Here is a 57,671-nt window from a genome sequence, read left to right as displayed (position 1 = left end):
AATGTGCGGTTCACTTCCGAAGATGGTAATATCAAATGCTTCAGAGTCATTCTTTATTATTTCTTCCACACACCGTGCCCCTGCCATTCCGTTTCCTACTACTGCTAATTTTTGTTTAGTCATTTTTTTGTAACCTCCAACTTTACTAAAAGATGGTAGCTGAGATTACCATTATTTCATATTTAAATTATAAAAGTAGTAAGTATGTTATATTTCCTTACATGATTTGTGAAAGATCATAATAAAAATCCCGCAGCGTAATGGCTGCGGGATTTTACAGAGATAAGTAAGAATAAATTTTGCACATTGATGTTTAGATCCATCGTACAACTTCCGCGGAGCTAAACGAGCTTGCGCTTTACTTATTTCGAATCGATTATTTCACCTTTGTAGAATCTCTTTTTATGAACATCCAGTTTAAGTCCTTTGCAAATCTGCTTCAATTCACGCTCTTCACGCTCGGTTACAAGCGAGACGACTGTCCCGCTCGCCCCATTTCTTCCTGTTCTTCCGGAACGGTGAACATATTGTTCAACTGTTTCAGGAATGTCAAAGTGTACCACGTGTGTAACTCCTTCAATATCAAGACCCCTTGCTGCAACATCTGTTGCGAGCAGCATCGGGAGCTCTCCTGAACGGAAACTTTTAATGGCTGTTTCCCGCTCCCGCTTTGTAGAATCTCCGTGCAGAATGCCTATAGGCAACCCATTGTAAAGTAATTTCTCTGCTAAAACAGCTGCACTCCCAATATCTTTTACAAATGCGATCGCTTTAACCTGTTCTATTCTGGATATCTTTTGAAGAAGGTCAATTTTATCTCTTGCTTCAGCAGTAAAATAGATGTGGTCTACTTCTGATTGGATGCTTTCATTTCTGCTTACTTTGATGACTTCAGGATTTTGCATCAGGCTTTTTGCTTCCTCTTCTGTTTTTTCCAGAAGAGTTGCTGAGAAAAGCAAAAGCTGTCTGTCCTTTAGAGTTGTTTTAATGATATTTTTTATATCTGACAAATGTTCAGGCTGAAGCAGCTGATCGCCTTCATCAAGGACGATCGTTTTCACTTCATGCATTTTTATTTTCTTTTGTTTAATAAGTTCAGAAACACGTCCAGGCGTTCCGACAATAATCTGAGGACGTTTTTTCAGTTTTTCCTGCTGTCTTTTCACATTCGCTCCGCCGATGAAAGAAGCACCTAAAATCCCGCTGCCTTCCGACCATTTCTGAATTTCCTGGTGAATCTGCATAACCAATTCTCGCGATGAAGCCATGATTAACGCTTGTACTCCTTTACTTTCTGCATCAATGCGCTCAAGGATAGGAAGCAGGTAAGCAAGCGTTTTGCCTGTCCCAGTCGGAGATTCAGCAATAACGTCCTTTCCATCCAAAATCAACGGGATAGCTTTCTCCTGTATCGCTGTTGGATTCGTATATTCTGCTTTACTCCATGCTTCTTGTAAAAATGGCTTTGCTGCTGTCAGCAGTGACCACGTATCATTCATATTTTTTCACCTTTTCATTTCTAGTCGTTTATTTCTTTTCAAGCAGCGTGACACTTTCCACATGAGCCGTATGAGGGAACATGTCCACAGGCTGAATGTGCTTCACTTTATACACTTTTGAAAGTGTTTGAATATCTTTTGCAAGTGTTGATGGGTTGCAGGAAACATAGACAAATTTCTTAGGTTTGACTTTTAAAATCGCTCCTAATAATTTTGAATCACAGCCTGTGCGCGGCGGGTCCACTACAACCACGTCAGGACGCCAGCCTTCCTCGAGCCATTTAGGCAGCCAGTGCTCAGCCGTACCCTTTACATAAGTTGCATTTTTGACGCCATGCTTCTTTGCATTTTTCTTCGCATCTAAAATGGAATCCGCGATTGTGTCCATTCCTCTGATTTCTTTTGCACCTTCAGACAGCCACATACCAATTGTTCCCACACCGCAATAAGCATCAACTACTTTTTCGGAACCTGTAAGCTTTGCTGCTTTCTTCACTTCATCGTAAAGCTTCACGGTTTGAACAGGATTCAGCTGGAAGAAGGCACGTGCTGATAATTCAAAGGATAGATCCCCCAATTTTTCTTGAATCACTTCTTCACCTTCTAAGTGAAAGGTTTGCTCTCCGAAAATCAGTGAAGTCTTTTCTCCGTTTACATTTTGCATGATTGATTTTACTTCTGGAAGACGTTTCTGTATTTCACTGACTATCAGCTCTTTGCGGGGAAGATCCTCCTGTGATGTAATGAGGACAATTTGAACTTCTCCGCTTGTAAAGCCGACTCTGCTGACAATTGTGCGTACAATTCCTTTGCGTTTCCGTTCGTCATAAATCGATACCTTTAAATCCTGTAAAATCTGTTTTACAGTTTGAGTCGCTTTATTTGTTGCCTCATGCTGTACAATACAGTGGTCAATATTTATAAGATGATGAGAGTTTTTGCTGTAAAGGCCGGCAATGACTTTGCCATTTCGCAAGCCCGCCTGGAACTGGCTTTTGTTCCGATAATTCCATGGATCATCCATTCCAATTGTCGGCCTGATTTCCACTTTACTCAGATCAAGCCCTGAATACCTCTCCATTGCCTGAACAATTATGTCTCTTTTTTCTTTTAATTGCTGTTCGTACGAAAAATGCTGAAGCTGGCAGCCTCCGCATTCATGATAAATCGGACAGGGAGCATCTACTCGATGAGGGGATGCTTTTCTGATTTTTTTAATCTTGCCTTCTGCGAATTTTTGTCCGATAGTTGTCGCTTCTACGACAACTTCCTCATTCGGAAGGGCACCTGGCACGAAAACAACTTGTTTTTTAAAATAGCCGACGCCTTCGCCATTTATGCCGAGTCTCTTAATAGTCAGCGGGAAGGTTTGGCCGTTTTGCAGGGTGATTCCCTGGTTTTTCTGATTCGTATTCATCTTTGACGCTCCGTTTCTATTCAATGCTTCTCCACAAATAAAGAGAGGCATAGCTTAAATAAGGTGACCATTCTTTGCTTAGTATCTCCATTTCTTCAAAGGTTGGTTTCTTTTCAAGCTGAAAATGCTTTTTTAACGCGTTTTGTATCCCTATATCTGCAAATGGGAAAAGGTTTGGACGCCCAAGGCCAAATAAAAGCAAATTCTGGACGGTCCAGGGCCCAATTCCGCGTATTTTCGTAAGAACCTTAAGAATTTCTGCATCTTCCATATGCTGAATTTCTTCTAATTTTATCTTTCCTTCCGCTATCAGCTTTGATGTATCAATTACATACTCTGATTTGCGGCCGCTGAATTGCAGCTCTCTTAGATCATTATATTCCAGGGCTGCAATTTTTTCAGGAGAGGGGTAAAACCAAACTCCGTCTACCTGTTCACCGAAAGTATGGACAAAACGTTCAGTCAGCGTATGAGCAAATTTCAGGTTAAGCTGCTGATGGATAATACACTTCATTAAACAATCATACAGCCTAAACTCTAATACTAAAGGCGTACCATCGTGTACTGCAAAGATTTCAGCAATGTTTGAAGAACGGAAATGAGTCTGAACATCTAATAGTGACACATTCCATTGAAAAATGCGCATCGTTTCTTTTAAAGCAAGGTCTTTATCTGATTTGCCGGTTAAGAGAAATTCAGGCGCCGATTTAGTGCCTAATCCTTTTACAGTTACAACAAAGGGCTTGTTTTCTTTATTTCTCAATGGGATGCAGACTTCACGCTTCTGCAGATTAACATGATGAAGCGGATCCATGGATAAACGATCAAGCACACGGTCAAAATCATATGGAGGGTCTATTCGTAAACGTTCTTCCCACATAGTCATCTCAAATCCCTTATTTTTGATACTGTGTATTATACCATGAATAGACAACCCGAAAACGCAAAACTCCCTTTGAAAGGAGTCAAAGGGAGTAAAAAAATGGCTGATGAAACGTTCTGTCGATCATTAAATCATCAAGGCTTTTAAAAATATAGCCCTGTTTCGTTAAATCCTCTATTGCCTGGTCAAGAGCCTCAGCATTATCTTTTGAAACGGTATGCAGCAATAGAATGCAGCCTGGATGAATTTGTGCCATGATTTGATCATAGGAGTATCGCCAGCCCTTTTGTGCATTTGTGTGCCAGTCTACAAAGGCAAGCGACCAGAATACTGGCTGATACCCAAGTTCTTTTGATAATGAAAGCACACGCTCGCTGAAAACACCTCTTGGAGGGCGCAAATAATTGAGACCTTGATAGCCCGTCAGCTCTTCTGTCTTTACTCTAACGGAATCAAGTTCTTTTCTCAATCTCTCATCACTGACTTTTGTCAGGTCCGGATGATGCCATGAATGATTTCCAACGATATGGCCTTCAGCCGCCATCCGTTTGACCAGCTGTGGCTGATCGAGCAAATAATGCCCTGTTACAAAAAAGGCGGCTGGTACTTTTCTTTTTTTCAGCACGTCCAGAACGCTTGCCGTATAGCCGTTCTCATATCCGTTATCGAATGTTAAATAAATATATTTTTGAGTCGGGTCGCCCATGTAGAAAGCATCATGCTTTTTTAATAAGTCCCTAAGAGGCTGACCCGGCTCTGCAGATTGATGATTTCTGCTTTTTTCAAAACCCCAGTTGATGGGGCGGTTGGAAACAGCAGCCTCGGCTGATCTGATTCCTAATGAAAAAAACAGCAGTAAGCTCAAAAGTGCGCAGACGTATTTCAAAATAATCGCTCCTCTGACAAAGTTTCTATTTATAGTGTCGGAAAGAGCGAAGATTACATACTGGATTTTATCTGGTAACATGTTACATTATAAGAAAAATGCAATCGCCGTTTAGCACCGACAGACAGAAAAGAATCCGGCAGAAAAGTCCGGGTTTGACTTCTTTTTTATTTCTTATAAAAAGAAAAAGTCGGTACAGAATCCCGGCTTCAGCTTGTATTACATCCTGTGTTAGCAGGAAAGCTTGTGATTGTTCACTGAATCTTACTAAGGCGAAACCCGTGTCTAACTCTCCTGCCGGAAATCACCGGCTTTTCCTTAACTGAAAACAGGTTCTTTAAATTGGGAAAGCTTTTCAAGGGAAGATTGATCAACATCTGCATGCAGACTGTTGCCATGTGAATCCATTGTGACGACTGCTGTGAAGCCCTCGACTTTTAAATGCCACATCGCTTCTGGTATACCGAATTGCATGAGATCAACGCCTTCTACTGATTTAATGCAATCTGCATAATACTGGGCTGCACCGCCAATCGCATTCAGATACACTCCGCCATGCTCATTTAGTGCTTTTAGCGTTTTCGGCCCCATGCCGCCCTTTCCAATTACTGCACGAATACCAAATTTTTTCATAATATCACCTTGGTATGGTTCCTCACGAATACTGGTTGTAGGTCCTGCTGCCTTCACGTGCCACTGACCGTCTTCGTCCTTCAGCATAACCGGGCCGCAATGATAAATAATTTGACCGTTCAGATCAACCGGAGCTTCATTGTCCGACAAATATTTATGAATCGCGTCACGCCCAGTATACATCATTCCATTAATATGAACGACGTCTCCTACTTTTAAATCACGGATTTTCTCTTCTGTAATAGGTGCTTCCAAAACAACTTCACGAGATAATGTTGCTGCTGCTTCATCTGTGGCATCTGTTTCATTCAGGTTTGGCATCTCACCATGTTGGTAGAGCCAGTTCTGAATCTTTCCGCTTGCAGCCTCAATGTTTACCCCTAAACGGCGGTATGCCCAGCAATTATATGCTACAGAAACGAAGAAACTCGCCGGTATACGGTTTATTACCCCTACTTTACATCCTAATAGAGTGGCTTCCCCGCCGAATCCCATTGTGCCAATGCCAAGCTGATTCGCTTTTTCAACGATATATTCTTCGAGTTTTTGCAAATCAGTATTAGGATTTACATCATCTACTGTTCTGAAAAGCTGTTCTTTTGCCAGCTCGTAACCGGACGTACGGTCTCCGCCAATACCGACACCAATAAAACCGGCACTGCAGCCTTGTCCCTGAGCCTGGTATACAGAATGAAGAATACATTTGCGGATGCCATCCAAGTCTCGTCCCGCTTTTCCAAGACCAGCCAGCTCGCACGGCAGGCTGTATTGAATGTTTTTGTTTTCACAGCCGCCGCCTTTAAGGATTAAACGGGCATCAATATAGTCATTTTCCCATTGTTCAAATTTTATAACCGGTGTACCAAAACCAAGATTGTCCCCGCTGTTTTCCCCAGTTAATGAATCAACTGAGTTTGGGCGGAGTTTTCCGTCTTTAGTCGCTTTTGCGATGGCACGCTTAATATCTTCTTTTATCTGCAGCTGATTTGCACCAACTGGTACCTTTATTTTAAAAGTCGGCAGCCCTGTATCCTGACAAATCGGTGATACATTATCGTCAGCCATTTTTATATTTTCAGATATTGTTGCAAGCGACATCGCTGCACGAGTTCCTGCGTTCTCTTTCATCTTTGCTTTCAAGATGGCACGACGGACATCTTTAGGCAATTTTGTTGATGTCTCAACAATTAACTGATACATGCTTTCGTAAAATTTCTCCATCCTGTTTCTCCCCTTATTGTCTATAGAATTCGGTCAATTCATTCAATTTTTATTATACTCCTTTGGGTTTTAGTTGGAAAGGCTTACAGATGCGATTTTGATTGTAAGGGTTTCCGAAACAATTTGATATATAGTTTTTTAATAGCTGTGAACTTCTAAAGTGAACCATTTACAAAATGCGCGTGAAATACTTTCCGTTTTAAACAAAGGCTGTTTTTGCATTGATTGTTGTTATTGGTTATAAATATAACCCGTGGATTTCCGCTGCAGGCACTTGCTTTCCGCGGGGAGGGATGGGAGCCTCTATTTCCCGCAGGAGTCAAGTGCCTTCCGCTACAATCCACTAAAGGTTTTATTTAACCATTTTTTCTAAAACTTTACGAAAAGACCCTAAACAAAAAACTGGGACTCCACCTTAATTCCAAGACTTTCATAATTAATTCCTGGACTTTGCAGATTAATTCCGCACAATTGTGAACAAGAACTGTTTTCCAAGAGGGCTTGATCGGTGAACTGTTGCTGCAAATCCACGGAATAGACCACTTATTATAGTGACAACTCAAAATAATTGGCTTTTTCCATCTGCACCTAATTCACCCGCTAAAATCCATACAAAAACCAGCTGAATCATCAGCTGGTTCCTTTATTCCTTTTCCCAATCTTTTTTAAATTGCTCTTGCTTTATTTCAAGCTCATCAAGCATTTTGATTAAACGATCAATATCATCCACGTCTGTTGATTCAGGATCCATTGAATCAATAACATTCATAAACATATTTAAGCGTGTTTTTAAATATTTTAATTGTGAGTCTTTATCATGAACGGCGTTGCCCAAGATGTATCTCTCCTTTCACTGATAATTTTATCGTAGCCTATTCGCTTTGTTTTGACAACAGCTCAGGCAATAAGGTATTCCAAACTTTTGTGTTCATGATAGAATGGTCTCTATGTGAACTTGAAAAAAGGAGTTTTAACAATGAATGCATCAGCTGCAAAACCACTTCAGCCAATCACACCTTCACATGATCCATGGGAGGCTTATTTAGATATAAAGCAATACGGAAAGCTAACATTAACAAATGTTGAATTTACAACGACGACGCTTTGCAATATGCGATGTGAACATTGTGCAGTGGGCTATACACTTTCACCGAAAGATCCGAATGCACTGCCTATTGATTTAATCTTAAAACGATTAGATGAAGTGGATAAACTGAGATCAATAAGTATTACCGGCGGGGAACCAATGATGTCACTTAAATCTGTCAACAATTACGTGCTTCCTCTTTTAAAGTATGCCCGTCTGCGAGGGGTGCGTACGCAAATAAATTCAAATCTGACGCTTGATTTGGCACGTTATGAAAAGATTGCTCCTTACCTGGATGTCTTACATATCTCACATAATTGGGGCACACTTGATGATTTTGCAGAAGGCGGATTTGCAATGATGGACCGCAAACCAACATATGAACAGCGTACTGCCTACTTTAATCGAATCATCGAAAACAGCCGGGCCCTTGTCGATGCTGGTGTTATGGTATCTGCGGAAACAATGCTGAACAAGCGCACACTTCCTCATATTGAAAAAATACATCAGCAAATTGTGAACGATATGAAGTGCCAGCGACATGAAATTCACCCCATGTACCCCTCTGATTTTGCAAGTGCTCTTGAGACACTCTCTTTAAAAGAAGTCAGAGCTGCCATACATAAATTGCTTGATATCAGAAATGAAGATGTGTGGATGCTGTTTGGCACACTGCCTTTTTATGCTTGCAGTGATGTTGAAGAGGACATTCAGCTAATTAGAAGACTTCGGGAAAGCAAAAACGTGACCGTACGAAATGATCCTGATGGACGTTCACGATTGAATGTAAATATTTTCAACGGAGATATCATTGTGACAGATTTTGGAGACACACCAGAACTGGGCAACATTCAAACGGATACGCTTCAATCTGCCTACGACCGCTGGAATGAATCAAAGCTTGCAAAAGAGCTTAATTGCCATTGCTCAGCTGTTTCATGCTTAGGCCCAAACCTTTTGGTGAAAAACAGTTATTATCAGGAAATAGATTTTCAAAAAAGAAAATCAGTCATATAAAAAAGCGAGCCATAGTGCTCGCTTTTTTCCTTACTAGAATTTCAAAAGATACGCTCATCTTGGCTGTTCTGAAACAGTAAACCCAAAGGAGGCATGATCTTGAACTGGAATCCAGGCGCCGATCCCTTGAGAGGTTACATTCTTGACAACGATTTTGCGTTTGTTGCCTTTTAAAACTAAGTAAACTTCTCCATAGGTTACTTTGCCTTTTTCATTAACTGCAGGTGCATAAGCATTTAAATAGCCCAGTCTTTTTGCGGGAATGTTATAAACCTGATCTTTTTTTGTGCCTGTTCCTATTATTGTCTGGAAAGATAAAGGAAGGCTTGTCTTCTTCATCGCTTTAATAAGCATCATTTTTTTCACATCTTCCTCATCAGGAATTTGTGCAGTCAATCCGCCTTTTATCTGCTTTTGAGATTCTTGCTTGTAATGAATTTGAATCGTTGATTTGCCGCCCCGGTTATCAAAGAAATTTGTATTGATTTTTTGATATTCCCAGTTAACGGCTGTCTCGTTTGATTCATAATTTAATGCCCATTGCCCTAAATAAATGGTTGCCCTGTATCCTATAGACAGCTGATTATCAGAAACAGAAGATTCATTTAACAGGCGAATTAAATCAGGATTATCAATCTGAATTTTCGACGTTTCAATCAGGCTTTTTGCAAATTCGCTTGGCTGAAGATACGGCAGATCCTGTGTAGGATTCGGATACGTATTATCCTTTGATATATCCAGAACAGAGCTTGGAACTTTCGCTTTGTTCACCGCAAAAACAGAGCTTGAAAAACTAATTGATAAGAGCAAAGCCATTGAAACGAGCATCCATTTTCTCATTTCCTAAACCCCTTTCGGTTGCTTTACAATTATTGTTTTCAAGCCCTTAATTCTTTATCCATTATTTTATTTATCTAAGTTTTAGGTATCCATTTCCCCATGACCGCGCCTACTGGTGCGTTGCACACTTGGATAAGCGGTCCAATAGCGAACGTTATGATAATCGTGCCAAGTCCAATAGGTCCTGCAAATAAAAGCGCAAGCACAAGCGCTCCTACTTCGCCAATTGTTTTAGCGGCCATCAGGCTAAGTCCAAACCGCTTATGCAGCGTAATCATAAGCTGGTCAATCGGATTTGCCGGAAAACTAGTTTGAAGATAAATGGACACACCGATTGCAATCAACAAAATTCCTGATAAAAGAATAACCACTTTCAGCATCATATTTTGGATGCTGAAATCCTGGAAAACATACAACATCCAAAAATCCACAAAAAACCCAACTAATAAAATGGTAAAAACACCTAATACTTTTGGAGCTTCTCTCATAATAATGGCATTAAGAAGAATGACCAAGATCCCTACTATAAAAATCCAGCTTCCAACCGTTAATCCAATTTGATCTGTTAATCCGACATTCAGGGCATCCCATGCTCCCGCACCTAAATCAGCTTGAATTGTTAAGGTCACACCGAACGCCAAAACAAATAAACCGATTACAAAAAAGGCCAATCGATAAATCATGCTCTCCATCTCCCTTAATCTCTATATGTATGTCCTGCTTCTGCTCCAAAGAATTAAAAACTGAATATTTACAAATTTTAAATAATGTGTTACTTTTAATACAACTCACATGGTTTCCATGAGGGGTAGCTTCTTAATATTTGTTTCGTCCTACACGTAAAAATGACTCTGTGCCTAGCCACAGAGTCCCTTTTTTTTACAGAAGATAAAAACCAATGCCCATGATCAAGTATGCTGCCAGGAGGGTCGCACCTTCAAACCAGTTTGTGTCCCCATCATTTGTGATGGAAATGGTCAGCAGAACGGCCGTTACCATTGAAATCAATTCCGGAATGGTGAAGACAAGCGGCATTTTTTTCGTAAAAAATAAGGAAATCAATACAAGAAGCGGTGCTACGAACATGGCGATTTGCAAAGTAGATCCAACCGCTATCTCGACTGCAATATTCATTTTATTTTTGTATGCCATAATAATCGCAGACGCGTGTTCCGCAGCATTACCCACTATTGCCACGATAATAACACCGATAAACAATTCACTCCAGCCAAAGCTTTCTCCTACTGCCTCAAATGTATGAACAAGATTCTCTGATACATAAGCTACCGCAATTGTAGCGAGCAAAAGGATAATTAAAGCTTTTTTGGCAGTCCATTCAGGCTCTTCATGTTCTTCGGACACATCTGTTTTATGCTGATAAACCCCGCGGTGAGTGACTAGCTTGAAAAATAAGGCCGCTAAGTATAAGACAATTAAAATAACGGAAATGCCTATGCTTAAGTTTAACGTTTTTGTTTCATCCATGTCCATTGAAAAAATCTCCGGAACAACAAAAGCAACGATGACAGCAAAGATCAGCAAACCTGAATTATGCCTTGCATCATAAATATTAAATTCCTGTCTTTTAAACTTTAAACCGCCAACAAAAAATGAGAGACCGGCAACCAGCAGCAAGTTTCCCAATACAGAACCTGTTAAAGATGCAAGCACAACCCCAATTAACCCTGCTTTTAATGCAAAAATCGAAATAATGAGCTCGACAGCATTTCCAAACGTCGCATTCAGCAGACCTCCAACCCGCGGTCCGGTTACAATGGCCAGACTCTCTGTCGCTCTCCCCATATAACCTGCAAGAGCAATGATTGTTATACAATATATTGCGAACATGAGGACTGACGGCCAGTGCAGCAGACTTCCAATAACAGAAAGCGGAACACCCGCCAGCACAATAATAAAGAAGATTCGATTTATCATCCTATACTCTCCCTTCCTTTTCCTTATTGTTTCTCCTTTTAAGCCAAAATTAAACCACACACTTTTGATGTGTATGAAAAGACCAATTTGATGCAGATTAATGATAGATATGAAAGGAGTGCATGAATATGAGCGCTGCAAAAGAGAAAGTAATGCAAATGTTTAAAGACCATAAAATCGGAACACTCGCAACTATCCGTCAAAACAAACCATTTTCACGATTCATGTTATTTTTCCACGAAGAACTATTTTTATATACGGCCACTAACAAAGATACTCACAAGGCAGAAGATATTGAAGGAAATCCAAACGTTCATGTACTTCTTGGGTTTGAGGGAGAGGGCTGGAAAAATGATTATGCCGAAATAGAAGGCACAGCTTCTGTCGAAAACTCTGCTGAACTAAAAGAGAAATTTTGGAATCAGGAATTACAAGAATGGATTGCTGGTCCTGATGATCCAAACTACTTACTATTAAAAATTACTCCAAAATCGATCAGGTATTACAAAAAAGCGGGAAGCAACCCTGAGGTTATTGAGCTTTGAAATAGAAAAGCGCAAGCGCCTGTTTAGCGCAGGCCTGACAGTTAAGAATCCGGCAGAAAAGTCCGGGTTTGACTTTTTTTGATGGATTTGTTCTGGCTGGGGCGATGGAGCTAGACACCAACGCGCAAAACTTTCCTATCTCTGAAGCAGGCTTCGTTGCTTACATCAGATCATTTATTTCAACTACAAACCACTTTTATAATTTCCTAACCAACATCAAAATGGGACCGTGCAAGCCGCACGGTCTCATTTTAATATCTCAAATGTTTCTGTAATTTTAATGCTGTCTTCAACCGAACGCACCATTGGACAATTTTTTCTCGCAAGCTTAATGGATTGTTCAATTTTTTCTTCGGAAAGATCATTCCCTTTGAGTAAATAATGAATGGCAATGCTCTCAATTCGATTTGCTTCTTCTTCATTTCTTTCAACCTTTGCCTGTATCGTAATATCCTCTACCGCAAGTCTCTTTTTTTCAAGAATTCCCCGGAGCACGCCGCCGCTGCAGACGGCAATTGATGATACCATCAGCTGATAAGGACGAAAGCCATATTCTTCGTTGCCCGCAATATGTAATTCCCCATATTCAAAATTAGCGCTAAATCCGACTTCCCTCATTTTAAATTCCATTGCCATCATCCTTTCTTACAGCCATCTTAACCGAAATCGTTATTCTTATAAAAGGAAAAGCAATTCTTCTTGTCTGCAAAGAATAATCGGTGTAACATTCAAGATGGAAAATAGAGTTAGGAGTCATTATTATGTCTAAATTCAGATTTGCCATTCTTGTTAGTATTGTCGCTATTTCAGGTTTTTCACAAGGAATGCTTTTGCCTTTGATCGCCATTATTTTTGAACAAGAAGGGTACTCCTCTTCGGTTAATGGATTGCATGCCACCGGTTTGTACATAGGAGTTTTGATTGCATCACCTTTCATGGAAGGTCCGCTCAAAAGATTTGGCTTTAAGCCGCTGATTTTGATCGGCGGAATTATCGTTGCTCTTAGTCTGTTTGGTTTTCTTTGGATTCATTCTTTTTGGTTCTGGTTTTTACTCAGGCTATTAATCGGTGTCGGAGATCATATGCTCCATTTTTCAACGCAAACATGGATAACATCGATCTCTACTGAGGAAAAACGCGGCCGCAACATTTCTCTTTATGGTTTGTTTTTTGGTCTAGGCTTTGCTGCCGGCCCTTTGTTGGTTCCTCTTGCTGATATCAGTTCGTCCCTGCCATTCATTCTATCTGGGAGCATCAGTTTAATCGCTTGGCTATTTGTCTTTTTCTTAAAAAATGATTTTCCTGAACAAGATCTGGAATCAACTTCTTTTTTCGGTACAGCTAAACGCTTCGCAAAAGCATCGAGGCTGGCTTGGGTAGCTTTTCTTCCAACTTTCGGATACGGCTTTCTAGAAGCTTCGTTAAACGGAAATTATCCGGTATATGCGCTGCGGACAGGAATTGACGTAGCATCTGTTTCAATTATTTTATCTTCATTTGCAGTCGGAGCCATTGTCTTTCAGCTTCCTCTTGGAATTATCAGCGACCGCTTTGGCAGAAAAAATACCATCTTATTTGTTATGTTATTCGGCTTTATGTGCTTTATGGGTGCTAGTTTTGCTGATACCCTCATTCCCTTGGTCATCTGCTTCTTCACAGCTGGAATGCTTGTAGGTTCCACTTTTTCGCTGGGCATTAGTTTTATGGCTGATCTGCTTCCTAAAAACCTTCTTCCGGCAGGAAATTTGCTGTGCGGAATGTTTTTCAGCATCGGCAGCATCTCAGGGCCTTTTTTAGGCGGATTGTATATTGAACACGTTGAATCGGCCAATTTCTTTCATGTTGTCAGTTTTATTTTGCTTCTTATTTTCATAACAACTGCTTTCTTTAAGCTGCCTTCTTACCAAACCGCCAAAAATTAAAAATTGGCGGTTTTTTTAAAATATAGGTTGAACATTTTGAATTATCTGTTATATAATAGTATCAACAAATACAAACTGTATCATAACAATATTATAACAGGAGGAATGTTTAGGATGAAAAGACAAGAACGCAAGAACATGATCGAATTTATCGCAAAAATGAAGGATATCGAAACAGAAAACTTCATGTATATGACAGACGAGGACATTGAGCATATTTATTTAACAACGTATCATAACTATATTCAGCTTGCTGAATAAGTAAAAAAGCAAACCGCACTAAGCGGTTTGCTTTTTTGTTTTAGTGGTAGCCGTTCTGACCGTTGGCACTACCACTCGTTTTATGCTGAGGCTTGCTTTTAGAATTCTGTTTCGTATGACTTCCGCCTTTTTTCGTATGCTTTGCCATGAAAATTCACCTGCCCAGCAAGAATTTGAAGACACTGTGATCTTCTTCTTTACTGTTTCACTAACTCAGCTTCTTTATCACATATAATCATTGGAAATCTTATGGACGGCTCTTCCTTTTATAAACAATGGCGTTCAGCTCTCCGCCAATCATAATAATCATGCCGGTCAAGTAAAACCAGATCATCAGGACGATAATTCCGCCAAGACTTCCATATGCGGCACTGTAGTGTCCAAAACTGCTGACATAATAAGAAAAGGCAAGTGAAACTAATGCCCACCCGAGAGTAGCAAATACTGCACCAGGCACTGCATCCTTCAGCCTTAAATGTTTGTTGGGTGCGAAAAAATAAAGGGCAGTAAAAACAATAAACAAGATAATCGCACTGACAATCCATCTTCCCATATTCCATATGGTTAAAAACTCCTCAGAAAATCCAAAAGCAGAAAATAAGAAATGGCCAATTTCTTTTCCGAAAACTGGAAGCAAGAGTGCAATTAAAATAACGAAAACCATAGATATGGTAAGTAATACAGCCATGCCCCGCGCGACAATAAATGATCTGCTTTCTTCTACATCAAACGCTCGATTAAATGCACGGACAATCGCATTTATCCCATTTGATGCTGACCATAAAGTTGCAAGAATCCCGAATGAAAGCAGCCCGCTGCTTGAATTGCTCACAATTTCTTCTAATGTCTTTTCAATAATGGAAACGGACTCCCCTGGAGCGTATTGAGCCAGGAAACTTAATAAATCATCTTGAGAAAGCGGCAAATAAGCAATCAAAGTAATTAAAAAGATTAAAAAAGGAAAAAGAGACAGCAAAAAGAAATAGGCAAGTTCAGCTGATAGTCCAATAATCTCATCTTTTGAAAAACGCTCGAACAGGTCTCTTAGGATGGATTTCTGAGCTGCCCCATGATGCTTCACGCTTTTCATTTATTCACCTCTATTTTGAATCCGTAATGAATCTTTCCTTCGTTTCTTCGATCATTTCAATCAATTGAGGAGTTGTTTCTTTTAACTCATTTATTTTTTCATTGATAAATTCAATATCTTCTTTCGCTTCCTGAATCACGCCTTTTGCCTTATCAATCTGTACTTTTATTTCATCTGTAAGGAGAGCAGGGTTTTCAATATATTGAACCGCTTTATCCTTCACGCATTTCCCTTGAGACAGAAACTGATCTCTAGTGGGTTTATGCAGAAGCGATAAAGCTCCGCCCACTGCGGCTCCGACAAATAAACCCTTAAAAAATAAATTATCGTTGCTCATTGAAATACCTCTCTTCTTATAGGTTATGTTCTTTTTTTATCACATCAAGCAACTGTGAGCAGCCTGTGGACACCATCTCGTATACCTCTTCAAAATTTCCTGTGAAATAAGGATCAGGCACATCTGCGATATCAGAATCAGGCACAAAATCCATCAGCCTGCCAACAAACCCTGTTTTTGAATAGCCTGCCATTCTTCTTAAGAAACCGAGATTTTCACTGTCCATAGCGATAATGTAATCAAAATCCGAAAGATCTTCCTGTATGACTTGTCTTGCTTTCATTCCTGAATAGCTGATTTGATGATCGTCAAGTATTTTCCGGGTTCCTTCATGCGGCTCATTGCCGATATGCCAATCTCCAGTGCCGGCAGAATCCACAATAATCGAACTGCTTAAACCTGACTCCTCAATTAAATGCCTCATTACACTCTCAGCCATTGGCGAACGGCATATATTACCTAAACAAACAAATACTACTTTAATCATGATTATCCTCCCGAAATAAAAACAATTCCTATAAAAATTGACCAAGTATAATTATATGTATGTTAACTATAACTCTAATTATGGTTCTTTTCTTTATTCTTTGCATAATTGAATATATAATTAGCATCTATTATCTATATAAAAACATGTTACAATAAATAATACTTAAATGGGAAAGAATGAAAGGATGAATTCACATGAATAATCTATCCGTTAAATCTGTTGAAAATGTAGAATATATGATTGAACAAATTAAAGAAAAACTGCGTGTCATTAATATTGGAGCAATTAAACCTTCGCATTTTGATGAGGAAATGTACGAAGAGTTGAAAGATATCTATGATTTAGTCATGAAGAAAAATACCTTCTCTCCTAATGAAATGCAGGCTATTGTTGAAGAGCTCGGCAATCTTCGAAAAACACAATAAGTTCTTCTGCACTTCGTAAAACATAAAAAGATTCTCAGCACGTCCCTTTTTGCATATAAGTGTAAAAAGGGGGCTTGCGCATGGCTGCATGGTGGCTATTTACAATTATTCTGTTTTTATTACTGATCGTCTGCATTGTCTTTGTTATTTATGCTCTCAAATCGGCGATTAACACAGAAGATTCCTCACTCATTGATCCGATGCCAAGAACGGATGACCAAGATTTTGAAGATAGAAAATAGCCCTGCGCAAAAACGCCGGGCTTTTTTTATTTAGTTTAATAGGTTGAGCGATTCACGAGTAAAAGCAGGTATATCATCCGGCGTACGGCTTGTTACAAGCTGATTGCCGCAGACAACTACTTCTTTATCGTGGAAATTAGCTCCCGCATTTTTCAAGTCGACCGCAATTGATTTATACCCTGTGACATCTCTTCCTTTTAAGGTCTCCGCTGTAATCAGGAGCTGAGGTCCATGGCAAATCGCAAAAACTGGTTTTTTATCATCCATAAAAGTCTTTGCGAATGACACAAACTTTTCATCCTCCCTTAAAAGATCTGGAGAAAAACCGCCTGGGATAAATAATGCATCAAACTCATCTGGTTTTACATCATTAATGGAGGCATCTACCTCTATGCTTGCCTGTCCTTGTTTACCATTGATTGTTTTGCCTTTTTCTTTTTCAATAACAGTCAGCTGATGGCCAGCTTCCTCAAATGCTTTTGCAGGCTTCGTATACTCAGAGTCCTCAAAATGATCCGTAACAACGACAGCAATTTTTTTACTCATATCCTAGAACCTCCTCGTATTGATAACACTTTTTTATTTACCCTTTGATGCTAAAACCAAACATATCTAATCAAACAATTGATAATAACAATAACAAGTTCTTTTTGACTACATTTAAATAAAACTTGCACCTATTTACTGAAGAAACTAGTTATTTATTTCTAGAAAATATTACAAATGTAAACCCAATGATCTGCTAAATTTTACGTTATTTTAACAATAAATGACAAAATACTCATAGATTTATTGACAGAATATTTATAGAATTGAGATGTTGTGAAAAATATTGAAAGGTGGATGTTTGTGAAAAGAAAATCAAGTAGTAAGTTTAGCAAAAAATTCTTCAATTCATTTGCTGCTTTCCTTGTTTTACTAAGTGTTCTCCCCTTAACATCAGTAAACGCAGCTGCGGAGGAGGCTCCAACGATTGACCTTCGTTTGCTTGAAACAACAGACATTCATGCCCACATCATGGACTACGACTATTACTCCGATAAAGAAACAGCAAGTTACGGTCTAGCAAGAACTGCTGTATTAATTGACGAACAGCGAAAAAGTGCAAAAAACAGTATCTTAGTAGATAACGGTGATTTGATTCAAGGAAACCCATTAGGAGAATATGTTTATAAAAATTTGGGTGCAGAAATCGCAAAAGGAACAAAAACGAACCCGATTTTTGATGCATTGAATACATTGGATTACGATGCTGGAACACTTGGAAATCATGAATTTAACTACGGTTTGGATTTTCTGAATGGCACTCTTGAAGGATCAAATTTTCCAGTAGTTAACGCAAATGTATTTGATGCAAATACAGACAAGCCTTATTTTGAGCAATATGTGATCAAAGATAAAGAACTTATAGATAATAACGGCAAGACACACACGGTCAAAATCGGATACACAGGATTTGTCCCGCCTCAAATCAACGTATGGGATAAGAAGCATCTTGAAGGTAAAGTTGTCACAAAAGACATCGTTAAAACAGCTCAAACTGTGATTCCAGAAATGAAATCAAAGGGTGCAGACTTAATCGTTGTCATGGCACACACTGGAATTGAAACCGCTGCACAGGCTGAAGGCTCTGAAAACATGGTTTTTGATTTAGCAAAAGATGTTCCCGGCATTGATGCTATCGTGTCCGGCCATCAGCACGGGCTTTTCCCTGGAGATAAAAAGTATAATGGCATCGCTGATATCGACAACGTGAAAGGTACTGTTAACGGCGTACCTGTCGTCATGCCTAAAAACTGGGGAAGCCACTTAGGTGTGATTGATTTAAAATTAGGCCAGGTAGATGGAAAATGGACAGTTACTGATTCTCTATCAAAGGCAGCTCCGATTACAAATGTATCTTCAAAAGACCAAGAAATTGTTGATTCAGTCAAGTCCACTCATGAAAACACGCTTAATTATGTAAGACAAGCAGTAGGTACGACAGAGGCTCCAATCAACAGCTTCTTTGCATTAGTACAAGATGATCCATCTGTTCAAATCGTAAATGATGCTCAAACATGGTATGCCAAACAAGTGGCTGAACAAAACCCTGCATTAAAAGATTTACCGATTTTATCAGCGGCAGCCCCTTTTAAAGCCGGCGGGCGCAATGGCGTTGACTATTACACGAACATCGCCAAAGGTCCTTTAGCCATTAAAAACATCGGTGATTTGTACCTTTACGACAACACTGTACAAATTGTCAAATTAAAGGGTTCACAGGTAAAAGATTGGCTTGAAATGTCTGCTGGCCAGTTTAATCAAATTGACCCTGACAAAACAGAAGAACAGGCATTGCTTGATCCTGAATTCAGATCTTATAATTTTGATGTCATAGACGGTGTGACATATCAAATTGATGTTACGAAACCTGCAAAATACACAGCTGATGGACAAGTTGCAAATGCTGATTCCAGCCGGATTGTGAACTTCAAATATAAAGGTAAAGATGTTGATCCAAATCAAGAATTTTTAGTAGTAACAAATAACTACCGTGCTTCTGGAGGCGGCGCCTTCCCACACATGAAGCCTGAAAACATCGCATACATTTCTGCTGATGAAAATCGCCAGGCATTGATGAACTATATTACAGAAGAACAAACTATCAATCCATCTGCTGATGGCAACTGGTCCATTGCCCCGTTTGATGGTGACGCAGGCGTTGTGTTTGAATCCACTCCAGCTGCAAAGGATCTTGCTGAAAAAACGGAAAATATTAAATATGCCGGCGAAGCTGCTGATGGATTTGCCAAATATTCTATTGATTTAAAAGGTGGAGAAGTCCAGCCCCCTTCTGATAAATGGAAATTAACAGTTATGCATACTAACGACACACATGCACATCTTGATAATGCTGCAAGACGTGTGACAAAAGTAAAAGAAATCCGTGCACAGGAAGAAAATAGTATTCTATTAGATGCCGGCGACGTGTTCTCAGGAGATTTATATTTTACTAGATGGAATGGGCTTGCAGATGTTGAATTCATGAACATGATGAAATATGATGCAATGACGTTAGGTAATCATGAATTCGATAAAGGCCCTGATGTATTAAGAGCGTTTATTGAAAAAGCGAAGTTCCCTATTGTCAGCTCAAACGTAGATGTCAGTAAGGAAGCTCAGTTAAGTGATTTAGTAAAAGACCCTAAAGACTATGAAACGAAAAAAGAAGGCGTGATCTACCCTTACATCATCCTTGATGTAAACGGAGAAAAAGTCGCTGTTTACGGTTTAACAACTGAAGATACACCAGAAGCATCAAGCCCTGGCGAAAACATTGTCTTCAATGATGCAGTTAAATCTTCAGAAGCTACTATCAAAACAATCAATGAAAAAGAAAACGCAGATAAGATTATTGCCCTTACACACCTAGGCTACAACAAAGACCTTGAGCTCGCCGAAAAGGTTGAAGGAATTGACGTCATCATCGGCGGACACAGTCATACACTTGTAGACAGATTAGAAGTGATTGATGAAGATAATACACCGACAATCGTTGCCCAAGTGCAAGATTACGGTAAATTCTTAGGTAAACTGGATGTATCATTTAACAATGAAGGGATCGTTGTTCCTTCTGAGTCATCAACAGAGCTGATTGCCATTGATGAAAGCATTGAAGAAGATGCTGAAGCAAAAGTGCTATTAGATGAGTACAAAGAAGAACTTAATAGCTTTAAAGATGAAGTAGTCGGTCATGCTAAAGTTGCTTTGGACGGCAAGCGTGAAAATGTCCGTTCAAAAGAAACAAATCTAGGAAACTTAGTTGCAGATGGCATGCTAGCGAAAGCAAAAGAAGCAAAAGGTGCACAGCTTGCCATTACTAACGGCGGCGGCATCCGTGAATCAATTAACGAAGGAGATATCACGCTCGGTGAAGTATTAACAGTCATGCCTTTTGGCAACACATTGTTTGTTCTTGATGTAACTGGTGAGCAAATTGTTGAAGCGCTTGAGCATGGCGTAAGTGCGGTTGAAGAAGGAAAAGGACAATTCCCTCAAGTAGCTGGAGTTAAATTCTCCTTCACTAAAGGATTGCCTGCCGGAGAACGTGTAATTGATGTACAAGTACAAGACGAAGACGGCAGCTACTCGCCAATTGATCCTAAGAAAACATACCGTGTCGCAACGAACGGCTTTATGGGTACAGGCGGAGATGGCTATGATGTTTTCAAAGAGGCTACCTATGCAGAAGATCTTTTCTTCGTAGATTACGAAGTTTTCCTTGAGCAGCTTGAAGCCCAAGATTCTGTTGAGCCTAAAGTAGAAGGCCGCATCATGGAGTACTTCACACCAACGATTGAAGTACAGGATAATAAAGCTGTCGTAACGTTTGATGAATCGTTCCTTTCATATATTGAAAATGCGAATGATCTTTTAATCGACTTATATGGCACAGCTGAATATGATTCGGTTGAAGTGAATTTTACGAAAGAACAAATTGCTGCTTTAAAAGCAAAAGGACTTAGCCTGACCTTAAATAATGAGGCTGTTGGGCTCGATATCCCGCTTTCTAATCTTGAAGAGAAAGACACAACCATTACTTTTACAAAAACAGAAAGCATTGAAGATGCATTAACAGACACTTATGACTTCACGATTTCACAAGAAGGACAAGCAATCACTAAGTTTAAAGAAGAAGTAACGATTGCCTTCTTCCTTGAAGGTGCAAAAAATCCGCGAGTATATTACGTAGATCGTGAAAACGAAGAGCTTGTTGAATTAGAAGGTAAGTATGAAGATGGCGCTGTTTACGGCTATACTAGCCATTTCAGTGAATTTACTGTGTTAGAATCTGAAAACCCGGTAGATCCTGCTGATCCAGTTGATCCAAGTGATCCTTCTGATCCTGCAAACCCGGCCGATCCTGGCAATGGTGATGGCAGCGGAAGTGGTGACGGAGGCTCTGGAGGTGGAAGTGACGGAGGCAACTGGCTTCCAGATACAGCAACTAGTTCATTCAACTTCATTTTGGTGGGACTAAGTATTCTTGTTGCTGGATCAGGGATTTATTTGTTTCAAAGACGCAGATTAAATAACAAGTAAAGCAAAAAATCCCTTCTCCGATAATGGAGAAGGGATTTTTTATGGTGTAAAAGTGATTTAAATTTTTTATCCACCTGTTACCCTAATTTTATCCACCTAAAGTGAAGAAATTATCCGTTCTAAAAAAAGAGACCGCATCATACGGTCTCACACCTCAGCTACTCCACTATTATACTTCTCGATGCTTGATAAAAACTCCAGCACTCTTTTTTCATACCCAATCGGATCTGTTAAAAACGCTTGTGCATGACCTGCTTTTGGAACTAAGTAAAGCTGCTTCAACCCTTTTTTCAGTTTATACATATCAAGGGTCATCTTCATGGGGATAAATCGATCTTCTTTTCCGTGAATAAACAAGATAGGGGTTTGTGTATGTTCTAGATCTTTGACAGGTTTTATTTCTTCAAACCCCCAGCCGTAACGAAGCTTTGTGACGATGCTGGTCCATGCAATCAGCGGATAAAAATTGATTTTAAAGTCGAGCTTCAGTCTTGTTTTCAATAATTCGGTCAGATCACTGAATGCGCAATCCGCAATACAGAATGAAACCCTCGGGTCTTTTTTTATATACTGCAGGGCTGATGCGGCCCCAAGTGATTCCCCCAGAATGCCGACAAATGCGTCCTCTCCAAGCTTATCGTGAAGACAGTCGACCCATGCTCTTAAATCATCGCTTTCAAAATAGCCGAAGGATGTATGATCTCCCCCGCTCAATCCATGAAATCGGTGATCACATAACAGCACATGAAATCCTTTTTTCTGAAACATTTCCACATATTTAAAACTTCCAAATAAAGACCATGTTATCCCATGTGCTATTATAATTGCTTTTTTACTCTCACTAACCGGAAACCACATTCCGTGAATTTGGTAGCCGTGAATAGAGTTAATAAACCATTCTTCCTTTCGGGCGCTTTCAAAGATTTCGTTATTAATTTCTCCGCTCTCTACTCCAAGCAAATATGTTTTTTCATAAGCCACTTTTCGCGGTATCGTAATGAGACTGCTGAAAAAATAGGACACAGCGAGGATGGCTAAAAGAACGGCGATTATGGAGCAAATAATAATCCACATGGAATCACCTTCACTTCCCTTTTTTTCATCATATTATTTACTTCCATCATAGGTGAAAATTGTTAAACCTATATATTAACTTCTGTAAATTTTTTTTAATGATACATCTTGTTTAAATAATTGATGACTTATTTTCCACCCTCATCCATTTTATTAGATATTTTAGTTCAAATCTCAAAACAGTGATTGCAGGAAATACATTTATCAGTTAATTAAACGAATACACTGCTAAAACACTATACAAAAAATTCAATTCAGGTTATAAAACAACTGATACAAAAAGACACACTCCACTAAGAAGCGCGCCCTTTATGAAAGAACGGATATACTGTTAAAAACAATGTTTCTCGCCATCAGCACTATTCTTTAAGTTGCTTTTCCCTTTTTTCAAGACAATAATGAAAATGAACTAGCGTGTTATCCCATTTGATTTTTTGTTAAAATAAGGAAAATATTTTTGTTTCCAAATACTTTCATACAATCTCTTATTCTATTAAAAGGGAGTTTTGAATAATTGAATTTTGAACCCTTGACTAAGGAATTGAAAAAAGAAAAAATTAATACTGTCATCATCAATCATAACGGGAAGAACATATTTGAATATTATAAGAATATGAAACAAAAAGAAAAATTACATAAGTTGAACTCATGCACAAAAAGCGTCATGTCTATTTTAATTGGCATAGCAATAGATAGACAATATTTAGATACTATTCATACACCTGTTCATCATTTTTTCCCTGAAGTTTTTCAAAATCAGACTGATACAAGAAAGAATGATATTACAATTTATCATTTATTAACCATGACTGAAGGACTTAATTTTCCGGAATTTGGCGAATGGAACTGTTTCGCACCGATGATCTACCATCATAACATTGTAAAATTTGTGATAAACCGTCCTATGGAACATCCTGTCGGGAAACATATGAACTACAATTCAGGTTGTTCCCATATTTTATCATCTATATTACAACTAGTAACAAAAACGAAAACAGAAGATTTTGCAAACGAATACTTATTTAAGCCGATTGGAATTAAAGAGTACACTTGGTACTTAGATAAAATGAAAATTAACAAAGGTGCTGATGGGTTAGTTTTAAAAGCAGAAGATATGATGAAAATTGGCCAATTAATGCTGCAAAACGGAACAATTAACGGAAAAAGCATCATATCAGCTGATTGGATAAAAGAAACAACCAAACCTAATTTAATGACATATGATTTTATTGGACACTATGGAATGCACTGGTGGGTAAATAAGATAGACGAGAGAAAAGATTTTTCTGATGATAATACTTATTACTTTGCTTTAGGTTTTGGAGGTCAATATATTATTGTTTTGCCGGTCAAGAATATGGTGATTACAATTACAAGCGATATTTACAGCGATAGCTTAAAACCAATGAGGATCATTCGTAAGAGTTTATTTAATGGAACATGAAAAGAGTGAAACTACCCGTACTTTGTAAAATTAAATGGAATACTTAGACAAGAGTTTTATCAATATACTTTTAAATGTGATAAAAGCAGCGCAAAAAGGAGTTGCTTATTTCAATTATTAAACCCATTAGATTAAGTAGAACCCAATAATTATCAGCCTACTCCATTTAATGAATATAAATTTGAAGATTTATTAATTAATTGGTTTAACATTAATAAATAGAGGGTATTAGATTTAAGGGAATTATATCTAAAAAGGGGGATAAATAATGAACGTGTTACTAGATACATATAAATTAATGAAATACCTCGAAGAAAATAAACAGAAATTTGAAAATTCATTATTAAACCAAGCAGCTCATTCAAAAGAAAAAATTCAAAATATTCTAACAGTCGGCAATATTGACCTCGTAAATAATGCCCATAAGCTGGTTTATTACGTTATTGATGGTAAAGATAAAGAACTTCAATCCTTTGCGAAGCAAGAAGGTATTGCGTGGGCAACACACGAAATTACATTATCATTCAAATTAGAGTGGGTTCAAGCCATTCGCAGAACCTTGTGGGACTTCCTGCAAAAATATAACGAGTTAACGAATAACGCTATAAGAGAAGAATTTTTTTTGATAGAAAAACAATTTAATAGTCGAATAGATCAATTTTTAAATGTTTTTTTCATTAATTATTCTAAATACAAGGATTCATTGATAACGGCTCAAAGAAAATTGGTGCAAAATCTATCCGTGCCTATTATACCAATAACACCCACTATATGTATTTTGCCTTTGATTGGTACGGTTGATACTTTTCGAACGAATATTATTGAGGATAAAGTTTTGATGGAGGTTGGAAATTTACATATTCAAACATTGATTATGGACTTATCTGGAATTGCGGAGATGGACACTGAAGTAATTGAGCATTTAATGAAGATTATTGATGGGACTTCAATGATGGGATGTCACACTGTGATAACAGGGTTAAGAGTAGAAGTGGTTAGAAAAATGATACGCTTTGGAATAACATTTGATAAAAACACCCAAACATTAGGAACTTTACAACAAGCATTAAATAAATACTTAATAAGTTAAATGGAATTTTTATACCTTTAATACGGGGTCTTAGAGGAGAGTTGCTTCGGCAGCTCTTTTTGCACTTTTTTATGCAAGGCATACTGAATTTTGTGCATGCAAAACCCAACAGTTCAATGACAGAAGGGCAAAATTTATCGAGGTAAAAAGAATGATGTTTGCTGTCATAAGGGGAGGAATGAGAAGTTAGAACTGAATTTAAAAGAAGTCAGGCAATTCCTGACTTCCTAATGTCCTCTTCTCGCAAAATCGACAAACCTGAATTTATCAAGTCTGTGACGTGATTCTGTGTACTGAAAAAGACTTGTATCTTCAAGGTAAACATGATTTCTCACAACGACGATATGCTGAAAGCTTTTTAAATCTAAGTATTCATGGTCTTCAGCTGTACATTCTTCTACAACTATTTCTTTTTTTGCAAAGCTGATCTTTAATTTTAAATCTTCTTCAATATAGCGATAAATGGAATCCTCACAGATTTCTTTCGTTAAAAAAGGAATGTGTTTGCGATTAAGGTAATCCTTATCGAGAATGATGTTTTCCCCTTCAATTTTTCTTGAACGAACAACCTCCCATACCTCGTCACGCGCACCCAGATTCAGCTGCTGCATAATGAAATTGCTTGGCTTGCCGAGGCCAAATTGCTCTACAGTTGTAAGAGAGGATCTTCCTAGATTTTGCGAGAGCTCCTTAAAGCTGACAAGACCTGAAACAGGAAAACTCATTTTCGTTACATCAAGAACAATCGATCCCTTCCCCTTCACCTTTTGAATATAACCATTTTGGGCGAGAAGATTGAGGGCTTTGCGAATTGTTTCCCTTGATGTTTCATATTGTCCGGAAAGTTCATTTTCAGAAGGAAGTGTTTCATTCACTTTTAGATGACCCTGTTTAATTCCGTCTGCTAATTCCTGATAAATCGCTAAATATTTATTGTTTGTTTTCACCTTTAACCACCACTATTAGTTTACCATTACTTTGTCAGATGATAAACGATGGACTCAAATGGGCGCAATGTTATTTCTTTAAAGGAATCTGCAGAATCCGGATAGTTGGAGACGAGAATTTCGCTGTTATATTCTTCTGCATCAATATGATCAGGCAAAGTGAATACTGCTTCCTTTTCATAAAAATTATTTATGACCAAAAGCTTCTCTCCATCACCATTTCGCACGTAAGCAAATAGCTGCTCATCATCCTCAAGAATGAGTTCATAGTTGCCATATGTGATAAGATCAATTTCTTTTCTAAGCTGAATCAATTTTTGATAATGATAAAAGACAGAGTTTTCATCCTGAAGGGCTTTCTCGGCATTTATTTCCGGATAATTGCTTGCAGGATGGATCCAAGGCGTTCCTGTTGTAAATCCTGCATGCTTCGTATCATTCCATTGAACAGGCGTACGTGAGTTATCTCTTGATTTGCTTTTTAAAATCTCGATAATCTCTTCTTCTGATTTCCCTGCATTTTTTAAAATTTCAAATGTATTCAGCGTTTCTACATCACGATATTCATTTATTGTGCTGAATTTAGGATTGGTCATCCCAAACTCTTCCCCTTGATAAATATAGGGTGTTCCTTGCATCATGTGAATCGTAGTTGCAAGCATTTTAGCAGACTCTACGCGGTATTTACCGTCATTTCCATATCTTGAAACAATCCGCGGCTGATCATGATTACACCAGAAAAGCGCATTCCAGCCGCCGCCTTTGTGCATTTCAATCTGCCATTTTGAAAGAATTTTCTTTAATGCTCCAAAATCAAAATCAGCAAGTGCCCACTTTTCTCCGTTAGGGTAATCCACTTTTAAATGATGAAAATTAAATGTCATGCTTAATTCTTTGGCTTCAGGATTTGAATACTCGATACAATTCTCAATCGTTGTTGAAGACATTTCCCCAACGGTCATGCTGTCGTATTTTGAAAAAACTTCCTTGTTCATTTCTTTCATATATTCATGCACTCTCGGCCCATCTGTGTAAAACTTACGGCCATCGCCAGGGGCTGTGCTTCCGTCATCATCCGGGAAATCCTGATCTTTAGATATGAGGTTAATCACGTCTAGTCTAAAGCCGTCGACACCTTTTTCAAACCAGAACTGCATCATGTCATACACTTTTCTTCGGACTTCTTCATTTTCCCAGTTCAAGTCGGCTTGAGTGACATCAAACAGATGCAAGTAATATTCTCCTGTCTTTTCATCCAGCTTCCAGGCAGATCCGCCGAATTTTGAAATCCAGTTCGTTGGTTCGGAGCCGTCTTCTTTTCCCTCTTTCCAAATGTAAAAATCACGGTAAGGATTCTCTTTGGATGATTGTGCTTCCTTAAACCATGCGTGCTCCGTAGAAGTATGGTTTACAACAATATCCATGATAATTTTAATTCCCCGATCGTGAGCCTCCTGTAAAAGAGATTCAAAATCCTCCATTGTTCCATATTCTTCATGAATGGAGTAATAGTCGCTGATATCATAGCCATTATCTTTTTGCGGAGATTCATAAATAGGCGTCAGCCATACAACATCAATGCCGAGCTCTTTTAAATAATCCAATTTCTCTATGATACCTTGAATGTCGCCAACACCGTTTCCATTCGTATCGTTAAAGCTTTTCGGATAAATTTGATAAACCGCTGATTTTTTCCACCAAGGCTGTTTCATTTAACATGCACCACCATCATATTTTTTTAACGGCAAAAAGGACAACTGCTTGTCCTTTTTGTTTTTTATTTTTTCTTCCAATTAAACTTGGCAAATACGTAAGTCAGTACGAATGGTACCACTATTGCGATCGCCATCCCGATAAAGAATGCAGTCCAATATTCAGAGCTAATGGATAAAAATCCAGGTATTCCGCCTACACCGATTGAGAAAGCTTTAACATGGTTTAATGTAATAAATACACCTGCGATTGCAGAACCAATCATCGCTGCGATGAATGGATAACGGTACCTAAGATTCACACCAAACATAGCTGGTTCAGTGATGCCAAGATAAGCAGAGATCCCTGAAGTAAGGGCCAAACCTTTTTGTTTTTCATCCTTTACAATGCGCATCATTGCAAATGCAGCAGATCCCTGCGCAATGTTTGATAGAGCAAGCATTGGCCATAAGAATGTGCCTCCAGCACTTGCTACAAGCTGCAGGTCAACCGCAAGGAATGTATGATGCATTCCCGTTACAACAAGCAGTGAGTATAAACCTCCATAGAGTAAGCCGCCAAGAGCTGCAAAGTTATCAAAAATGGCTATAACGCCATCAGTAATGAAGTTTCCTGCTGCAAACGTGACAGGTCCAATTGCGATAAAAGCTGCAAATCCAGTAACCAACAGGGCAATAGGGGCAACAACCAATAATTTAATAGAATCGGCCACACGTTTATTTAAAAACACTTCTATTTTAGCCAGTAAATACGATGCGAACAAAACTGGAAGCACTTGACCCTGATAACCGATTTTTTCGATTTCAAGACCGAATAAGTTCCAGACCGGAACCTCTCCTTTAGCTTGGGCTTCACCATATGACCATGCATTCAGAAGATCAGGATGCACAAGGATTAATCCAAGAACGATACCCAGAAGCGGACTGCCTCCAAAACGTTTAACAGCCGACCAGCCAATTAAGGCAGGAAGAAAAGTAAATGCTGTATTCGCTATTAGATTAATGATGCTCGATAAATCCGCCCACTGCGGATAAACCTCTATAAGGGACTTGTTCTCAAAGAAAATACCTGCACCGCTCAAAATGTTATTAATCCCCATCAATAAACCAGCTGTTACGATGGCAGGCAAGATAGGAATGAAAATATCAGCAAGCGTCTTAACCGCTTTTTGGAGAGGATTTAAATTCCCTGAGGCTGCATCTTTAACATCCTCTTTTGAAGATTCACCGATTCCTGTCTGATCAGCCATTTCTTTATACACTTTATCAACTAAGCCTTGTCCAATCACAACCTGAAATTGGCCGTTCGTTGAAAATGAACCCTTAACCATACCAATTTCATCCAGCTTGTCTTTATCGACTTTGCTTTCGTCTTTCAAAGCAAATCGCAAACGCGTGACGCAATGTGTCGCTGCAGAAATATTGTCCTTGCCGCCAACCGCATCAACAATTTCGCGAACTTCTTGTTTGTTCACACTCATCTATTTCAACCTCCCGTAATCGTTTTCATTATTATCTATTTCTTCCCAGAAACTTTATCTCTTTTACCTAATTCAAAAGTCCTGTATATACAAGTTACAAACTTATTGTAATCTTGTATATACATGCTGTCAACAAAAAATAGTAATCGTTTTCATATTTTTCTTTGCTTCTCCTGTTATACAGGCTTTTATTTTGTCATTCGTGAATCTTGTGTTCCCATACTTCTTTTTTCATACCCTCTATCTCGAGCAATAAAGCACTCTTGGCGGAGGCTGTATAGCATCACACCTCTGTAAAAGGTTTCTCGTCCATTTTTTTATGACTGCTCAAGCTGTTTTTCAGACCCTTCAGCCAAATACCTTCAATTATCCGAGAATAAAAATAGACCACGCTCTATTAAGCGTGGTCCTAAATCTTATCTGGAAAATCAGCAGCAAATCAAATGGATGATACGGAGGTGCAAAAGAAATCTCCTTTCACAAATCAAATTTCAATTGTTCATAATCAGAAGCTTTTGAAGAGCGTGCTGATGTACCTGCCTGGGCTTTCCTTGCAGCCTGATTTGCCTTTTTAACATCTACAATCGGCGCCTGATAATTCAAATGAAAAAAACCGGGATAGTGCCAAGGCTCATGGATATGCTTAACAGGAACATTCTCCAAACTTGGTAAGTATCTTTTTATAAAAGCCCCATCTGGATCTTCTTTTTTTCCTATTTTCACAGGATTCTGCACTTTCTCCGACATCTTTTGAATCTGGTGAAAATGAATGATAGGCTCATAGTCCAGAAAAAGGGCAGCTAGCGCATCCGAGCACTTTTGCACGTTCAGTGAAAGAGTATTAACGGCAAAAGATACGAGCATACTCCGATATTTTGAGGGAATCCAGCCGGTTTTGTGCAGACAATTCATTGTAGCATCTATCATGGGAATCCCAGTTTGTCCTTCAAACCATCTTAAAAACAAACCATCTCCAGTATCTTTTTCATCAGGAGAAGGCTCAAAATCAAATACATTTTCCTGCTCCATCAGCTTCCACCGTTCCTTAAGCCGTTCCTGAAAAGATGTTAATTGTTTCACAAGAAACAAATTATCACAATTTTCTATCTTTATCGACGTTTTCTGGACAACTGTATGAAACGAAATGTTTCCCCATGCTAAATATGGCGAAAGCCTGCTTGATGAAACAGTTGATTGAAGAAGGTTGGAACCATGCTCTTCATATAAGTGAAAACGCTCCTCCAAAAAGGTTTCAAGCGTTTCAAGCGCCTGCTGTTCACCGCCCTGCTGGCCAAATCTGATTGGTTTTCCTCCGACAGGAAAAGATTTAAGTTTTTCTGCCCCAATGAAAAAGCTTTCTGGAATGGTTTTTGGTACTTCGACACGCTCAGGGCTGCTGAAAGGTTCACTTCGACAAAAACCGCTCCATCTGTCCTGAATATTTCTCCCGCTGTTTTTTTCATTAATGGGATACTCCAAAAACCTGATACCTCTCTCAATCATCCATTCTCTCACTCTTGCATTCCTGTCATGTACACGTGGACCAGCCTTTTCTTCATAAGCATACAAAGTGAATGGGCCATATGTTTTAAAGAGTGCAGAAAGCGCATCTTCCATCTCCCCCATATAGGTGAATAATCTGCCGCCCCTATCTTCCAAAGCGGCATGCATTTCCTCTAAGCTTTCCCGGACAAATTGAAAGTGCCTTGCCGAATAATCATCTCCAGACCATATAGATGGTTCGGCTGCATACAGCGTGAGAACTTCCCCATATTTAGCTGCATCAGCAAACGGCTTATGATCAGCTATTCGTAAATCACGTTTAAACCAGACGACGTTCATGAGAATCACTCCATCATCGATGTTTAGGACCATTTGGAATAAATCTTATCTTTATAAAAAGCAGAAGCTCTTGAACTGAAAGTGTTTCTTTTCTTTAGAATTTTATCAAACTGAAAAGATTTCTCGTTAAGCTGCACTTGCAGTTTTTCTTTCTCCATTTCATCCGGACATTGGGCTATCAGCTGTTCTAACGTATGAATCGCTTTTTTCAGCTCGATGTCTTCTTCCATCATGTTCGCATTTTTCATCATTTTATAGGACATTCGGAGATCAGGCGGGATATGGGACAAATCTTCAAGCAGAAGAGGCTTTCCCATACCGGGAAGCTGCTTGAACTCGCCATCTTTTATCGCCTGTTTAATTTTATCTTCTGAAAGAATCGTAAAAAGATCTATTTTTCTTCCCCCCAATAAAATCCTTCTCTTACTTAGGTTATACAATCAGCTTCGTTATTCCTTCTTAAAATATAGATGTTTCATGACAAATAATCAAACAAACGTTCTACAGCCAGGCTATTCAGCATATCATTTAGAATCACACGTAAAATGGAGGCATCTAAATGAGCGATTCAAAAACCTTTCAAATTCCTGAGGAAATGGTTGCACGATATGCTTCATTGAATGAAAAGGCGAAAAGGATAGAAGAGGAACTTACAGAGATGAAAAAAATATTCAATTCCTTTTTTGATCATACGCACGGAAAACTCTGCAAAGGTGAAGAGAGAATCGGTGATTACAAGATTCAGAGGCAAATCCGGCATTCTGAGCAATATCATCCTGAGAAAACCGTCAAGGTTTTAGAAGACTTAAATTTAACGGACTGTATTATTTCAGTAAAGCAGCCTGACAAGCAAAAAATTGATGCCGCCCTTACACTTGGAATGGTCTCTGAAGAGGAATTAAAAGACTGTCTGATTAAAAAAAGCTCTCAGGCTATTGTAGTAAAGTCAATTAAATAAGGATGTAAGATAAAAGAAACCAACCATTAAAAACAGAGGGTGTCCCAAAAGTGAAAACATTGGGACATTCTTTTTCTATTATCGCATGTTTTAGATCTAGACAATCACAGAAAACGGAAAGATAGGATCCATTGGAGCTGTTTGGTGCCCTTGATTCAAGGAAAACGGAAAGTCAGGGCACCATTGGAGCTTTATGGTGCCCTTGATTCACAAAAACCGGAAAGATAGGGTACCATTGGAGCTGTATGGTGCCCTTGAATCTCGGAAAACGGAATGATAGGGCACCATTGGAGCTGTATAGTGCCCTTGATTCACGGAAAACGGAAAGTCAGGGTACCATTGGAGCTGTATGATACCCTAAAATCACGTGGTTTTAACAAAAGCGGAAAGATATACATCAAATCGCAATGTCCCGAAAGTGATGTACTTTTTGCTTGGAATTAAAAGCGCTGGCGAGAAAACAAGTATTTTTCGTTCCTGCCCTTCTTTTTTAAGACTATGGCCAGCCCCTTTCTATTTATACATACTGCCGAAAACCTGATAGTAGGACTTAAAAACCGGCGGATCGAATTCAACCAGATATGGACCTTCCCCTTTTTTTTCCAGCATTTGCTGGACGATGCCCGCTCCGGATGCTTCTGTAAAAACGAGCTTAAAGGATGGAAGCGTGATGGCGCAGCTTCTTGCTCTCCACTCATCATTCACCGTTTCTTCTCCCCTTGGAAGATCAAAATATTTTCTCCACTTGGTAACGGCTGAATTTAAATCTTTTACGATATAATGCACGTTTGAAATGGATACCCCTAAATTGGATGATGTCAGAGCTCCATTTTTATGTAAGTCTTGCTTCCGTTCATCATCTGTCTGATTCCATTGAATAAAAAAAGGCAGCGGACAGTCTTCATCGCTTTGCTGAATAAAAAGCATTTTCCATTCTAATAAGCTGCCATCTTCTCTTTTTCTGCTGGCATCAATCACTTCCCCTGTTTCAAGACCCTTTTCATCAAGCTCCTCTTTTACTTTCTCAATTCGGTCAGTCCGAATCGCTATCTGACTTAATCCTTCAGCAGGCTGCTTTAACAGGTGATGAATAAGAGGATTCTGTGATCCGTTTGCTTTGTTCCGGTCTTCAACAGCAAGAAACTCCAGATAAGCCAGATCGCTGAAATAACATAAACTGTTGTGAGTCCCCCAGTTTTCATGACGCCCGCCCATAACAGCCTGTAAATCCTGTTTTATAAACATATTTGCGGCTTCAAGCGGATGCCTGTCCACAAAATGAACGATGTGATCTAGTTTGAATTCCATAGCTTCACTCCTTTTCTTCAAGTAATCTTTATCATTCTAAAAATGATCCAAAGCGGTCTTTCCTTAAAAACTATCATCTCTTCAAGGTATTCACAAGCATGAATACGTTGCTCTTCTATTCGTCTGAGGGGTATCATAGAGAAGGTGTGATTTTGAAAAAGCGAGGATTACAGCATGAGACTTAGGGATTGGGACCGAAATTTAAAAATACGCTTGTTTGGCGAAGCAATGATGAATATTACATATTGGATGTTTTTCCCCTTTTTGACGATATATTTTGCAGAAGAATTCGGGAAGGAACAGGCAGGATTTCTGCTTGTGTTTTCACAGATTTTTTCTGTTATGGCTAATTTAATGGGAGGCTACTGCGCTGATCGGTTCGGTAGAAAGAAAATGATGGTGCTGTCAGCAGTTGGCCAGGGTCTGTCATTTCTTACGTTTGCTCTATCCGTTTCCCCATGGTTTGAAGCTCCGCTGCTTGGATTTATCTGCTTTGCACTTGCTGGGGTTTTCGGATCATTTTATTGGCCGGCCAGTCAGGCCATGATTGCAGATGTCGTAGAAGAAAAAGACCGGAGCAATGTGTTCGCCGTCTTCTACACATCCATTAACCTGGCCGTGGTCATTGGCCCGATTTTAGGTGCTATTTTCTATGTGAATTATTTCTTTGAATTATTGGTGTTTGCAGGAATCGTCTGTTTCTTGCTTGCAGGAATGCTTTTTCTCTGGACGCGCGAAACCGCACCTTCTGCCGGCAGCAAGCTTGGCAGCGGCTCGAAGTGGTATGAATTCCTTCTTCATCAGATACGGGAGTACAAAATTATTTTTAAGGATAAAGTGTTCCTGCTTTATATAGGTGCAGGCGTGCTTGCAGCTCAAACCTTTATGCAGCTTGATATGCTGATTCCTGTGTATACAAAAGAAACTGTGCAGGATGAGAAGCTGTTCGCATTTGGAGATTGGTCTTTTTCTCTGAGCGGGGAGCAGGCATTTGGTTTTTTGCTTTCAGAAAATGGATTGCTTGTTGCTATCCTGACGATTTCTGTTACAAAATGGATGACGGTATATAAAGAAAGAAATGTGTTCATTCTTTCCTCTGCCTTGTACGGAGTCGCCATTTTCCTTTTTGGCCAATTCAGCTTTATTTGGGGACTTATTCTCGCGATGACGCTCTTTACATTTGCTGAACTGATGACGGCTGGATTGCAGCAAAGCTTTGTTTCAAAGCTTGCTCCTGAACACATGCGCGGACAATATTTTGCAGCAGCAAGTCTTCGCTATACGATTGGAAGAACGATAGCTCCGCTTTCGATTCCGATGACTGTATGGTTTGGATATCAATGGACTTTTGCAATTCTTGCTCTTCTTGCATTTGCCAGCGCTATTATGTACTGGATCATGTTTTCCGCCTATGAACGAAGTACCGCCGTTCAGCCAAGCTAAGCACACGGTCATTGATCGTGTGCTTTTCAATGTTCCTTTAGCCGCTTTTCAAACGATTTTCGCCAGCTGTCTGATAAAGCTTTTACTTCTAGTATTCTCTCGATAGCTTTTGTATTTTTCTTATCGTGGTATTTTATTTGATTGGCAAAAGCGATCGTGACCCCATCTTTTTGAGTGTGAATGCATTTCATTTCATCTTCATAGCTTACTCTTCCTTCTTCCAAAACACGAAAATAAAAACCCGTGAACATTGTATTTTGAAATTGGACAGGCAGATCCTTTACCTGATGTTTCATTGCCAGCTTAAAGCATGGCTGTCGCGGCTCACTCACTTCTACTATAGATTCTCCCAGCTGAAAAATATCTCCGATGCACACATCTTCCTCAGTCATGCCGCTCACCGTTAGATTTTCTCCAAAAGCACCTGGATTTAAGGCCATTCCAAGAGCATCTTCCCAATATGGGTAGTGATCAAATGAATACACACAAACGGCTTTGTCGATGCCTCCGTGATTCACAAGATCTGCTTGCCCATCTCCTTCAAAATTCGTTTTAGTTAAAAAAAGCGGATTTTTCACAGGCTCCTTGTATATCCCGGTTTCGATTTCCTTGCCGTTATATAAAACGGCCCTTGGCATACCGGCGTTTATTGACTCAATTCTATATGTTTTCATCGCGGCACCATCCTGTTTATATTTTTACCTTTAATTTTGCCATAAAATTGTCTATTACACATTGAAAAGTTTCAGAGACAGTATTTGTTTGTGCCTTTGCCAATCAGAATCTATTAAAAGAAAAATTCTTTATAGAAAAGAGAGAAAACGAGGAGCACAGGATAAACATTTCGTTTTGCCCTGCTAATTTTATCTAGACTCCCGATAATTAAAACCTATGAAACTTCCTAACTTATCTCGCAAACTCTGATTTGTGTTTTTTTATCACAATGACAAACAAACTGGCCAGCAGACAAAACATGCCTGCAAGAAAAAATGCCCATGTATAAGAATTAAAGACATTATAAATTAAACCTCCGCCAAAAGCTGCCACTGCTGCACCAGCTTGATGCGCTGCAAAGATCCATCCATAAACAATGACGCTTTTTTCCACCCCAAAGACTTGCCTGGAAATGTTGATAGTTGGCGGTACGGTCGCGATCCAATCTAATCCGTAAAATACAGTGAAGATCATGAGAAGGGTAATAGAACCTTCGGATAAGGCAAAAGGAAGCAATATAAGGGAAGCACCTCTAAGAATGTAATACCAAAACAACAGCCAGCGGTTATCGAACCGATCTGATAACCAGCCTGAAAGGGTCGTTCCGATCAAATCAAATACTCCCATAAAAGAAAGCATGGAAGCTGCTGTTACAGCAGCAAACCCGAAACCAATACAGTAAGTAATGAAATGGGTGCCGATAAGTCCGCTTGTTGAAAGACCGCATATAAAAAAACTGCCCGCTAATAACCAAAATTCTTTTACTCTTACTGCCTCAAATAACGACTGAAAAGCCATTACGATCGGATTTTCCTTTTGTATGGGTTGTTTTTCTTGCGCTTCATCTTCAAGCCCATATGGCAGAATCCCTATTTCTTTTGGTGAGTTTTTCATAAATAGCAGAATGATCAGCAGCAGAATGATACTAAGAATCAAAATGAGGGCAATCGCCAATCGCCATGAATGATTTTCGATGATAAATGCTAACACTGGCAGCAGTATTAACTGGCCAGTCGCTGTACTTGCCGTTAATATTCCAACTGCAAGCCCTCTCCTTTTTTCAAACCATCGATTTGCCACATATGGACTTAAAACGGTTAAAAAGAGTCCTGATCCTAACCCGATAATTATTCCCCAAATTAAAATTAACTGCCAAGGCTGTTCCATGAAATAGGTGAGCGAAACTCCTGCCAGTAAAGTTGTCATCGCCAAAACCATCATCTTCTTTAATCCTAAAACCTCGATCAGTGCCGCCATAAAGGGACCTGAAAGCCCATAAAGAAGCAGGCTTACTGCAAAGGCTAATGAGATAATGGAACGATCCCATCCGAACTCAGTTTCAAAGGGTACAATGAACACACCCGACGATGACCGGACAATTCCTGCAACAATAATTGAGAAGAATGTAATAGATAAAATAACCCAACTATAATGAATACGTTTCAAACTCTCACCCACAATTTCTTTAATGTGATAAAATTATTATAATGATCGAAAAGCGCATTATAATATTTTATTATATTGTACAATATAGACATTATAATGTTCAAGAGGAGGTTTTATGTATGGAACAAATACATAACATCATTTCAAGTAATATAAAGAAAATAAGAGAAAAAAGAAAAATGAGTTTAGATGAACTATCTTTCCTCTCAGGAGTCAGCAAGAGCTTATTACGTCAAATAGAAAAAGAAGAATCCAATCCAACCATTTCGACACTTTGGAAAATTGCCAATGGCTTAAAAATCCCATTTACCTCACTGATTGAATATGAGACTCCCGATACAGAAATGGTTAAAAAAGAAGAGATACAGCCTCTTCTCGAAGATAATGGAAGATATCGTTTATATCCTTATTTTCCTTTCGAAGATCAAAAGCCTTTTGAATCATACTCGGTTGAAATGGAGCCTATGGCAAGCCTAAATGCAGATCCCCATACTCCGGGAACCATTGAATGCATAACTGTATTCAGCGGAACACTTTGTCTAACGGTTCAAAATAAGAAACACATTATACAAGCTGGAGATTCAATTAAATTTAAAGCAGACAATCCCCATTCCTATTTAAACCCAGGTAAGGAACTCACAAATTTAAGTATGATTGTTTATTATCCTGAGTCATGAAAAAACAGAAAAGCCCGCTGCATTTTATTTGCATGCGGGCTGATATTTATATTGGCTTTCTAACACTTTGCTGCTTTTCACTCGTTTTAAATACGTTCAAATTGTTATTTTTTTGTTCATATCAGAAAGCAGAACAACTGCTGTCTCCTCATTGCGAACATGTCTGCCTAAAGGAAACAACAATCTATGGCGAACATAGCCTTAGAATAACAAAAGCAGCAGATTCCATTCCTGAAATCCACTGCTTTTCATTTTTTATTTGGTCTGTTTTTTTTATGAGCACATGTATGAAAACACCTTACCTTTAACCGGCTCGTTTTCTTTCTGCTTATTTCACCCCTATAGGGACAACCTTCTGTCCGATTGCCTGAATCAGCTCAGGCGGCATTGGAAAGGACACTGCAGCAGGATCAAGTGCAACAGCCGGTATGACCTTCTCTAAATCTCTTTCTGAAATTCCGTACTCTGAAAAATCAGATGGAAGCCCTGCTTTATGCTGCAGCAGCTTAATTTTATTAATGACTTTATTTAATACTTCCGGACCCTCCTCATTTCCAGTTTCCACATTCAATGCTTCTGCCAGCTGATTTATTTTTGGCAGGTATAAGGATGGTATGCTCTCCATGACAGCCGATAAAAAGACTGCATTTGCAAGGCCATGAGGGATACGGAACATGGCTCCATATGCATGCGCAAAATTATGAACCGGTATGGCGTTCAATGCGAAGCTAAAAGCTGTGATTCCCATTAAGCTTGCATGAAGCATGTCCATCCTTGCTTCAACGTTCTCTCCATTTGAAACAGCGGTTAACAAGTTTTTTTCAATTAACCGAACGGCCTGCAAGGCATGGGCATCCGTTAATGCCGTTGCATTTGGCGAAGCGAAAGCCTCAATCGCATGTGTGAGGGCATCAAACCCTGTGAAAGCCGTTATGTCAGGTGGAAGTCCCACTGTCAGATCCGGATCCAGCACAGCGATATCCGCGCTGATAAATGGATTAATAATATTTGTTTTCAATTTCAATTCTTCATTGTAGATAACGGCAATTGGCGAGACTTCAGATCCCGTTCCTGCTGTAGTCGGGATCGCAATGTGCGGAATTGGAATGTGAACGGCTTCAGGAAAAGATTCCATTAAAAATCCGCCGGGGATTGCCTCTTTTATATCTGTAATCCCTTTATGAAGACAGTATTTTACTCCTTTCACTGTATCTAATACACTTCCGCCTCCAACTGCAAGCAAGGCATCAGCTCCTGCTTCTCTGGCATAGCGGACTGCATCGTTTACACAGCCGCTTTCAGCATCCTGCTTAATATCAAGATAGATTCCAACAAGCTCTGGTCCAGTTCCATGAGTCGTCAGCTCGAAAATCTGGGAAACCTTATTCACAACTCCCGCTTTTTCAAGACCGCGATCACTGAAAAGAACAACCCTTTTTGCCCCGAGTCCGCGAAATAGGTCAGGCACCATTGCCCTTGTATTCGATCCGCTGTAGATGCCGGAGCGCAGCATGAACTGTGAAAATGTCGTTGTCAGCATCATTCTTCACCTCTAGTTTCCATTTGATTTTGTTCAGAAAACAAAATACCGTACCAGCTGCGTTTATGAAGATCAGATACCATTGATGTGTGAACATGCTTTACTTGTGTATAAGCATCTAGGGAATGCTGGCCCATTTCACGGCCAATTCCGCTCTGTTTGTAGCCTCCGAACGGTGCATCATTGCGGAGCATGTGCCAGTCATTGATCCAAACAACTCCAGCCTGAAGCTTTCTTGCTGCTTCGTATGCTTTGTTAACATCCCTTGTCCAAACGCCGGCTGCTAATCCATAGATTGTGTCATTTGCCATTTTGATAGCTTCTTCTTCGTCAGAATATTTGATAATTGATAAGACTGGTCCAAATATTTCTTCTTGTGCAATTTTCATTTCATTTGTAACATTTGTGAAGATTGTTGGTTCGATGAAATGCCCGCCCTCACATCCTGGAACTTTTATTTCTTTACCTCCGCAAACTAGTGTAGCTCCCTCTTCTTTTCCAGATTGAATATATGCCAGAATCGAATCTTTTTGCTTTTCAGATATAAGAGGACCCACATCTGTTGATGCTTCAAGCGGATTGCCAAGCTTCAATTTTTTTGTCAGTGCAAGCAGACCTTCCACGATCTCATCATGCATGCTTTCGGGTACGAACAAGCGAGTACCTGATTCACATAGCTGTCCAGAATGCAGGAATACTCCAAAAAGACTTCCAGGTAAAGCGAGAGAAAGATCTGCATCCTCAAAAATAATATTCGGCGATTTTCCTCCGAGCTCAAGTGTTGTGTTTTTAACCGTTTCAGCTGCAAGTTTCATAATGTTTCGTCCAACTTCTGTTGAACCGGTAAATGCGACTTTATCTACCTGCGGATGACGGACGAGTGCTTCGCCAACTTCTGCGCCAGGACCTGTCACGACATTGATTACACCTGGAGGTACTACTTTTGAAATGATTTCTGCCAGCTTCAAAGTCGATAATGGCGTGTAAGTTGCAGGCTTGATTACTAAAGTGTTTCCCATTGCAAGGGCAGGAGCAATTTTCCATGATGCAATCAGCATCGGCATATTCCAAGGTGTGATGGCAGCACAGACTCCTATCGGCTCTCTCCATATGAAGTTATGTGCAGGACCTGGAAATGGGGGATTTGGCAGCGTTTCAGAGTAGGGATAATCTGCTGCAAATTTCGCAAATGTCTGAAATAAGTCTGCCATTTGCAAAATATCATTTGACGAGATGCGTCGGATGGTCCCTCCTGAGCTGATGCACTCTAAGTATGCGAGCTCTTCAGCATGCTGAATGATTTGATGGGCAATCGCATTCAGCACCTTTCCGCGCTCTTTCGGTTTCATGCTTTTCCATTCTGTTTGATCAAATGCGTGTCTTGCAGCAAGTACCGCTTTATCCACATCATCCTTTGATCCCTTAGCTGCTTTTGCCGCGATTTCTCCGGTTGCAGGATTAAAAATATCAAAGGTTTCTTTAGAAACAGACTCCTCCCATTTCCCATTAATAAATAGAGGCATTGTCATAATATTTACATTTACAGTCATGCTTCTTCCTCCTTTAAATGACTTAAACAATACCAACCTCTATTTCTGTCATTTTTTGAATATCTTCCATTCTCTTTCCGCGGGCTCTTGCAAGAATGTCCATGCGGACGGATAATTGTCTCATTGTAAAATTCATTGTTTCATCTAGCGTATTGCCAAATGCATTTTGTTCTCCTGACATGCCTTCCTGGTTAAGTTTTATCGCATAAGGAGTAAGCTGCTGCATTTTTTCTGAAACAAGGCCAAAAATATGATCATGCTCACTGATTAAACGCTGAAGAAGAAACGTTCCATAGCCGATATGCCTTGACTCATCCTTCTTCAAAAGTCCGACTCCTTTTAATAACCCGGGCATGATTTCTGCTTTTTCAAGTGAGCGATAGAACGAGAAATATCCTGTTTCAGCCAAAACTCCTTCTACAAACATGTTGTATACGGTTGACGCTTCAGCCACCGCTTCAGGAGATTGATCATGAATGAGACGTTCCATTGTCTGCGGCAAAAGCTCATAAAAAATCGTTTTATACGTGTCAGTATGGAAGGATGAGAGATCCCCTTTTTCACCAATCGCATTTAGAGCAAGCCGGAAGAATTCCGTGTGCTTCGCCTCCTCAAACAAAAAAGTAGTTAAATACATTTCCTCTTCCAGACGGCCTTCTTTTGCAATTGTCATCATAAGAGGCAATAAATCTAACGTAACCGCTTCTTCACCCGCCTGGAATTGAGAGATTAACCGAAGAACTTCGTGTCTCTGAGCCGAATTCAATCCTTGCCAATCTTGCGTATCCTGCGTGAAATCAATATCAGACGGATTCCAAATCCCAAACCGCTTCGCCTTCTGAAATAGACGGTAAGGCAAAGATTCTTCATTTATACCTCTGCTGCTTGTCGTAATGATTTCTCTTTTGTTCATCGTTCCCTCCCGGACATAAAATTTTTTAATAGTCTGACTTTTTTATTTGTAAGTGCTTACATTTTTATTTTACAATGGTAGGGATAAGTGAAATAGTACTGAAAAGGTAGGGGAGGAATTTGTCGAATGCTAGATGCAAAAGTAAGGGAATACATTAATGATGCTGCTCGGATTCAAGATTTTATGAAACGGACCGAACGGATGGTTAAGGGATGTGTTCGATTTTTCCCATTCAAGCGTGCTACTATCTTTACTTACTCTTCCTTCAGTTATGTAGGAGAAGGTCTCATTCAGGCAGACAAAGAAAAAATTACATCCATGCATTGGATAAAGGAAGATGTCCGCTATATTCCTCCAATATACAATGCCCTGGCAAATAACCAGCTCCAGCTCGTTGACCTCACACAAAACAACGTACCTTTTCCAAAAAAATATATTAATCAATTTAAGCTTTCAACTCTTGCTATCATTCCAATCAGTCAAACAAGCAACGTCATAGGCTGTGTTCTCGCAGACCAATATACTGGCCGTGAACATTCGATTCAAAATCACGTAGAACAGCTATCCCACTACTTTCAAGAATTTGTAGCTCCCCCTTCAAACCACATATTAAGCAATCGGGAAACGGAAGTGCTTCAGCATCTCGCAAATGGGTATTGCATGAAAGAGATGTCTGTATACATGAAGATAAGCGAGTTTACAGTCCGGGATTACATAAGTGCCGTCATTCGGAAGTTAGGAGTGAAGCATCGCGCAGAGGCTGTGGCTGTCGGACTCAGGACAGGAATTATACATTAGAAAGATTTACTGCCCGCTGCTTATATTTGCATACGGGCAGATATTTTTATAAGAGAGGCCTTCTCATGCACTCATCTATTTCAAAGCCAAACTGCCGATAAAGCCCATGAGCATCTTTTGTCGCTAACCCCATTTTTGTATGTTTAATGTCCGGATGCGCGGTTATACAGTCAACGAGCTTTTTTCCCAGGCCTTTTCCTCTAAATTCTGGATCGATGATCACATCCATAATCCAAGAAAAAACCGCCTGATCTGTAATGACTCTGGCAAATCCTATTTGCCTTCCATCTGCATCATACATTCCAAAGCACAAGGAGTGCCGGATGCTCTTTTCAATGATTTCTCTAGAGCGGCCTGCTGCCCAATACGCTTCGCTGATCCAAGCTTCTATTCTATCCATTTGAAGCATCGTTTTTTCATCTGATACGATGTATCCTTCTATCTCCCATTTCAACTGCATCATCTCCTTTGTATCACTTATATTTTGATTATAATAAGAAAACAACGGGAAAAGACAAATTGGAGGCGATTTTACTATGAAGACTTTGCATATAATTGTAAACGGCCGCGTACAAGAAGTAGGCTTCCGTTTTCATGCCCAAATGATGGCTTCAGCAAATGATCTGACTGGCTGGGTTAAAAATAGAGAAGACGGCTCCGTTGAAATTATGGCTCAGGGAGAGAACAAGCAATTAGAAGATTTTCTAAAGGATTTAAAGAAAGGCAATCGTTATGCGAAGGTAGACGACATGTCAGTGAAAGGAGAACTGCATTCAGAGACATTTTCTGAATTTAAAATTGTACATTAAATAATCTGGAAACTCTGTTTTTCAATCTGATTAAAATTAGACTTCAACTTAAAAATCAAAATTGACCATGAGAATGGTCTTTTTTTTAACTGTTTTCGCATTGATTGTTGTTTTTGGTTATTAATTGTACCCGTGGATTTTCGCTGCAGGCACTTGCTTTCCGCGGGGAGGAATGGGAGCCTCTATTTCCTTCAGGAGTCAAGTGCCTTCCGCTCCAATCCACTAAAGGTTTTAACCATTTTTTTCTAAAAGCAGCAAACTTTACGAAAAGAGCCTTAGTAAAAGATCACACTTTCCTCCGTTCTCTGCTTGCGATTAGGCTTTCAAGTCCGACTATTTCGTGTAAAGAACGATCTACAGTACAGTTCTGTGCGCCAATTCAACTTTCTGTGCGATACCATTAGTTTACTGTGCGATAAACCACTTTTTCTGTGCACTCTTCCAGTTGCCGCCTAATTGAGTGACATACGCTAATCTCGGCAACCGGTTCTACCTGAAGCAGAATGTCCCTTTTTCTAGTTGCACTTGGCAAATCAATGGTTTTCACACCCTGTTTTCAATTAAATCGAGTTACTTTCCAAATCTGCTCAAATACTTTCCAAAAAGTCATTTTACTGGCGAAAAACATTCCTATACTTGCTGGATTAAGCAGTTTACTTTCCTTTTTCCATTTCCCTCCTAAATAAACTTCACCTCTCCTTTCCTTAATAGAAAACAAAAACAAGCCCCTGCGAGAGCTTGTCCTAATAAGCGCGATCCTGATAAAAATAATTCGGCTTCACGATTTTATTTTCATACTGGTTATGAAAAATATGAGTCGTCGCAGGTGAAACTGGAGGAATCAGCCATGTCCAATCTCCAGTTACATCCCGGCCCTCTGTCATTTCGTTATGCTCGAAGCGTTTAAATTGCTGGGCAGCGGTATGATGATCAACAATGCTTGCTCCTGCTTCTTTAAAGGAATGCAGGACAGCGACATTTAATTCAACAAGCGCTTTGTCTTTCCAGAGCGTTACATTAGAAGAAGTATCTAATTCTAAAATGGACGCCACTTTCGGAAGCAGATTATAGCGGTCTGCATCTGCTAAATTCCTGGCACCAATCTCCGTTCCCATATACCAGCCGTTAAATGGTGCAGCAGGAAATGTCACCCCGCCAATTTCAAGACTCATATCCGATATAATCGGAACCGCATACCACCGTATATTCAAATCGCTGAATGCCGGTTGCTGCGGATGGGAAATCGGAATTTCGAGCACAATCTCAGCAGGAATTTCAAACCACATTGGATCTCGATCACCAACTTGAATGACAAGAGGAAGCATATCAAATTGCGTTCCCTCTCCTTTCCATCCAAGCGCTTCACATTTCTTCGTAAAAGCGATTGAACCAGGATCACCTAAAATACCATGCTCTGTTTCATATCCCGCATATCTCAGCAGCTGATGGTTCCAAATTCGCACAGCTGAACTTCCAGCCTCCTTCGGTTTAAATACCGTAATCGTCGGACGGATTCTGCCTTTATTCGTCGCAAATTCAATATGCGAAAAAAGAGCGTCTCTGATTTCTGCTTCTGACGTAAGGTCTCTTGCATCTATTACTTTGAGCGTATTCCAAAATAACCGGCCAATGCATTTGTTGCTGTTTCTCCACGCCATTTTCGCTCCATGCTCAAGTTCTTCAAACGTTAATTCATATTGATTGGTTTTTTCCAGAGAAGACTTAATCTGCAGCAGCCGGGCAGTTGTATCTTCCTCTGTTTTGCCAAGCTCACCATAACATTGTCTGATGAATTGCTCAGCCTCTGTTATACATTCAAGTTGAGTAGTCACAGGTACCTCCTAAATAACTAAGCTAATATAGTAAGAACTACGTAATATTTATAAAAAAGATCAAATCCGATATCATTACAGTATAGCATTTCTATTGAAACAAACATTTACTACAAGCAAAACTTTCTTGAACTTTTCTATATGGAAAAAATATAAATGAAAGAAATTACGTCTAATTCATATGTACTATGTTAATTTAGGGCTATTAAAAAAATATTCTATAAAAATATGAAAAACATCAAACATTTTTGTTGCAATATGAAAGCCCTTTAATTAAAATAAGATTTATGCAAGCGATTGCACATTTTGCACTCTTAATTGCACAATTCATTATTTGAAAATAAGTAAGCAATTCTGCCTTATTATGAATTCGTTTACACCATTAATATTTAATAAGGGAAAGTAGGGCAAAAGATGAAGAACTTATTATCGTTCGATTTCTGGCAAAAATTCGGTAAAGCCTTGATGGTTGTTGTAGCAGTTATGCCAGCAGCCGGAATTATGATTTCACTGGGCAAGTTAATTGCCATGTCAGGCGGAGATATCACATTGGTGCAAACGATTGCACGAGTGATGGAAGACATTGGCTGGGGAATCATTACGAACCTCCACATCCTTTTTGCAGTAGCCATTGGTGGTTCTTGGGCAAAAGAACGCGCTGGCGGTGCCTTTGCAGCATTAATCGCATTTATTCTAATAAATCGTATTACAGGAGCTATTTTCGGTGTGAACTCTGCGATGCTTGCAGATCCTGAAGCAACTGTCAGCTCATTATTCGGACAAGAATTAATTGTTAAAGATTACTTTACTTCCGTTTTAGGCGCGCCTGCTTTGAACATGGGAGTATTCGTTGGAATTATCGCAGGTTTCTTAGGTGCAAACCTGTTCAATAAATACTACAACTACAATAAGCTTCCAGATTCCCTTTCATTCTTTAACGGAAAACGCTTTGTGCCTTTCGCTGTTATCGGGGGCTCTGTTGTAACCGCTGTCGCGCTATCACTAGTTTGGCCATTTATCCAAGGTTTATTAAATGATTTCGGTCAGTGGATTGCAACTTCCCGCAACACAGCTCCAATCGTTGCACCATTTATCTTTGGTGCATTAGAGCGCCTGCTTCTTCCTTTCGGTCTGCATCACATGCTGACAGTACCGATGAACTATACGTCTCTTGGCGGAACATACGAAATTCTGACTGGCGGAAGCGCTGGTTCTACTGTAGCAGGTCAAGATCCACTATGGCTTGCATGGATTGCTGATTTAAACAACTTCTTGGCTGCAGGAGACACTGCAAGCTATAACCAATTGCTTAATGACGTAACACCGGCCCGTTTTAAGGTTGGACAAATGATTCTTTCGACTGCATCATTAATCGGTATTGCTTATGCAATGTACCGCAACGTTGATAAAGACAAACGTAAAAAATATAAATCAATGTTCTTATCTGCTGGACTCGCAGTATTTTTAACAGGTGTAACTGAGCCAATCGAATTCATGTTCATGTTTGCTGCTCCAGTTCTATATGTTGTCTATGCGATTACAACAGGTTTTGCATTCGCAATCGTAGATATTATCGACATCCGTGTTCACTCATTCGGTTTTATTGAATTATTGACACGTACTCCTATGATCATCAAAGCTGGATTATGGATGGATATTGTGAACTTTGTACTTGCATGTTTAGTGTTCTTCGGGCTTAACTTTGCAATTGCAAACTTCATGATCAAGAAGTTCAACTTCCCTACTCCAGGACGCAACGGAAACTATATTGAGTCTGAAGAGCCTGCTGCAAAAGCTTCAGGTGAAGCAAACAGCAGTTCACAAGCTTCTGCGATCATTGCTTTGCTTGGCGGATCTGCTAATATTGAAGATGTGGATGCATGTATGACCCGCCTTCGTGTAACTGTAAAAGATTCAGGCAAGGTTGCCGGCGAGGCGCAATGGAAAGAAAATGGCGCTCTTGGCTTAATCATTAAAGACAAAGGCGTACAAGCAATCTACGGACCGAAAGCAGATGTATTAAAATCTGATATTCAAGATACGTTAGGAGCTTAAACATGAAATTATTAACGCTTAATTGTCACTCTTGGCAAGAAGAAAACCAGATGGAGAAAATCAAAACACTGGCAAAAACAATCCAAGAAAAATCATATGATGTCATTGCCCTTCAGGAAGTCAGCCAGCTTGAAGGTGAGTCCATCGTTTATGATCAGGTTAAAAAGAACAATTATGCGTTAGTTCTTCTTGATGAATTAAAACAGATTGGTGTAACCGATTACCAACTTGTCTGGGGCTTTGCTCATATTGGGTATCCTGGCTATGAAGAAGGCTTGGCTATTCTCACAAAACATCCCGTTATCAATAAAGAGGTTTTCTTTGTTACAAAAGGACAAGACACCTCTTATTGGAAAACACGTTCTATCGTTCGTGCGACAATCAAGTACAATGAGAAATTGATCTCCTTCTACTCATGTCACCTTGGCTGGTGGCATGACGAAGAGGAGCCATGTAAATTCCAGCTGGATTCTCTTATTGAAAAGCTGGATCGCTCTCACCCATTTTTCTTAATGGGCGATTTCAACAACAGCACAGAAATAAGAGATGAAGGCTATGATTACTTACTGTCACATGATTTATTTGATACGTATGAACTGGCCAAAGAAAAGGATTCAGGCATCACAGTCAAAGGCAAGATTGCCGGCTGGGATCAGAATAAAAAAGATTTAAGAATTGATTTGATTCTATCAAGTAAAATTGTTGAGGTTTTATCTTCACAGGTAATTTTTAATGGAGAAAATAAACCTGTCGTTTCAGACCATTATGGCGTGGAGACAGAAATTAAACTCTGAATAAAAGGCTGCTTCTTATTAAAGAGGCAGCTTTTTTTACATTTTGCCATCTATTCTTTTTCTTTTCACGTTTATCCTATATATCTCATGGGGAAATTAAAAAGGTTATAGGAGGACGACTATGAAAGATTTACTTAGAAGAATTCATCAGCATGAACTTAACGATTTATCTGCGGTCATTGCCTATTACTTTTTACTGTCTCTTTTTCCGCTGCTAATTTTCTTAATTGCACTGTTTCCTTATTTTTCACTCAATGTCTCTCCTCTGCTTACCTGGATTGAGCATTACGTTCCTTCAGAGACAGCTGAGCTGCTTACGAGACAGATCGCAAGCCTATTTGGCGAAACAAACAGTTATATTCTTTCATTTGGACTCATTGCGGCTCTTTGGTCTGCCAGCAACGCGACTCATATTTTAATTCGGGCTTTTAACCGTGCACTTGAGATCAAAGAAACGCGTCCCTTTTTCAAAGTGAGAATTGATGCGCTGCTTTTGGCTGCAGGGCTGATTATAACCATTACAATCGCTCTGGTGCTTCCTGTTTTCGGTAAAGTCATTATCGATAGCGTGACTCGCTTTGTGCCATTTCTTGAAAATTTAAATCTCATTTTGAATCAGGCAAGATGGATCCTTTCATTCTTTATGATTAATCTAGTCTTACTTGCTCTTTACTACTTTGCTCCAAATGAAAAACTTGGTTTTTTCGATATTTATTTCGGATCGCTGTTAGCAACAACACTGTGGCATATCAGCTCTTATGGATTTTCTTATTATATTGAAAACTTCAAAGGCTTTAATGCTGCATATGGCAGTTTAGGCGGAATTATTATTTTGCTGATCTGGCTTTATTTTACTGCCTTCTCCATTTTGCTTGGCGGGGAAATCAATGCCATGCGTGTCTGCAGGAGAAAGAAAAAGTTTTGCCCGGATTAACCTTCTCCTGAAAGTACCAGTTTGATATTCATTGCAAGGGGTATTTTCATGGTAAGAAGACGAAAAAGGAGAAAGGAGATCGAATGTTAGATTTCATCATAAATCTATTGAGGGAATTTGGAATATGGGGTCTAATGGCAGGTCTTGCGATTGAAGCCTCATCCCTGCCTTTTCCAGGTTCGCTTATCACCCTTGCATATGGCTATTTACTGGATTTATCAATTCTCCAATTAATATGGATTGCCCTTTTAGGCAGTCTTGTGTACACCGTATTCAGTTTTATTCCTTATTGGATTGGATATAAATTAGAGCATAAAATGAAAAAGAAGCTGACGAAAAAGAAAAAAACGTTTGAAAAGACACAGCGATGGTTCAAAAAATGCGGACTCTGGAGCATTTCGATCGCACGTCCCTTAGGAATCGGCAACTACATTTCCTATGTTTCAGGCTTATCAAAGGTCAAAGTGCTTCCTTTTGCAGGACTTACCTTTTTGGGGATTTTCCCATTGAATCTGACTATGCTGTGGTTAGGTCAGATCGGAAATCTAAAATCAATATCTGCTTTCATGTCGGATATGCAGACATATATTTTTATTGCGATTGGAATTGCAATTGGCATCTTCCTGCTTTATCGTTTTTTCTACAAGAAAAAAGATTGCCAAAATCAGCCTAAGTCTTCCAGTCAAAAGGCATAAAAAAACCAAGGGAACGCGTCCCTTGGATTATTTTTTTGCACCTATTAAATAAATCAGAGTCAATATTATGCATATCGCAAGCGCGATAAACGTGCCAACAGGCGGTGATGTAATTAGAATTCCAGCAAGAATGGCAAGTAAGGCGAGTAAAGAGAACCACGAAGTATATGGGAAGCTCTTTACATAAAAGCCATTAAGGGGAATACCTTGTTTTCGGCTTCGCAAATGGGCAATCGTAAGCATGATCCAGATGAAAAGAATCGCATATCCAGGAACGACCATAAGGTATCCAAACGTCTCACCTTCAGCAAATACTGCGATAATCACGCCGATATACAAAAAGGAAGTACTTGCAAGCAGGGCTCTTACAGGCACTTTTTTCGATGATAATTTCGAGAAAAATTGTGGTGCATTTCCATCCAGCGCTTGTGTATAAAGCAGGCGCGATGCTGCGTACATTCCTGTATTTGCAGCCGAAATAACTGCAGTAAGCAAGACAAAATTCATAAATCCGCCGATATAAGGGATGCCCACCGTATCGAATACCGTTACAAACGGACTTTGCTTGCCCACTTCATTCCACGGCATCAGACTGACAATCACGAGAATTGGAAGGACATAAAAGACCAATATTCTGATAATAACGCTGCGTGCCGCTTTCGGTATGACCTTTTCCGGGTTTTGTGTTTCCCCAAGCGTCATCCCGATCATTTCCGTTCCGCCAAAAGAAAACATGACGACTAGCATTGAAGCGGCAATACCGGATATTCCAAACGGAAGAAACCCGCCGTGCTCAGTAAGATTGGCAAATCCTGCAGCGCTTTCCCCATTGAATCCGGCAAAAATCAGGACTCCCCCCAGTAAAATAAACAGTGTAAGAACCGAGACCTTTAAAGCAGATAGCCAGTATTCTGTCTCCCCAAAGATATTAACGGCAAATAAGTTAATGACAGTTATCAAAACTGAAACGATCAACGATAGCATCCACAAAGGTGTATCCGGGAACCAATATTGCAAAAATCCAGCTGCCGCTGCCATTTCTGCAGCCATAACAAGCATCCAGCTGATAAAGTAAATCCATCCGGCAAAAAATCCGGCAAATGGACCAAGAATGGTTTGAATTAAATCTCTCAGTGTTTTTGCTTTTGGCTGCTGAACAGCCATTTCAGCCATGGCCTGCATGACAAAATATAAGATTATTCCTGCTAATAAATAAGATAATATAACTCCAGGTCCTGCAAGCTCAATCGATGAACTGCTGCCCTGAAAAATGCCTGCTCCGATCGCACCGCCAAGGGCAATCATAGTTACATGCCTTGATTTAAGTCCTCTGGCCAGTTCTTCATTTCCTTTATCTGGCTTTTTAATATTTGAACTCATGCTCGTCTCTCCTCACTCATGTTCTATGCTCTTTTGTTCAGACTTTTTTTTAAGAATCTGCTGCTTTCAATATAAAATAGGGTGTAAAATCAAACCTGATTTTATAAAAGCGAATGAAACCCTAATTACAAAACAACAATTCTTGCGGAAACAGCCTATCTACAATACATGTTATCTTAACAAAAAAGCGGAAACGTGAAAACTGCCTGAAATTTAGGTTTTTTTCGTTAATTGCCAAATCTCATTTAAAACCGGCATCTCCTTTTTCTCTTCTTCCGTTACCTTATCCCAGTGAATGCCGTCTGGCTTGCTGTATGGTGTGTTCGTCTCAATTACACCGAGCTCTGTTACGATAAAATCCACAGGCAAATCATATGTATCTACCTCAAACTCTTCTTCTGTCACTTGGATGCTGTGAATCGTTGAGATGACTGGAACATGAGGATTTCCCAGCTCTCTCATGATGGCGTATTCGCGATCCGAATACCCTTCCCCTTTTCCGATTCTTCTTCCATCCTTTTGAACGGCAACTGATCCCGCTACAATTAAATCAACTCTTGGAAGCTCAGATAACGGAATCTCTTTTCCATATTGTTTAATATTCTTCAAGCTTACAGCCCTGCGCTCTTCTCCTTCAGGAACCCATTCTCTTTTCAGCATAATAAAGCCTGCTTTTAACCTTGGTGTCGGCACTAGAAGGATCTTACCGTCTTTAATGACACGGGCACGAAGAGGCAGCTGCGGAGCATCAGGATTAATCTTTATAACTTCCGCATTCTTGTATACATCAAGCTGTGCCGCATATTCTGCAGCGGCAGCGGCTCCTTTAAAGTTAGGAATTCTATTCTTTAGTGGAAATGGAAAACCACCAAGCTTTTCATTTTCAAGTCTGCTCCACTTATCCTGCCGAATTTCGTCTTTTGTTTTCATTCCATGTCCCCCTTTCGTGTCAAATCTAAATAATATGTAGAATTTTCATATTTGCCATTTTCAATAAAACCTGCACGCTTATAAAAGAGGGCTGCTTCATTAGTATCCGTTCTAAGCACAGCGACATAAAAGAAATCATCAGCTTTCTTTAAAAGAGTTCTGAGTTGAAGTTCGCCGGCACCTTGTCTTCTATGTTCTTTTGAAACATAGAACCTTCTTATGCGCCCAGCCTTTTCATTTTGTGAATATGGATCATCATTTATGCCCGCTACACCAATCAGAGTTTCACCGTTATATGCACCCAACAGCATTTCCCCTGGCTTTTGAAACGTATTGGCCCCAGATTGATAATCAGAAACGAGTCTTTCCAAAAAACGAAATCCACCCCGTTTACTTTCCTCCTCAAGCTTTAAAATCCCTTCCGACTTTACTGAATCCAATCTTTTTATTGTAATCAGCTTATTCCCACTTTCTTTGCATTGTCCATCACCAGGGTCGGCACGCTATTTTTTAATTCTAAAATAAATCCATATGTACTATTTTATTAACTATTTTGCGGCTAATCGTTAAACAAATAAAAACTGACATTAAATTATTCTTTACTGATCCTCCCTTTCCACCAGCCTAATTTATTTAGCTTTTTATTCATAAACCTTCTTCAACTCTGTTAGTTTATAAGTACATTAGTTCACAAACCTTTACAAACTCAAAAAACCGTCAAGAAAATTCTTAACGGCTTTTTCATTTGGCTCTTTTCGTAAAGTTTTTACTTTTAGATAGCGGAAAGCACTTGTCTCCTGCGGGAAATAGAGGCTCCCATCCCTCCCCGCGGAAAGCAAGTGACTGCAGATGAAATCCTCGGGTACAATTAATAACCAAAAACAACAATCAATGCGAAAGCAGCCTTTCATTTATAAAACGGAAAAAATTACATATTAAAAGGCTGTCCAACCTGCATCCCCTGTAATGACTGTGCCATTAACGAAACTTGATTCATCTGAAGCAAGGAATAGCGCTATGTTTGCAATTTCTTCTGGTTTACCAACACGAGGATTTAAACCAAGTCCTGGCTGTATGCGTCCCATACCAAAATGGTTAATATTAGTCATTGAAGTACCGATGTTCGTTTCAACCCCTCCTGGCGCGATTGCATTACATCGAATACCTTTAGGTGCGTACATGAATCCAGTATTCTTTGTGAATCCTACAACTGCATGCTTAGAAGCTGTATAAGCAGCACCTGCTCTTGCTCCTTGAAGTCCACCTGCCGAAGCAACGTTAATAATTACTCCATACTGCTTCTCTATAAAGATAGGTAAAGCTTTACGTGTTGCACGCATTACACTCGTAGTATTTATTGCAAAAACTCTTTCCCAATTATCATCTTCAATATCACCAGCAGGTTCAAAGTTATCCATAATTCCTGCATTATTGACTAAGATGTCTAATGTTCCATAAGTATTAACAGCTGTATCAATAAGGGATTGAATATCTTCTTCTTTCGCTACATTTGCCATTACCGCAATTGCATTCCCGCCATTCGACTTAATTACTTCAACAGTTTGATTTGCTGCGTCCATGTTAATATCAGAAACTACTACCTTTGCTCCTTCTTTTCCATAAAGAACAGCAATTGCTTTTCCCATTCCAGAAGCTGCACCCGTGACTACTGCTACCTTATCTTGAAGTCTCATTTCAGTTTCCTCCTTATTAATGCGTTTCTATTCTAATTTTATCAAACAGTTGTTTATTATCTTACATTTACATATAGTATAATTACTTATATATGATAGATTCAATCAGCAAAATAAGCGGTAAATGTCTATTAATGAACAATAATACTCACAAGTGATTAATAAGTTTTTTTATTGAACATTGGAGGTATTTTATGTCTAATAAAAATGAGAATATTGACAGAAGAATTGTTAAATCTAAGAGAGCCTTAAGAGATGCGTTGCTATTATTAATGCAAAAGAAGGATTTCAAGGATATCTCTGTTACTGATATTGTACAGCTGGCGGACCTAAATCGAGGGACTTTTTATAAACATTATCAATATAAAGAGGATGTACTCAATGAAATCATAGATGAGGTAATATCTGATTTGATTGATTCCTATCGTGAACCTTATAGAAATAGCGACACATTTAAAGTAAGCATGCTCACATCTAATGCAATAAAAGTATTTGAACATGTTAATAAACATTCGAATTTTTATACCTTAATCGTGCATTCTAATGTTTTAACTGGTTTCCAATATAGGATTTGTGATGTTCTTAGGAGCTTATCTTTGCAAGACCTTAGTAACTGCTCCCCGAATTCCAGCGTTAACAGAGAACTTACTGCCAGTTATCATTCATACGCTATTTTTGGCATGGTAATAGAATGGATTAATGGCGGATTTAAATACAGCTCAAGCTTTATGTCCGAACAATTAATAGCCATACTAAATACCAATCCAGCAGTTGCTGTATATAAACCATGTGTTGAAAATAAGTAGTCTTCCTAAATTGCTGAATAAATTAGCGCTTTCCAAATTAATTCAACATCATTGTCAAAAAAGCGCAAGTATATAAATTTTGATAGTATTAAAAAGTCGACCACATTCGGTCGACTTTTTTTAACAGTTAATCCATTCACAAGGTACATTCCATTCTGCAGGCTGTTCGGCATTAGAAATAATTTTGTCCACTTTTTCAATTGGCACCATTTTATAATTGGCGCGTGCCCCAATTTTAGAGTGATCTGCTAAAACGTAAACTTCCTTTGCATTCTGGATGAGTATTTTTGACAAAACGGATTTCTCAAGATCAAAGCAGGTAATTCCATCCTCAGCTGAGATGCCGTCAATTGAAATGAACGCTTTATTTACGTAAAATTCTTTCGCCATTTGCTCCGCCATCGCCCCGGATGAACGGTAGTGCTTGCTTCTCACGCTTCCGCCGATAAAAATAACTTCACCGTCAAATAGATTCTTATTGGTGTATGATATCAAGAGCGATGCGACCGGAAAGGAGTTTGTAATGACGGTCACATTTGGACAATCACATAATGGCCTGACCATCTGCAAGGTCGTACTTCCTTCATCAATAAAGATCACATCGTTTTTAGTTATGGAAGATACAGCTTTTTGTGCAATGCACTGTTTTTCTTCAATTCTAATGATTTCCCGTTCAAAAAGCGCAGGTTCTTCCTTTTCCTCTGATACCTTTACGGCGCCTCCATACACTTTTTTAAGTTTTTTTTCACTTTCAAGCTCTTCTAAGTAACGCCTGATGGTTTCAGTTGATACGTCAAAATCCTTAGCCAGATCGCCAACCTTCACTTTACCTTGTTTTTCTATTAGCTCCGCAATGACTCGTTTTCTTTCCTCTGCTAATAAAGACATTCCTCAGACTCCTATATTAACGTTTATTTTCAACCAATTTATTGATTTCTTCATGGATAAATATACCACGTTTTTCTAATTGATTAAATATCTTTACTGGATCAGCAAAAGCATCCTCTGGAATCACAATGCCTTTTTTCTCAACTTCACCTTTTGCAATCAATTCTGCCGCTATAGCAAATGGAATGGCTACATTGCGGGTATAAGCTCTTAATCCTTCCCAGCCTTGGGCGCTGCCATCTGAAGCAGGGTGTGTATGTGTTAGAATATGCTCCACTCTTTCGCCATTTTTTGTGCCAATGACTTGGATATGAAGAGCATAACCATATTGCTCTGTTTCAGTGCCCTCTTTTGATTGATATAAGTACTCCGAGATACAATCCATAATTCCTATTTCTGTACCGTTCATAATGAATTTATCATTCCGCAGGATACCATAATCATATAACGCCCGCACTAGCTGCATATTTTGCTGCGGCCACGTTCCTCTGACCTCGATTAACTGAACTCCTTTATGCTTTAAAGCTTGAGCGAGTGTTTTTGTTTCTGAGTGCGGAATTATATACTGTACACCTCTTCCATATGGCTCGGGAAGCTCAATTTATTTCCATAGGTCTCGCAAACGGGGGCACTTGTATGAATTCACCGTTCTCAAAGACAACTCGTGATGGAAGATTAGGATCATACTCATAGGATGTTGTTTCTGCAATTGAGCGAGAAAAGGCAATAGGACGGAAAGAACCGTGGCTGACTCTTACAGACTCTATTGTCTCAAGCTGATTCGCAGCATGCATCGCCATCATTTGGGTCAGGCCAGGAGTCATGCCAAAACCGGGAAGACACGTTTTTTCATTGCTTTGAAATAATTCGTGCTGTGAATCCTCTTCTCCAAAGCCGTTTAAATTAATGCCATGACAGCCCGCTTCGGCGATGCACGCCGTTGATTTTCCGTTCAGCGTTATCGTGGTGCCATCCATTACAATATCATAGCCCTTCATTTTGGAGGCTGTATCCTCATGATCAAACACGTTCACTTTTACAAAATCGACTCGAGGATCATTCAGCCACTCAACAACCTTCATGCCTTCTTCTTCGTTAAAATCTGCTACTGTGATTCTTTCAAATTCAGAATGCTCCACTAAATCTAAGATCGCTTCTCTGCATATTTTCCCTGCTCCGCCTAAACAAAATATTTTCATAGTTTCACAGCCCCTTCTGATGTTGTCTCTTTAATTGCAGCTAATAATTGATTAATATCTTCCGGATAGACCTCGCCGATGTTTCCGATTCTGAAAGTGTCTAATTTAGAGATTTTCCCGGGATAGATGACAAATCCCTTTTGTTTTAATGCTTCATAGAAACCTGCAAATGTAAATGAAGTACCTTCAGGATACAAAAATGCCGTAATAATCGGGGACTGGTTTTCAAGATTCAGCAATGCATCAAAACCCATACTTCCCATGCCCGTAACAAGGCGGCGCTGATTTTCCTTATAGCGCTCATATCTTGCCAAAACACCGCCTTCTTCTTCAAGCTCTATTAGTGCTTGATAAAAAGCTCTCACAACATGTGTAGGTGATGTAAATCGCCATTTTCCATTATGTTTTTCCATTGTTTCAAATTGATCATATAAATCAAGAGACAGGGATCTGGCATTGCCTTTGCATGCAGCAAGCTCCTCTTTTTTCGCAATGATAAATCCAAATCCCGGAACACCTTGAATGCATTTATTGGCGCTGCTGATCATGTAATCGATTTCGAAGGCGGAGACATCAATCGGAATCCCGCCAAAGCTGCTCATTGCATCGACAATCGTGATTAATCCATGCTTTTTTGCGAGACGGCATATATCTTCAATCGGATTCAGCATCCCTGTTGTCGTTTCGCAATGCACGACAGCGAGGTGCGTAAGATCTTTATGCGTTTCAAGTAATTCTTGTATGGACGCGATATCTAAAACAGTCTGCTCATCCGATCTATAAATGATCGCAGGGATCCCCAGGATAACCGCCATTTCGGCAATTCGTTCGCCATATGCCCCGTTGCATGCGACGAGAAGCTTCCCCTTTTCTTTCGGCATTACGCTTGAAATGACAGACTCA

At 39.4% G+C, this 57,671-nt stretch carries 54 protein-coding genes and 1 pseudogene (2 of these 55 running past the window's edge); 19 read left to right on the top strand and 36 right to left on the bottom strand.

Annotated features, from left to right (window positions below; all coding sequences use genetic code 11):
* The 7 genes from nirB to CYJ36_RS18350 all read right to left on the bottom strand — a co-directional run.
* Positions 1-123, bottom strand: partial view of a nitrite reductase large subunit NirB gene (gene nirB / locus CYJ36_RS18380; RefSeq protein WP_101568709.1) — the 5' portion only. 2,238 nt of this gene lie to the left of the window's left edge; 123 of the gene's 2,361 nt are visible here — the first part of the coding sequence; the start codon lies at positions 121-123; its stop codon lies beyond the left edge, outside the window.
* 239 nt (positions 124-362) lie between these two features.
* Positions 363-1,499, bottom strand: coding sequence for a DEAD/DEAH box helicase (locus tag CYJ36_RS18375; RefSeq protein ID WP_101568708.1), 1,137 nt, complete (start codon positions 1,497-1,499; stop codon positions 363-365).
* Positions 1,500-1,527: 28 nt separating this feature from the next.
* The gene (rlmD, locus tag CYJ36_RS18370; protein ID WP_101568707.1) at positions 1,528-2,916 is read right to left on the bottom strand and encodes a 23S rRNA (uracil(1939)-C(5))-methyltransferase RlmD; all 1,389 of its coding nucleotides are present in this window, start codon (positions 2,914-2,916) and stop codon (positions 1,528-1,530) included.
* Positions 2,917-2,932: 16 nt separating this feature from the next.
* Positions 2,933-3,796 (bottom strand): DNA-3-methyladenine glycosylase family protein, encoded by an 864-nt coding sequence (locus tag CYJ36_RS18365; protein WP_101568764.1) that lies wholly within the window; start codon positions 3,794-3,796, stop codon positions 2,933-2,935.
* Between the two features lie 85 nt (positions 3,797-3,881).
* Positions 3,882-4,685, bottom strand: coding sequence for a delta-lactam-biosynthetic de-N-acetylase (gene pdaA, locus CYJ36_RS18360; RefSeq protein ID WP_257962529.1), 804 nt, complete (start codon positions 4,683-4,685; stop codon positions 3,882-3,884).
* 318 nt (positions 4,686-5,003) lie between these two features.
* Positions 5,004-6,539, bottom strand: a complete 1,536-nt coding sequence (locus CYJ36_RS18355) for a fumarate hydratase (RefSeq protein ID WP_101568705.1) — start codon at positions 6,537-6,539, stop codon at positions 5,004-5,006.
* 643 nt (positions 6,540-7,182) lie between these two features.
* Positions 7,183-7,374 carry an SE1561 family protein gene (locus CYJ36_RS18350; protein ID WP_101568704.1) on the bottom strand — a complete coding sequence of 64 codons (192 nt, stop codon included), beginning with the start codon at positions 7,372-7,374 and terminating at the stop codon, positions 7,183-7,185.
* A gap of 141 nt (positions 7,375-7,515) precedes the next feature.
* On the opposite strand from CYJ36_RS18350, the gene yfkAB reads away from it, so the two are divergent.
* Complete coding sequence (gene yfkAB, locus CYJ36_RS18345; protein ID WP_101568703.1) at positions 7,516-8,643, top strand: radical SAM/CxCxxxxC motif protein YfkAB; 1,128 nt, start codon at positions 7,516-7,518, stop codon at positions 8,641-8,643.
* 54 nt (positions 8,644-8,697) lie between these two features.
* Here yfkAB and CYJ36_RS18340 read toward each other — a convergent pair whose 3' ends face one another.
* The 3 genes from CYJ36_RS18340 to cax form a co-directional block, all read right to left on the bottom strand.
* On the bottom strand, positions 8,698-9,483 hold the full coding sequence (locus CYJ36_RS18340) for a YfkD famly protein (RefSeq protein WP_101568702.1): 786 nt from the start codon (positions 9,481-9,483) through the stop codon (positions 8,698-8,700).
* A 74-nt stretch (positions 9,484-9,557) separates the two neighbouring features.
* Positions 9,558-10,166, bottom strand: coding sequence for a YczE/YyaS/YitT family protein (locus CYJ36_RS18335; protein WP_224773354.1), 609 nt, complete (start codon positions 10,164-10,166; stop codon positions 9,558-9,560).
* 196 nt (positions 10,167-10,362) lie between these two features.
* Positions 10,363-11,415 (bottom strand): calcium/proton exchanger, encoded by a 1,053-nt coding sequence (cax, locus tag CYJ36_RS18330; protein WP_180850454.1) that lies wholly within the window; start codon positions 11,413-11,415, stop codon positions 10,363-10,365.
* 125 nt (positions 11,416-11,540) lie between these two features.
* On the opposite strand from cax, the gene CYJ36_RS18325 reads away from it, so the two are divergent.
* A complete protein-coding gene (locus CYJ36_RS18325; RefSeq protein ID WP_101568699.1) occupies positions 11,541-11,963 on the top strand; it encodes a pyridoxamine 5'-phosphate oxidase family protein in 423 nt (140 codons plus the stop codon).
* A gap of 246 nt (positions 11,964-12,209) precedes the next feature.
* Here CYJ36_RS18325 and CYJ36_RS18320 read toward each other — a convergent pair whose 3' ends face one another.
* Complete coding sequence (locus CYJ36_RS18320) at positions 12,210-12,593, bottom strand: OsmC family protein (protein ID WP_101568698.1); 384 nt, start codon at positions 12,591-12,593, stop codon at positions 12,210-12,212.
* A 131-nt stretch (positions 12,594-12,724) separates the two neighbouring features.
* Between CYJ36_RS18320 and CYJ36_RS18315 the strand changes: the two genes are divergently transcribed.
* Positions 12,725-13,885: an MFS transporter gene (locus CYJ36_RS18315; protein ID WP_101568697.1), complete on the top strand. Its 1,161-nt coding sequence runs from the start codon at positions 12,725-12,727 to the stop codon at positions 13,883-13,885.
* A 114-nt stretch (positions 13,886-13,999) separates the two neighbouring features.
* Entirely contained in the window at positions 14,000-14,146 is a 147-nt protein-coding gene (locus CYJ36_RS18310; RefSeq protein ID WP_101568696.1) for a BH0509 family protein, read from the top strand.
* A 247-nt stretch (positions 14,147-14,393) separates the two neighbouring features.
* On the opposite strand, the gene CYJ36_RS18305 is transcribed toward CYJ36_RS18310, so the two are convergent.
* Genes CYJ36_RS18305 through CYJ36_RS18295 form a run of 3 tightly spaced genes read right to left on the bottom strand, consistent with a single transcriptional unit; the run spans position 14,394 to position 16,060 of the window.
* Positions 14,394-15,236: a YihY/virulence factor BrkB family protein gene (locus tag CYJ36_RS18305; RefSeq protein ID WP_101568695.1), complete on the bottom strand. Its 843-nt coding sequence runs from the start codon at positions 15,234-15,236 to the stop codon at positions 14,394-14,396.
* Positions 15,237-15,246: 10 nt separating this feature from the next.
* On the bottom strand, positions 15,247-15,573 hold the full coding sequence (locus CYJ36_RS18300; protein ID WP_101568694.1) for a YtxH domain-containing protein: 327 nt from the start codon (positions 15,571-15,573) through the stop codon (positions 15,247-15,249).
* Positions 15,574-15,589: 16 nt separating this feature from the next.
* A complete protein-coding gene (locus CYJ36_RS18295) occupies positions 15,590-16,060 on the bottom strand; it encodes a low molecular weight protein-tyrosine-phosphatase (protein WP_101568693.1) in 471 nt (156 codons plus the stop codon).
* A gap of 197 nt (positions 16,061-16,257) precedes the next feature.
* On the opposite strand from CYJ36_RS18295, the gene CYJ36_RS18290 reads away from it, so the two are divergent.
* Positions 16,258-16,488 carry a DUF1128 domain-containing protein gene (locus CYJ36_RS18290; protein ID WP_101568692.1) on the top strand — a complete coding sequence of 77 codons (231 nt, stop codon included), beginning with the start codon at positions 16,258-16,260 and terminating at the stop codon, positions 16,486-16,488.
* Positions 16,489-16,568: 80 nt separating this feature from the next.
* A complete protein-coding gene (locus tag CYJ36_RS23830; RefSeq protein ID WP_180850448.1) occupies positions 16,569-16,730 on the top strand; it encodes a hypothetical protein in 162 nt (53 codons plus the stop codon).
* Positions 16,731-16,760: 30 nt separating this feature from the next.
* Here CYJ36_RS23830 and CYJ36_RS18285 read toward each other — a convergent pair whose 3' ends face one another.
* Positions 16,761-17,276, bottom strand: a complete 516-nt coding sequence (locus tag CYJ36_RS18285) for a type 1 glutamine amidotransferase domain-containing protein (RefSeq protein ID WP_101568691.1) — start codon at positions 17,274-17,276, stop codon at positions 16,761-16,763.
* A 303-nt stretch (positions 17,277-17,579) separates the two neighbouring features.
* Between CYJ36_RS18285 and CYJ36_RS18280 the strand changes: the two genes are divergently transcribed.
* Positions 17,580-21,815 (top strand): bifunctional 2',3'-cyclic-nucleotide 2'-phosphodiesterase/3'-nucleotidase, encoded by a 4,236-nt coding sequence (locus tag CYJ36_RS18280; RefSeq protein WP_257962528.1) that lies wholly within the window; start codon positions 17,580-17,582, stop codon positions 21,813-21,815.
* Positions 21,816-21,962: 147 nt separating this feature from the next.
* Here CYJ36_RS18280 and CYJ36_RS18275 read toward each other — a convergent pair whose 3' ends face one another.
* On the bottom strand, positions 21,963-22,889 hold the full coding sequence (locus CYJ36_RS18275) for an alpha/beta hydrolase (protein WP_101568689.1): 927 nt from the start codon (positions 22,887-22,889) through the stop codon (positions 21,963-21,965).
* A gap of 514 nt (positions 22,890-23,403) precedes the next feature.
* Here CYJ36_RS18275 and CYJ36_RS18270 point away from each other — a divergent pair.
* Positions 23,404-24,333, top strand: coding sequence for a serine hydrolase domain-containing protein (locus CYJ36_RS18270; protein ID WP_101568688.1), 930 nt, complete (start codon positions 23,404-23,406; stop codon positions 24,331-24,333).
* Positions 24,334-24,598: 265 nt separating this feature from the next.
* Complete coding sequence (locus CYJ36_RS18265) at positions 24,599-25,423, top strand: STAS domain-containing protein (RefSeq protein WP_101568687.1); 825 nt, start codon at positions 24,599-24,601, stop codon at positions 25,421-25,423.
* A gap of 227 nt (positions 25,424-25,650) precedes the next feature.
* On the opposite strand, the gene treR is transcribed toward CYJ36_RS18265, so the two are convergent.
* The 5 genes from treR to CYJ36_RS18240 all read right to left on the bottom strand — a co-directional run bounded on the left by treR (position 25,651) and on the right by CYJ36_RS18240 (position 31,800).
* Positions 25,651-26,370, bottom strand: a complete 720-nt coding sequence (gene treR, locus CYJ36_RS18260; RefSeq protein ID WP_101568686.1) for a trehalose operon repressor — start codon at positions 26,368-26,370, stop codon at positions 25,651-25,653.
* Between the two features lie 26 nt (positions 26,371-26,396).
* The gene (gene treC, locus CYJ36_RS18255; protein WP_101568685.1) at positions 26,397-28,082 is read right to left on the bottom strand and encodes an alpha,alpha-phosphotrehalase; all 1,686 of its coding nucleotides are present in this window, start codon (positions 28,080-28,082) and stop codon (positions 26,397-26,399) included.
* 65 nt (positions 28,083-28,147) lie between these two features.
* Complete coding sequence (gene treP / locus CYJ36_RS18250) at positions 28,148-29,563, bottom strand: PTS system trehalose-specific EIIBC component (RefSeq protein WP_101568684.1); 1,416 nt, start codon at positions 29,561-29,563, stop codon at positions 28,148-28,150.
* Between the two features lie 477 nt (positions 29,564-30,040).
* Positions 30,041-31,405: an FAD-binding domain-containing protein gene (locus tag CYJ36_RS18245; protein WP_180850446.1), complete on the bottom strand. Its 1,365-nt coding sequence runs from the start codon at positions 31,403-31,405 to the stop codon at positions 30,041-30,043.
* A gap of 23 nt (positions 31,406-31,428) precedes the next feature.
* A complete protein-coding gene (locus tag CYJ36_RS18240) occupies positions 31,429-31,800 on the bottom strand; it encodes a J-domain-containing protein (protein ID WP_101568763.1) in 372 nt (123 codons plus the stop codon).
* Positions 31,801-31,964: 164 nt separating this feature from the next.
* On the opposite strand from CYJ36_RS18240, the gene CYJ36_RS18235 reads away from it, so the two are divergent.
* A complete protein-coding gene (locus tag CYJ36_RS18235) occupies positions 31,965-32,363 on the top strand; it encodes a hypothetical protein (RefSeq protein WP_101568682.1) in 399 nt (132 codons plus the stop codon).
* A gap of 513 nt (positions 32,364-32,876) precedes the next feature.
* On the opposite strand, the gene CYJ36_RS18230 is transcribed toward CYJ36_RS18235, so the two are convergent.
* The gene (locus CYJ36_RS18230; protein ID WP_101568681.1) at positions 32,877-33,671 is read right to left on the bottom strand and encodes a VOC family protein; all 795 of its coding nucleotides are present in this window, start codon (positions 33,669-33,671) and stop codon (positions 32,877-32,879) included.
* 174 nt (positions 33,672-33,845) lie between these two features.
* On the opposite strand from CYJ36_RS18230, the gene CYJ36_RS18225 reads away from it, so the two are divergent.
* Positions 33,846-35,114 carry an MDR family MFS transporter gene (locus CYJ36_RS18225; protein ID WP_101568680.1) on the top strand — a complete coding sequence of 423 codons (1,269 nt, stop codon included), beginning with the start codon at positions 33,846-33,848 and terminating at the stop codon, positions 35,112-35,114.
* Between the two features lie 26 nt (positions 35,115-35,140).
* Here CYJ36_RS18225 and CYJ36_RS18220 read toward each other — a convergent pair whose 3' ends face one another.
* Positions 35,141-35,788: an MOSC domain-containing protein gene (locus CYJ36_RS18220; RefSeq protein ID WP_101568679.1), complete on the bottom strand. Its 648-nt coding sequence runs from the start codon at positions 35,786-35,788 to the stop codon at positions 35,141-35,143.
* Positions 35,789-36,020: 232 nt separating this feature from the next.
* Positions 36,021-37,274: an MFS transporter gene (locus tag CYJ36_RS18215; protein ID WP_101568678.1), complete on the bottom strand. Its 1,254-nt coding sequence runs from the start codon at positions 37,272-37,274 to the stop codon at positions 36,021-36,023.
* A 119-nt stretch (positions 37,275-37,393) separates the two neighbouring features.
* On the opposite strand from CYJ36_RS18215, the gene CYJ36_RS18210 reads away from it, so the two are divergent.
* Complete coding sequence (locus CYJ36_RS18210) at positions 37,394-37,951, top strand: helix-turn-helix domain-containing protein (RefSeq protein ID WP_101568677.1); 558 nt, start codon at positions 37,394-37,396, stop codon at positions 37,949-37,951.
* A gap of 328 nt (positions 37,952-38,279) precedes the next feature.
* Here CYJ36_RS18210 and CYJ36_RS18205 read toward each other — a convergent pair whose 3' ends face one another.
* Genes CYJ36_RS18205 through CYJ36_RS18195 form a run of 3 tightly spaced genes read right to left on the bottom strand, consistent with a single transcriptional unit; the run spans position 38,280 to position 41,954 of the window.
* Positions 38,280-39,494, bottom strand: a complete 1,215-nt coding sequence (locus CYJ36_RS18205; RefSeq protein ID WP_257962527.1) for an iron-containing alcohol dehydrogenase — start codon at positions 39,492-39,494, stop codon at positions 38,280-38,282.
* On the bottom strand, positions 39,491-41,041 hold the full coding sequence (locus CYJ36_RS18200) for an aldehyde dehydrogenase family protein (protein ID WP_101568676.1): 1,551 nt from the start codon (positions 41,039-41,041) through the stop codon (positions 39,491-39,493). The genes CYJ36_RS18205 and CYJ36_RS18200 overlap by 4 nt, the downstream gene beginning before the upstream one ends.
* Positions 41,042-41,063: 22 nt before the next feature.
* Positions 41,064-41,954 (bottom strand): R2-like ligand-binding oxidase, encoded by an 891-nt coding sequence (locus CYJ36_RS18195; RefSeq protein ID WP_101568675.1) that lies wholly within the window; start codon positions 41,952-41,954, stop codon positions 41,064-41,066.
* Positions 41,955-42,080: 126 nt separating this feature from the next.
* On the opposite strand from CYJ36_RS18195, the gene CYJ36_RS18190 reads away from it, so the two are divergent.
* On the top strand, positions 42,081-42,752 hold the full coding sequence (locus tag CYJ36_RS18190; RefSeq protein ID WP_101568674.1) for a response regulator transcription factor: 672 nt from the start codon (positions 42,081-42,083) through the stop codon (positions 42,750-42,752).
* Between the two features lie 46 nt (positions 42,753-42,798).
* Here CYJ36_RS18190 and CYJ36_RS18185 read toward each other — a convergent pair whose 3' ends face one another.
* Positions 42,799-43,206: a GNAT family N-acetyltransferase gene (locus CYJ36_RS18185; RefSeq protein ID WP_374702827.1), complete on the bottom strand. Its 408-nt coding sequence runs from the start codon at positions 43,204-43,206 to the stop codon at positions 42,799-42,801.
* Between the two features lie 82 nt (positions 43,207-43,288).
* On the opposite strand from CYJ36_RS18185, the gene CYJ36_RS18180 reads away from it, so the two are divergent.
* Positions 43,289-43,561 (top strand): acylphosphatase, encoded by a 273-nt coding sequence (locus CYJ36_RS18180; protein ID WP_101568672.1) that lies wholly within the window; start codon positions 43,289-43,291, stop codon positions 43,559-43,561.
* Between the two features lie 743 nt (positions 43,562-44,304).
* On the opposite strand, the gene CYJ36_RS18175 is transcribed toward CYJ36_RS18180, so the two are convergent.
* Positions 44,305-45,393 (bottom strand): nitric oxide synthase oxygenase, encoded by a 1,089-nt coding sequence (locus tag CYJ36_RS18175; RefSeq protein WP_219621121.1) that lies wholly within the window; start codon positions 45,391-45,393, stop codon positions 44,305-44,307.
* 414 nt (positions 45,394-45,807) lie between these two features.
* Here CYJ36_RS18175 and CYJ36_RS18170 point away from each other — a divergent pair, with 414 nt between their 5' ends.
* From CYJ36_RS18170 to CYJ36_RS18155, 4 genes are all read left to right on the top strand, one after another.
* Positions 45,808-47,448, top strand: coding sequence for a PTS transporter subunit IIBC (locus tag CYJ36_RS18170; RefSeq protein ID WP_101568671.1), 1,641 nt, complete (start codon positions 45,808-45,810; stop codon positions 47,446-47,448).
* Between the two features lie 2 nt (positions 47,449-47,450).
* Positions 47,451-48,242, top strand: a complete 792-nt coding sequence (locus CYJ36_RS18165; RefSeq protein WP_101568670.1) for an endonuclease/exonuclease/phosphatase family protein — start codon at positions 47,451-47,453, stop codon at positions 48,240-48,242.
* A 121-nt stretch (positions 48,243-48,363) separates the two neighbouring features.
* Positions 48,364-49,176 (top strand): YihY/virulence factor BrkB family protein, encoded by an 813-nt coding sequence (locus CYJ36_RS18160; protein WP_101568669.1) that lies wholly within the window; start codon positions 48,364-48,366, stop codon positions 49,174-49,176.
* An 83-nt stretch (positions 49,177-49,259) separates the two neighbouring features.
* Positions 49,260-49,871, top strand: coding sequence for a DedA family protein (locus CYJ36_RS18155; protein ID WP_101568668.1), 612 nt, complete (start codon positions 49,260-49,262; stop codon positions 49,869-49,871).
* Between the two features lie 27 nt (positions 49,872-49,898).
* On the opposite strand, the gene CYJ36_RS18150 is transcribed toward CYJ36_RS18155, so the two are convergent.
* The 4 genes from CYJ36_RS18150 to CYJ36_RS18135 all read right to left on the bottom strand — a co-directional run bounded on the left by CYJ36_RS18150 (position 49,899) and on the right by CYJ36_RS18135 (position 53,875).
* Positions 49,899-51,251: an amino acid permease gene (locus CYJ36_RS18150; protein ID WP_101568667.1), complete on the bottom strand. Its 1,353-nt coding sequence runs from the start codon at positions 51,249-51,251 to the stop codon at positions 49,899-49,901.
* Positions 51,252-51,464: 213 nt separating this feature from the next.
* Positions 51,465-52,181: a 5-formyltetrahydrofolate cyclo-ligase gene (locus CYJ36_RS18145; RefSeq protein ID WP_101568666.1), complete on the bottom strand. Its 717-nt coding sequence runs from the start codon at positions 52,179-52,181 to the stop codon at positions 51,465-51,467.
* Complete coding sequence (locus CYJ36_RS18140; protein ID WP_101568665.1) at positions 52,178-52,621, bottom strand: GNAT family N-acetyltransferase; 444 nt, start codon at positions 52,619-52,621, stop codon at positions 52,178-52,180. Before CYJ36_RS18140 ends, CYJ36_RS18145 begins: the two co-directional genes overlap by 4 nt.
* A gap of 495 nt (positions 52,622-53,116) precedes the next feature.
* On the bottom strand, positions 53,117-53,875 hold the full coding sequence (locus tag CYJ36_RS18135; protein WP_101568664.1) for an SDR family oxidoreductase: 759 nt from the start codon (positions 53,873-53,875) through the stop codon (positions 53,117-53,119).
* Positions 53,876-54,069: 194 nt separating this feature from the next.
* Here CYJ36_RS18135 and CYJ36_RS18130 point away from each other — a divergent pair, with 194 nt between their 5' ends.
* Positions 54,070-54,681 (top strand): TetR/AcrR family transcriptional regulator, encoded by a 612-nt coding sequence (locus tag CYJ36_RS18130; protein WP_101568663.1) that lies wholly within the window; start codon positions 54,070-54,072, stop codon positions 54,679-54,681.
* Positions 54,682-54,801: 120 nt separating this feature from the next.
* Here CYJ36_RS18130 and CYJ36_RS18125 read toward each other — a convergent pair whose 3' ends face one another.
* The 3 genes and pseudogenes from CYJ36_RS18125 to phnW form a co-directional block, all read right to left on the bottom strand.
* Positions 54,802-55,569 (bottom strand): DeoR/GlpR family DNA-binding transcription regulator, encoded by a 768-nt coding sequence (locus CYJ36_RS18125; protein WP_101568662.1) that lies wholly within the window; start codon positions 55,567-55,569, stop codon positions 54,802-54,804.
* Between the two features lie 16 nt (positions 55,570-55,585).
* Positions 55,586-56,768 (bottom strand): annotated as a pseudogene (locus CYJ36_RS18120) (saccharopine dehydrogenase family protein).
* On the bottom strand, positions 56,765-57,671 hold the 3' portion of the coding sequence (gene phnW, locus CYJ36_RS18115; RefSeq protein ID WP_101568661.1) for a 2-aminoethylphosphonate--pyruvate transaminase. Its footprint extends 206 nt past the window's final position; only the last 907 of its 1,113 coding nucleotides appear in the window; the start codon falls outside the window, past its right edge; the stop codon is at positions 56,765-56,767. Before phnW ends, CYJ36_RS18120 begins: the two are co-directional and overlap by 4 nt.

The organism is Bacillus sp. UMB0893 (genome assembly GCF_002858905.1).
Taxonomy (GTDB): Bacteria; Bacillota; Bacilli; order Bacillales; family Bacillaceae; genus Bacillus_P.
The sequence above is the reverse complement of the archived record's forward strand: the minus strand, read 5'-3'. Positions and strand labels throughout refer to the sequence as shown.

What these genes read in the sequence shown, in the direction of transcription:
- CYJ36_RS18375 (WP_101568708.1), bottom strand. Translation starts at nt 1,499, where the DNA reads ATGAATGATACGTGGTCACTGCTGACAGCAGCAAAGCCATTTTTACAA.
- rlmD (WP_101568707.1), bottom strand. Translation starts at nt 2,916, where the DNA reads ATGAATACGAATCAGAAAAACCAGGGAATCACCCTGCAAAACGGCCAA.
- CYJ36_RS18365 (WP_101568764.1), bottom strand. Translation starts at nt 3,796, where the DNA reads ATGTGGGAAGAACGTTTACGAATAGACCCTCCATATGATTTTGACCGT.
- CYJ36_RS18355 (WP_101568705.1), bottom strand. Translation starts at nt 6,539, where the DNA reads ATGGAGAAATTTTACGAAAGCATGTATCAGTTAATTGTTGAGACATCA.
- yfkAB (WP_101568703.1), top strand. Translation starts at nt 7,516, where the DNA reads ATGAATGCATCAGCTGCAAAACCACTTCAGCCAATCACACCTTCACAT.
- CYJ36_RS18340 (WP_101568702.1), bottom strand. Translation starts at nt 9,483, where the DNA reads ATGAGAAAATGGATGCTCGTTTCAATGGCTTTGCTCTTATCAATTAGT.
- CYJ36_RS18335 (WP_224773354.1), bottom strand. Translation starts at nt 10,166, where the DNA reads ATGATTTATCGATTGGCCTTTTTTGTAATCGGTTTATTTGTTTTGGCG.
- CYJ36_RS18325 (WP_101568699.1), top strand. Translation starts at nt 11,541, where the DNA reads ATGAATATGAGCGCTGCAAAAGAGAAAGTAATGCAAATGTTTAAAGAC.
- CYJ36_RS18320 (WP_101568698.1), bottom strand. Translation starts at nt 12,593, where the DNA reads ATGGAATTTAAAATGAGGGAAGTCGGATTTAGCGCTAATTTTGAATAT.
- CYJ36_RS18315 (WP_101568697.1), top strand. Translation starts at nt 12,725, where the DNA reads ATGTCTAAATTCAGATTTGCCATTCTTGTTAGTATTGTCGCTATTTCA.
- CYJ36_RS18310 (WP_101568696.1), top strand. Translation starts at nt 14,000, where the DNA reads ATGAAAAGACAAGAACGCAAGAACATGATCGAATTTATCGCAAAAATG.
- CYJ36_RS18305 (WP_101568695.1), bottom strand. Translation starts at nt 15,236, where the DNA reads ATGAAAAGCGTGAAGCATCATGGGGCAGCTCAGAAATCCATCCTAAGA.
- CYJ36_RS18300 (WP_101568694.1), bottom strand. Translation starts at nt 15,573, where the DNA reads ATGAGCAACGATAATTTATTTTTTAAGGGTTTATTTGTCGGAGCCGCA.
- CYJ36_RS18295 (WP_101568693.1), bottom strand. Translation starts at nt 16,060, where the DNA reads ATGATTAAAGTAGTATTTGTTTGTTTAGGTAATATATGCCGTTCGCCA.
- CYJ36_RS18290 (WP_101568692.1), top strand. Translation starts at nt 16,258, where the DNA reads ATGAATAATCTATCCGTTAAATCTGTTGAAAATGTAGAATATATGATT.
- CYJ36_RS23830 (WP_180850448.1), top strand. Translation starts at nt 16,569, where the DNA reads ATGGCTGCATGGTGGCTATTTACAATTATTCTGTTTTTATTACTGATC.
- CYJ36_RS18285 (WP_101568691.1), bottom strand. Translation starts at nt 17,276, where the DNA reads ATGAGTAAAAAAATTGCTGTCGTTGTTACGGATCATTTTGAGGACTCT.
- CYJ36_RS18275 (WP_101568689.1), bottom strand. Translation starts at nt 22,889, where the DNA reads ATGTGGATTATTATTTGCTCCATAATCGCCGTTCTTTTAGCCATCCTC.
- treC (WP_101568685.1), bottom strand. Translation starts at nt 28,082, where the DNA reads ATGAAACAGCCTTGGTGGAAAAAATCAGCGGTTTATCAAATTTATCCG.
- treP (WP_101568684.1), bottom strand. Translation starts at nt 29,563, where the DNA reads ATGAGTGTGAACAAACAAGAAGTTCGCGAAATTGTTGATGCGGTTGGC.
- CYJ36_RS18245 (WP_180850446.1), bottom strand. Translation starts at nt 31,405, where the DNA reads ATGAACGTCGTCTGGTTTAAACGTGATTTACGAATAGCTGATCATAAG.
- CYJ36_RS18235 (WP_101568682.1), top strand. Translation starts at nt 31,965, where the DNA reads ATGAGCGATTCAAAAACCTTTCAAATTCCTGAGGAAATGGTTGCACGA.
- CYJ36_RS18230 (WP_101568681.1), bottom strand. Translation starts at nt 33,671, where the DNA reads ATGGAATTCAAACTAGATCACATCGTTCATTTTGTGGACAGGCATCCG.
- CYJ36_RS18225 (WP_101568680.1), top strand. Translation starts at nt 33,846, where the DNA reads ATGAGACTTAGGGATTGGGACCGAAATTTAAAAATACGCTTGTTTGGC.
- CYJ36_RS18220 (WP_101568679.1), bottom strand. Translation starts at nt 35,788, where the DNA reads ATGAAAACATATAGAATTGAGTCAATAAACGCCGGTATGCCAAGGGCC.
- CYJ36_RS18210 (WP_101568677.1), top strand. Translation starts at nt 37,394, where the DNA reads ATGGAACAAATACATAACATCATTTCAAGTAATATAAAGAAAATAAGA.
- CYJ36_RS18205 (WP_257962527.1), bottom strand. Translation starts at nt 39,494, where the DNA reads ATGATGCTGACAACGACATTTTCACAGTTCATGCTGCGCTCCGGCATC.
- CYJ36_RS18200 (WP_101568676.1), bottom strand. Translation starts at nt 41,041, where the DNA reads ATGACTGTAAATGTAAATATTATGACAATGCCTCTATTTATTAATGGG.
- CYJ36_RS18195 (WP_101568675.1), bottom strand. Translation starts at nt 41,954, where the DNA reads ATGAACAAAAGAGAAATCATTACGACAAGCAGCAGAGGTATAAATGAA.
- CYJ36_RS18190 (WP_101568674.1), top strand. Translation starts at nt 42,081, where the DNA reads ATGCTAGATGCAAAAGTAAGGGAATACATTAATGATGCTGCTCGGATT.
- CYJ36_RS18180 (WP_101568672.1), top strand. Translation starts at nt 43,289, where the DNA reads ATGAAGACTTTGCATATAATTGTAAACGGCCGCGTACAAGAAGTAGGC.
- CYJ36_RS18170 (WP_101568671.1), top strand. Translation starts at nt 45,808, where the DNA reads ATGAAGAACTTATTATCGTTCGATTTCTGGCAAAAATTCGGTAAAGCC.
- CYJ36_RS18165 (WP_101568670.1), top strand. Translation starts at nt 47,451, where the DNA reads ATGAAATTATTAACGCTTAATTGTCACTCTTGGCAAGAAGAAAACCAG.
- CYJ36_RS18160 (WP_101568669.1), top strand. Translation starts at nt 48,364, where the DNA reads ATGAAAGATTTACTTAGAAGAATTCATCAGCATGAACTTAACGATTTA.
- CYJ36_RS18155 (WP_101568668.1), top strand. Translation starts at nt 49,260, where the DNA reads ATGTTAGATTTCATCATAAATCTATTGAGGGAATTTGGAATATGGGGT.
- CYJ36_RS18150 (WP_101568667.1), bottom strand. Translation starts at nt 51,251, where the DNA reads ATGAGTTCAAATATTAAAAAGCCAGATAAAGGAAATGAAGAACTGGCC.
- CYJ36_RS18145 (WP_101568666.1), bottom strand. Translation starts at nt 52,181, where the DNA reads ATGAAAACAAAAGACGAAATTCGGCAGGATAAGTGGAGCAGACTTGAA.
- CYJ36_RS18135 (WP_101568664.1), bottom strand. Translation starts at nt 53,875, where the DNA reads ATGAGACTTCAAGATAAGGTAGCAGTAGTCACGGGTGCAGCTTCTGGA.
- CYJ36_RS18130 (WP_101568663.1), top strand. Translation starts at nt 54,070, where the DNA reads ATGTCTAATAAAAATGAGAATATTGACAGAAGAATTGTTAAATCTAAG.
- CYJ36_RS18125 (WP_101568662.1), bottom strand. Translation starts at nt 55,569, where the DNA reads ATGTCTTTATTAGCAGAGGAAAGAAAACGAGTCATTGCGGAGCTAATA.